Here is a 57671-nt window from a genome sequence, read left to right on the forward strand (position 1 = left end):
AATTAAAATTTAATATTGTCTCCTAAGCGCGCAATATCAAAAACTGCAGTATCGGCAATAGCCATGACTGCTAAAACACCTGCCTGAGTTGGATCAGTTATAATCAAATCAGCATGTTTGGTTACGCTTCCAGGCATATTAAGGGAAATTACAATCAAATTACTTTCCTCTTTTACTTTCCTAACAGATTCAGTAATCTCTCCACCCATAAGTGAACCTGCAAGCACTAACGCACTGACACGAGGCAATCTTGAAATGGCTTCAATAGCTTCAGCCAGATTTTTCTCACCGACTAATGGAATGGTATCTACACTTATACGTTCTCCACGTATATTGTGCCTATCTGCTTCAGTGATAGCTCCCATTGCCACCTGGGCCACCTGTGCACCACCACCAACAATGATTATACGCTTTCCCCAAATATCAAATTGAGAGCCATGCAGTTCGACGGATTTGACTTCAGAAATATTTTCTAAATCTGAAACTAACTTATCAATGTCTTCAACATGCTCTAGCTCCAAATTAATAGAACCTATGTTATTCTTTTCAACGAAAAGGTGAACATAACTAATGTTGGCACCATGGCTAGTGATGACATCAGTGATATCATCCAAAACGCCTTTTCTTTCATGTGATTTAATAGTTAATGTATAATCACTCATTTTATGGCCTTACTTTATCTAATTCTGCATGCGCTCTTTTCCACATGCTTAAATAATTGTCATCTTTGGTAACGGGAATCACTTCAAGACCTAATTCCCTATGCTCTTGAATCCATTCTTCATGAAATACAGGTATTTCAATTTTTATTGGTTCGGAGGTTTTATTTACCACTATTAAATTTCTGTAAGGAAAATCCCATTCAACAATGTATCCTCCAAGACTTACCATGTGATACGGTCTCATAACAAATTTCATAAATAATTCCTCCTATAATAATCCAAGTACAATAGATAATACGCCAAGTAATGTTGCGCCTAATATTGTAGGCAATAACTGCCTATTTGTAAATACCGGGCTGAATGCTGATAATATTCCCATCATGAATACGAATATCAATGCAACAGCGATATTGACTAAAATTCCCCATGAGAATATGCTTGGTGGAATTCCAATGAACAATACTGAAAAGACACAGCCGAGTACGAACATGAAAAATCCTCTTGTAAGATAGACAATTGACCTGTATTTTGCAGCATATTCCATGTAAGGTCCTTCAATAACATCTGATTTGGCTTTAATAATTGAAAATGGATATTCATTCAATATAATCATGTATCCTATGAAGAATACGATAGCTGCTATTGCCCCGGATACTGTGAATAAGAATGGTCCGTTAGCTTGCTGGTATGCTACAATATCCTGCAAGAAGATACTTCTAGCAGCGGTTACTGGAGCAAACAACGCCAAATACAATGGGAAAGATCCGTATGTAATCATTCTGAGAGATCTTTTTGCACTGATATCTTCAACAAATGACCTTTGAGCGTTTAAATGTGCTCCGCCTTTTACAAGATCTGGAAACGGCATTCTTAAAGACATCACGGATTTAGACAATGAACCCATCAGCACATAACATATTTCCTCTACCTTTAAAAATCCAACGATAGCCACTAAGCTTGAAAGCGCAGGTATTTTATAAGCTTGTGGAGTTAATGTAATGAGCACGCATAAAACCACAATAAAGCAGATAATCGGCAATATTTTGTATAATTTAGGAACAGGAGATGAAATCTCCACATTTTCCTTAAACATGAATTTCAATGGAGCCATTATTCCCGGAGCGATTACAATCGGCCCAATCCTTTGCTGAATTCTTGCATGAATATATTTTCTCTCAATTCCAGGAAGCAATGTTGAAATTATAAAGCAGACTATCACTGTAAGAACTACTGCAAGAACTGAATTTATTGCTGTACTTTCAAACATAATCTACCTCCTAATTATTTCAATTGCCCTATCGGTACATGTGAAACAAGGGTCACATTGTACGATACATAATTGAGCATCTGTAATCTGGTCTCCAATGCATGCATATTGCATTGCACCAATGTTTGCCATTGACGGAGTTCTAATTATACAGTGCCTTACCCTTCCACTTTCAAGTGCATAAGAATGATACAAAGTTCCTCTTGGAACTTCAATGTAACTTTCGGTTATGTCTGTGTCAACCATTTCCCAGTCGTGATTGACCAATTTTCCTTCAGGAATATCTGCAATAGCCTGCCTGATGATTTTTATTGATTCGAAGGATTCCAATGCCCTCATCAACAAGTTGGATTTGACGTCCCCATCAGGTTGGGTGACTACATTAAAGTCAAAGTTATCATATTCGAACATTGTTGTCCTTAAATCTCTTGCAACACCAGTAGCCCTTAATGTCGGTCCGGTTACAGCAAGTTCAATAGCTTGCTTTTGTGGCAATACCCCAATTCCGGCAATCCTTGACATCACGATTGGATCGGCAGTGAATCTGTTGGCAAAATCAGTGAGGCCTTCTTCTACCTTGTCCATATCCTCTTTAATTCTCAATATTTTTGCTTCGTCCAATTCACATCTTGGCCTTACTCCGCCCAATACGGAACATCCGTACTGAACTCTGTTTCCACCAATCATTGCAAGCAGTTCCATTACAATTTCCCTTAAGTAGAACACTCTCATTGAAAATGTTTCATGGGACAGTACTTCACAACCATGCGCCAAATACAAGAAGTGTGAATGCAAACGTTCAAGTTCGCCCATAATTACACGAATATACTCAGCTCTCTCTGGAATTTCAATACCTAAACCCATTTCAGCGGTTCTGCATGAATTCCATATATGTGAATTAGAACAGATTCCACATATTTTTTCGGTAAGTGCATTTGCCTTTTGGACAGGAAGACCCTCCATAATCCTTTCAATACCCCTATGATTAACACCAATAGTTATCTCGGCTTCCTGCACTATCTCATCCTCTACAAAAAACCTTACCCTATATGGCTCCAATGCAGCGGGGTGAACTGTACCCATTGGAATTTCAGTTTCAATTATATTGCTTCTCGGTACTTTTTCATCCATTTAATCCCCTCTCAGTCCGCATCTAATAATGTAGGTAAAAGTGATACAACTCCAGCCAAAACATCTTGAGGCCTTACGGCGCAACCAGGGATTTTCGCCGCAACCGGTATGATATTTTCGACTGGCCCTTCAATCTCTTCAGAAGGAATGTCACCATAACAATTCTTATAAACACCACCCATTAAAGCGCAGCTTCCTGCAGCCACAACTAATTTAGGATTAGGTATGGCTTCATAAATCTTCTCTAATGGTTTCCTATTCAAATGTGTAACCGGTCCTGTTACGACCAAAACATCAGCTTCACGAGGATTCCAAGTTAAAAACACATTATATTGCTCAGCATCAAATCTAGGTGATAATATGGAGTTTACAATTTCAATGTCGCATCCATTACATCCACCAGTATAAACTAACATGACATGTATTGCTCTTGCTCTTGAAAATGATTTAATTCCCATCTAATCACCTTCCTCTCTATTTTTTAATACAGTATTATCGGACAAATACTGTGCAATAACCTTAAGCTTATCATCAGATATCTTAAATGGTTGATCAAGGAATTCTGAAATTTCAACTTCCTGGTCACCAACACAACTTGGATGAACTGTTCCTTTTTGCCCATACAATGAGAATATTGGACAGAAATCATGACAATAATAACATACCACGCATTTTTCAAGATTAATTTCAGGCACTTTATCTTTAGTCCAATCATCAGTTAATTTAACAGGATTTGCTAATGGCTTCATCTCAATTGCCCCTGTTGGGCAAACATTAGCACAACCAGAACACCCAATGCAAGCCTTTTCATCAACCCTATCATCCACTTCAACTGAAAGCGTAGATATCTGTCTTCTCAACTCCATATCTGTAACCCTATCAGCAGCGAAAAAGATTCTTTTAAAGTTGGTGAAAGCTCCTTCCAAAGCTATTCTAATTAAGTTTCTCATTTAAATACCCTCTATTGAATCTTTAAAATTTCTCTCGAATAAAAACGCTCTTGCAGGACATGCATTCTTACATGCTCCGCAATAGGTACATTTCTCTTCATTTACAATGAACTCGCCATCAACTTCATCTATTGCATCATATGAACAGGTTTTATGACATAATCCGCAATGCATACATAATTGCTGCTCAATGAAATTGAATCCGTCTTTGATTTCATTTTTATACAATGTTGATTTTGGAATGGCATCAACCGGACAGTGCACTGCACAGTTTTCACATAAGATACATTTATCCAAGTTAACGGAAATTGTTCCTCTGTGCAATATGATAGCATCCTCCTGACATACCTCTGCACAAATTCCGCAGGAGATGCAATCTTCTGAAACGCTTCCGTCCCATGTATGAGTCATATATTGACGTGCATGAGTTTCATCACAGACCTGCACACATTTTCCACAGGATACACAGAATCCCGCCAATGTCGGCAACTCTTCCTCATTAAACTCGTCATAGATAAACATTTCCTCATCCTCATGCAATGTATTAATAGGACATGCATCGATTGCAATTTCATGAGTCGTATTTTCAGTATCCATAGTCGGATCATACCTTAATTTGCCATCAACATACTTATGAGATTCATTTTCACATAAATCTGCACATAATCCGCAATTCAGACATGATACGATTGAACCTGACGGTTTCTGATTAATCTTATTGACAATAATCGCAGATTCATCAACAGAAATTGCATTGTTAGGGCAAGCCTTCATACAATTAAGACAAAGTGTACAGGATGATTTGTTGACAATTTGATGTTTGTTCATTGATTGGTTTGGACAGACATCTTCACATAGTCTGCACTCACTACAAATTCCTTCATCCCTATCAATTTTAACGTGAATTGCTCCGGTCGGACAATATTGCTGACATCTGCCGCATAAGATACATTTTTCTGTGTCAGTTCCGAAGTAGCTTCTTGAAACCTCTTTAGCGACAGACTCCTCTTTTTGAGGAACAACCCCTAAAGAAGGATAAAGTATTTTCAATGATTCTATGAAGTTGATCTGCTTTTCCTTTTCAAGTTCAAATCCGTCAACACGGTTGGAACAGACTTCCTGACATACTCCACAGCGTGAACAGATTCCATATACAATGCCGTCTTCAATGGTTATATTGTTTGTAGGACAATTGTGCATACACATTCCACAGCCATTACATTTGGCCCGATCTACAACATAACCTCCATAGCCATTTTGGAATATGGCGCCATTCGGACAGTTTTCATAACATATTCCACAGGTAAGACAGCTGAAAGCTCTTCCATTGATAAATCTAATAGCTTTTGTAGGACACTGTTTAATACAATCTCTTTTTCCCTCACATGTATTAGTTGTTAAAAACATTATAAAAACTCCTTATTTACTCCTTGCAAATAGTAGTTTGCCTACAAAAATTCCTATTAATGCAGATAAAAATGCTGTAGAAATCGGCAAATCTGTGTAGAATGGATAATTACCAGATTGCCATGCTACAATAATTCCTGCAATAAGTATCACGATAAATGATGCCTTAGTGAATTTTGCATCACTAACATTAAGTTTAATCTGAGATCCAATAACTAAACCCAATATTAGTCCGAATATTATTGGTCCTAAACTTAACATCATTCACCCTCCTCTACAATCTTTTTAAAACCTGCAAATGCAATGACGATTGCGGACAGACCTGCAAATACTTTCAAACCAACAAAGATATTGAGGTATGGAATAATACCTGCATTGGTTACATCCGGATAGTGGAAAACGCTTTGGATTGCTGCCGGAACGACATTCAACAGGTCGGTTCCGAAATTGTACAGGTAAAATCCTCCAACGAATAAACCGATTAATCCAAAGATGACAAATCCTAATGCACCTACAGATTCAAAAACTTCAATGTACAAATGAGATAATTCCAATGGAGAATTACCTAATCCATAAACGAGAACAGATAATATGATTCCACTAGCTATCATTGCACCTCCCTGGAAACCACCACCAGGAGTGATGTGTCCTCCAAGGATAGTCATTATACCTAAACAAATTAAAAGGATTGAAATTGGTAAAGATATTAGTTTTAAAATTACACTGCCTTGACTCATTGTTTATCCCCCAATAATCCTCTACCAAATATAAGTAATACTACCAAACCAGCAGTCAACAATATAATTGATTCTCCTAATGTATCGTATGCTCTGAAATCAAAAATAACAACGGTTACAAGGTTTGGAGCTATTTGAGTTCCTAAAGCATTGTAAATATTGCTTACACCAGGGTTAATCATGTTACTTAAATGGAATACTGAATCAAATAATGTAACAGAAAATATTGCTGCAAGCACTGCTGCAATCAAACTGCGAATTGTTGCTTTATCAGACAAGATTACCACCCCAGTACATAAACACGACAATAATTGAAAGTGTTACAACTGCATAAAATATCATCTTTTCCAAAGAATCTTCCTGTTCGATTTTGAACTTAGGAATAAGCGGAATATTAGAAATCAGAACAATTGCCAATATGAATGTGACCAATCCTGCAAGCAAAACATTTACATGCCTTAGCAATATTGCTGAGAGAACCAATGATACAATCAGGAATATTTCCGCTGTAATGCTACCGGAAACATCCGCATTGGTTACAGGACCCGGTGAAAACAATTTCTTGAATTGCTTTACAACATCGAATATTTGATCATATAGTTTCATAATATCCCTCCTACAAAGCTAGAAATTCCATTTACAACAACATCAGGGAATAAACCTAAACCTATAACCAATATTAGCAATATTCCCATAGCAAAAATCATTGCACGAGGAACTTCTTTTCCTTCTACTTCCAATTCTTTTGGTTTTGGCCTTAAGAACATCACATAGAATGTTTTTACGAATACTACAAATGTGGCGATACTTACCATAATAGCCAAAATGGATATTTCAGGGAATCCACAGTTTAAAGATGCTTGAACAAGCATTAATTTGGATTGGAATCCGCTTAATGGAGGAACTCCTGCCATTGCCAAACCGGCAATTAAAAGCATGAGGCTTACTTTTGGATGATATGCCAAAAGCCCTCCGAGCTTACGTGTATCCACTTCATTTGTTGCGTTAACGATTGCGCCAAATCCAATGAATAATAATGCAGTAATAATGATTTCGTTTAATGCTTGGAACAGACCCGCTGTAATCGCATAATTAGTTCCAAGACCTATACCTAAACCTATGAAACCAAGTTCACCAACAGCTAAAAATCCAATCATTCTTCTGAAGTCTGTTTGGGTAAGAGCCATAGAGACACCCAATATCATAGCCAAGATAGAGAAGAAAACTATGAGAACTTCAAATATCGGCAAGGTGGAATAAATCCTGTGCATAATCAATACGATTGAAATCATGGATATGACTGTAAATGATTGAAGCAATGCTGCTCCATGAGGTTCCGCTTTTGAATAAATTCCAGATTTTATAGTATGGAAAGGTGGTAAACCAGAGGCATATAACCAACCAAAGAATATTAATCCGAGTGAAGTTAAAAATACTGGAGATGTAGCGTCAACCAAACCATTATGAACAGCTGTTGCAATATCAGTAACATTTACACTACCAGTCAATGCCAATAGGAATCCAATTCCCAAAAGCATTATTGGAGAACCGATTGACCCTAAAATCATATATTTTAAAGCCATTTCATAACTATAATCAATTGAAGAAGCTGCAACAATACCTACCTGTGCAAGTGCCAGTATCTCAAAGAATACGAACATGTGGAATATATCATCAGTTAAAAGCATTGCAGTAACTGCAGCTGTACCTAAGAACAATAAGAATAAATATGGTCCTGAAACTTCCTTATATTTAGTTAAATAGACGAATATAACTAAAAATGTTAAAAGACCTATCATTGCGATGAATATCTGTTGCAAGAAAGTAAATGAATAGGTAATTGCAGGATGATATACGAAACTTGTCACATTATCCAAAATAGGTTCATATCCGCCAAAGTAATGCAATCCATAATTGGACAATAACGGAATCAGCGGAAGACAGATTGCAACAACAAATGCAAAAATCTTAGTTACCTTATTGAACTTTGAAAATGCACTGATCAACAATGCAGCAATCAAAGGAACAATAACCATAAGTGGAATTAGCTCATTCATTGTATTCCTCCTGTTTTGATGTATCCGCCAACATCACTTTTGTGCTTAAAGTACCATATCTTCTATAAAGAACCATTACTAAAGCAAGCATAACGGCCAAAGTACTTGCGCCAATTACAATACTGGTAAGTACCAAACCAAAAGGCAATGGATAAGCAGCGTTTGAAGCAAACCATGATGTGTCCATTCCAGGCATTAGAATAGGTACAACACCGCCTGCCTTATAACCGATAGCAACAATGAACAGATTAGCGCCTTCTTCAATAAAACTAATACCGATTATCTTTTTTATGATATTATCAACGAAAATCGCCGCATAAAGACCTATGACAACTAGAGCAACTGATGTCAATAATATCGCAAGTTGTGTCTGTGCCATTAGCTATCCTCCCTTTGAGTTTTCTGTACAGCCAAAGCAATGAATACAGGAACAATCGCTGCACCCACAATAGCTTGAGTTAAAGCTACATCGGGAGCCAATAATATCTGGAAGAGAACTGCAAGAGCCCCGCCAGAAAATCCTGTTAAGATTGCTGCTTTTAGTAAATCTTTCTGAATAAGAGCAAGAATTGCACTTAAAACTATAATTATGCATAATACAAACTCTAACATCTTACTCATCCTCGTCAATTTCTAATGTAGTAACTGAAAATCTTTCATCCGCTTTAAGTTTCTCTGAATCTTCGCTCTCTAAAGCTTGCATTTTTTCTTTAGGATGGAAAAACGGATGATTTTCATCCACTTCTACTTCAACATTCTGTAAATCTAAATTATTTTCTCTATCTTCTTTTTTCCAATAAGCATTAGCTATTGCATGTGCTATAAACGGAGCTAGAATGAAATAAATTCCAGCAAGCAAATATTGGCCTATTGCAATCATTGCAATAATACATGCAACATCAAAAATACCTACAATGTGGATTCTTGCATAAACAATATTCTTTGTGTCTTTTCCTAAGCTAAGAAGACCAATTGCGGAAATTATAGTTAAAACTGCCGCTATGATAAGAAGGGCTGATTGAACATATTCTATCATCCATCATCACCTCCCAAAACAACAGCGAAAGCAACTGTGCCTACAAAACCAAAGAATATTAAAGCTAATGATATATCTCTAAAGAAACCAAGGTTATATAAATCTCCAACAATCAGCAATGCAACAGCAAAGGCATTGACTACTAGAGAACTTCCTAAAAGCCCCATTGATGTGGATTTATATGCACTTGCCCTTAAAGCAGCCAGCATCATTATCATTAATGCAATAACCACAATAATTTTTGAAATAAACAATATATCCATACTATCTCACTCGATTATTTTACTTGGAAAATGTTATGCATTTTTACTCTAACATTTTCTTTATATACTTTTCAAAAGGAATGATATCCTCTTTACTTCTTGGAGAAATAGCAGCTACTTTGATAATGTTATTTTCACTGTCCAAATCAACAGACAAAGTACCAGGAGTTAAAGAAATACTGTTTGCTAAAATTGTCTGTGAAACCGGCCTCTCTAAAACAGTTTCAATGTCAACAACTATAGGATCAATATTTCTCCTCATAACACCATTAAACGCAACATCTATTGTTGATTTAATGATTTCATAAATAAGGTCTAAGAAATAAATAATTCCATAACCAATTCTAGTCAAAAACATTAAACAAGCTCCATTTCATTATTTTAATAAACAGCCAAAAAATTGACTATATAATAATATTATTATTTATCATGATTATTTATTATAAATGTATGTATTTTTAAAAAAAATATGAGTAATTTCTAAAAAAATATTAAAAATATTCTAAAAAAAATTAAATGAACAAAATAATATCCCAATGAAAGCAATGAGGAAAAAAACATGGCTAAATTGGAAAATAAGAAAAAATGTATAAACTTAAAAAATATATATAATAAGACATACAAATTTAGTCATGCCTAAAAAGGTGATTGCATGGACTTAATTGAAAAACTAGAACCGATAATCATATTTTCAGCGGTGATTTTAGGACTTGTTTTAAGCAATATTGATTTAATAGCAGATAATACCTCTTATCTGATCAATATATTCCTATGCCTAATGTTATACGGATTATTTTTAGAAGTTCCCCTAAACGACTTGAAAGACAGCTTTAAGAATATCAAATTTACATCAACAAGTTTAATAATAAATTTCATATGGACGCCATTATTCGGATATTTTATAGGATTATTATTCTTAAAAGGGAATGTTGACGTGCTTATCGGGTTTTTCATGCTGATTCTAACCCCCTGTACAGACTGGTATCTGGTATTTACAAAACTTGCAAAGGGAGACTTGACCTTAAGTCTATCAATATTGCCGATTAACCTAATTTTGCAAATAATTTTGCTTCCTGTATATCTGATATTATTTTTCTCAAGCGGAAATACAATGGATTATGTGCAATTAGCTTATTCACTTTTAATTGTTATTGTCATACCTTTCATAGCGGCGCAAACTACAAAATTCCTGCTTAAAGATGATTTAAAACAAAAAGCAACAGAAATTTTTACAGACTTGCAAATTTGGTTTTTATCACTTGCGGTGTTCTGCATTTTTGCAAGCCAGGGAGAATTGTTATTTACAAATTTAAACTCCGTTGTAACAATATTCATCCCTTTAATAATATTTTTCATTGTTAATGTCATAATTGATTTATTAGTGTCTGAAAAAATTAATTTCAGTTATTCTGAATATGCGAGTTTAACAATGACAACACTTGCACGCAATTCACCTCTGGCACTGGCCATAGCAATAAATTCGTTTCCTGGACATGAATTAATATCCATTGCACTTGTTATCGGACCCCTGATTGAATTGCCTATACTTTACACTGTTTCTAAATTCTGTTTATGGATTAAAAATTCAGGACTGTTTTTTGTTTGCAATTACAGATTTTAATATGCCTTAACATAATTTTCAAACAGGTTAAACAAAAATGGGGCATGATACAAAAACGCGCAAATAACCAATAGGAATATCATGACCAATCCAAAGTTTCTATAAACTTTTTTTGAGGATATCGGAGCAAATATTTTAATTCCTGCAGGAGTGAACGAATCCAATACTACATGAGAAAACACACCCAACAATAAGCTTAAAACGACTTCAATATATGAAAACTCTGCATTTGGAATTACAAATAAGCTAAGGAAAAATACTGGAAGAAAAATCATCAGAAGCTTCCTGTTCAAAAATAAAAAGCTGATAATTATGAGCAATACTGCCATTAACAGATATTGATTATTGAGAGGTGTCACGGCAAGAATTAACTCCAACGACCATATCAATACCAGACTGACGGCGGAAGTTAATGTTAAAACCCCAAAAAGCGAATGTGTAAAACTACGATGTTCTGAAAAATAGAACGTGACACCTAGAAATACAATAATCAACCCTACGTAATAAGGTAATTTAAGCATATAAAGTGAAATGAACACTATTAACCCCAATATAATCATCCTATAGACATTTTCCGTTTTGAATTTATGGTCAAAATCCGGGATATTTGCACCGAGGAATGTTAAAGCAATTAACAGAGGACTGTGAAAAAACATGCATGCGAGTATTAATGCAAATATCGAATGTCCCTTGTAAGATGGCACTTAAATCACCTTACTTAAACTTATAACTCTATATTAAAAATAATTAATGCAAGAGCATTTGAAAAGTATTCTATATTGAAAAAATAGTATTGTAGATCCAATAATTAAATTTCTTTGGATTTTTAGTAAAGGATTAAAAAATTAAAAAAAAAGGAAGAATGAAATGGCCATTCATTCTTCCATTTAAAAGTATTTATCCATAACCCTCTGAAAACTTAAAGCCATCATCGAGATATAAATAATTATCAATATCTCCGACTTGGACATTTTCGTCATATAAGAACTTTTCAGCACCATTATACGCTTCGGGATTTAAAAAATCACTAGGGTTATATTCACCAGGTTTAATGTTAGTAGGATCAAATTCATTAGATTTAAATTCACTAGGTTTATAATTTATAACATTATGTATGGCCATACCTAATGAAGCCGCACTGATTCCTATGACAACACCATCTCGAACCCGGTTCATGAATTGACTGTAATCCTGGTTATCAGTTGAATAGATGATTGCATCAACAGTTCCACCAATAGCACCTACACCAGCACCTATTGCCCAACCAACAAGTTGTGCGGCTGATGAAATTGCTGCAGAAACTCCAAATCCAGCACCCGCTGAAATTATAGTCACTCCAGTCAGTATAGCTGCAGTAATCGCCTTCTGCTTCCAGGCAGCCATTGGGAAATGGTCAATCACATTAGGTGAATCCCCAATACTGATAATTGATACGCTAGCATTATGGTTATAAATATCCACATTAACATTTTTATTACCATATCCTTCAATTATTTGCAGTTATGCAACCTACAGTGAAAATACATGTCAATCAGACTAATTAACATTAAAAATTAGATGCCAAAATAATTCAAAAAGCTTTCCATTTGCATATATGATTTTTCAACTGTGCCCTTTCCAACATTTGCAAAAGGACACAATACTTCAGCAGTAATCGCAGGAATGCCCTTTAAATTGCAAACATCCTCAACTGCACCCTTATAAGATGACCCGGCATAGTCGAATGAAATTATTCTGGATCCCACATCTTTAGAAATGAAATTAGCAATCAAAAAACTTTCAGGACTTGGAGATTTGGATGAAAAAATAGATTCAAAGCCAGGATTGCTGTTTCGGGCAGTTGAATGAAAATCACCGACAAAATCAATATGCAGTTCCTCGATTTTTTGGATTATCAGATTGCTCAGCGAATTCTTAATATGGGCTGACCTATTCAAATCCATTGAATTGAAAGTTCTTTCATTGTTCATTGTTGATTTTGGAGCGGCAAACGGTATAAAATATAGGGTGGTGAACAAATCAGCGCCGATTAAATGATTCAATAGTTTCACATTCGCAATCTGGGCAGGCAGTTCATTTCCATGAATCCCGGATAAGATTAAAAGTTTATTGCCACCACTGCCTAGCTTAAAGATCGGTGTTCCGAAAACGGATTTTTCTAAAATCAGTTGAGTAAGATTATTCAGCTCCAATTGCTCCATGAGATTTCTATTTCTGGAAATGTAACCCCCTGAAAAATTGGAAATGTAATCAATTTCCAAATTGTCAAATCCCTCAACTTTTTTAAAAACCATAATTAATTATACATTGAAACTCTTATTTAAAAATAAGGATGAAAATGAAAAAATATATCAAAAACCTAATTAGGCTCGTCAATTATGAAAGAGATGCTGAAATTGACCTGATGACACATGAAATAAGTACAATGTCCGGTCAGAAAAGAGAACAGTTGGGAAGAGCCATAAACAAAGTCAAAGGAAAAAGGCAAGGAACGGAACTGGGAATGCAAATTGTTCAGTTTGGAAGATCCGAAAAGATTGAAACGGAAATATCAGTTGGAGATATGGTTTTAATAAGCACGGACAACCCATTGAGAAGCGATTTGACTGGAACAGTGACCGAAAAAGGAGCGAGATTCGTTAAAGTAGCTTTTGATAAGCGAGTTCCGAAATGGGCTTTAAAAAAGAAAGTCCGTATTGACTTATATGCAAATGACATTACATTCAAAAGAATGGAAGACAATTTAAATCATTTAAGTCTGAAAGGAAAGAATGCTTTAGAATACATGTTGAATGATAGGAATCCTAAAAAAAATCGTCCAGTGCCTTATATTGCATACATTGACCAATTCCTTAACGAATCCCAAAAGTCAGCTATTGAAAATGCGCTTTCATGCGAAAACTTCTTTTTGATTCATGGTCCTTTTGGAACAGGCAAGACCAGAACACTGGTTGAACTGATTTCACAGGAAACAAGGCAGGGCCATAAAGTTTTAGCTACAGCTGAAAGCAATGCCGCTGTAGACAATATCCTGGAAAGATTGATGGAGAATAAAAAATTAAACTTGACAAGACTGGGACATCCTCAAAGAGTTTCAAAACACAATATTACACAAACTTTAGCCTATAAAGTTGAAAATCATGAATTAAACAAAAAAATCAAAAGGATTCACAAGAAAATTGACAAACTAATAGAAAAAAGAAAGAATTACACAAAACCGACTCCACAATATAGGAGAGGTTTTGGCGATTATGATATACTGTATAATGCTTCAAGAGGAAAGGGCGGTCGTGGAATAAGCCCTGATCAGATGAAATCAATGGCGCATTGGATTGCAACAAACCAGGAGATTGATGAAGCTCATAGCGAAATAAGAAGGATAGAAAACAGGATGATTCGGGACATCATTGAAAGGAGCAATGTTATATTATCAACAAATTCCTCAGCAGCTCTTGAATCAATTGCAAGAACCAAATTTGATGTTGCAATCATCGATGAAGCTTCGCAGGCCACAATTCCCAGCATTTTAATCCCAATTGCAAAAGCGCACAGGTTCATTCTTGCAGGAGACCATAAGCAGCTTCCGCCAACAATCATCAGTGAAAAGGCACATCCTTTGGAAAAAACATTATTCGAAGAGCTTATTAAACGATACCCGTTCAAATCACAACTTTTGAATGTCCAATACAGAATGAATAAAATGCTTATGGAATTTCCAAACAGGGAATTCTACAACAACAACCTGAAAAGCGATTCCAGTGTTGATGAAATAACTCTCGATGATTTGCTTGGAGTTGACAATAACGAAGAGCCTTTTCTTTTTATTGACACGTCTAAAGTTGATGGCTACGGTGAAAAACACCTGAAAGATTCCAAATCAATAGTGAATGAATTGGAGTCTAAAGTTGCTGTAAGCATTGCCAACGATTATCTGAATGCAGGAGTATGTGAAGAGGACATCGGAATTATAAGTCCCTACGCCGACCAGGTGAAGATAATTCAAGAGCAAACCCCTGTTGAAGTGAAGACAGTTGACGGATTTCAAGGCAGAGAAAAAGAAATCATTATCATATCAACTGTAAGGAGCAATAATAATGGAAACATTGGATTTTTAAAAGATTTAAGAAGATTAAATGTTGCAATAACACGAGCAAAACGAAAACTGATTATTATTGGCAATAAAGAAACTCTAAAGACAAATCCAACATATTCAAGACTCATAGAATTTGCTGAAAATAAAAACTTATTGATAGAAATTTAGGCATACCTAAACTTTTAAATACTATGACAACAAATACAATAAACAAGGTTAAAAAAGTTAGTCATAACTTTTTTCCTCCAAACTCTTAATTAGGGACCCGATTTTAAAACACATACAACTTTTCAACCTCAATTATAAAACCCCAAATTAAGAGTTTATTTCTTCTGCCAACTTTTTTTAAAATTATAAATACTATTAAAAATAGAACATTTAATGTATAATTATTCTTATTTAAGATTATTTAACGGTGATTGATTATGACTGAAAAAGTACTTTTAGCATTCAGTGGAGGGCTAGATACCTCCGTTTGTGTTAAATTATTAGAAGAAAAATATGATGTAGAAGTTATTACCGCATGTGTGGATGTCGGACAAGGCGAAGAAGAAATGGAAAAAGCAAAAAACAGTGCAGCTAACATTGGAGGATTAAAACACTACAATATAGATGCTAAAGAAGAATTCGCAAACGAATACATCGCACGTGGAATCAAAGCAAATGCTGAATACGAAGGATACCCATTAAGTACCGCTTTTGCAAGACCATTAATTGCCCAAAAACTTATAGAAGTAGCGGAAAAAGAAGGGGCAACTGCAATTGCACATGGTTGTACCGGAAAAGGAAACGACCAATTCAGATTTGAAGCAGTAATTCGTGCAATGTCCGATTTGGATATCATTGCACCAATCAGAGAAATGAACCTAACAAGAACTGAAGAAAAGGCATATGCAGAATCCAAAGGAATCAAGTTAAGTTACGATAAAATTTACAGTATTGATGAAAACCTCTGGGGAAGAGCAATTGAAGGAGATGTCTTAGAAGACCCTGCAAATGAACCTCCTGAAGACATCTATGAATGGACTGCTTCCTGGGAAGATGCTAAAGACGAACCGGAAAAAGTATCCATTGAATTTGAAGAAGGTATTCCAGTAGCTATAAACGGTGAAATGATGCCATTAATCGACATCATTACAAAAGCAAATGAAATTGCAGGAGCTCACGGAATTGGTAGAGTTGATACCATCGAAAACAGAATGATCGGTATTAAAAGTAGGGAAATATACGAAACCCCCGGTGCAAAATTATTGATTGCAGCACACCAAGCATTAGAGGAATTGGTCTTAACAACTGACGAGTTAAGATTCGCGGAATACATGTCCGGACTCTATGCAGATTTAGTCTACAGAGCACTCTGGCAAGAACCATTAAGAGAAGACCTTGACCAAGCAATCGATAATATGCAAGAAAGAGTAAGCGGAGAAGTTGTAATGAAACTCTTTAAAGGTTCCATTCAACCAATCATCAGAAAATCTCCATTCAGCTTACACAGCATTGAACAAATTACCTTTGAAGACAAAGAAACTGACCAAAGAGAAGTTGAAGGTATGATTAAATACCACGGTCTTCAAGCGGCAAATTACCAAAAATTAAACAGATAGCTTTTAAGCTATCACTTTACTTATTTTTATGTCTAAAATTAACCAACTTCAACAAATAATCGACTCCTCAGGCAATATTGTATTCTTTGGAGGGGCTGGCGTGTCAACAGAAAGCGGGATTCCTGATTTCAGATCAGAAAGCGGAATCTTTAAAAGCTTAGAGAAATACGGAGACACACCAGAGAATTTGGTTTCACACAGCTATTATCTAGACCATACAGAAGAATTTTTCAATTATTATAAAGATAATCTTGTTTTTAAAGATGCTGAACCTAATCCTGCCCATTTAAAGCTTGCAGAATTAGAAAAAGCAGGCAAACTAAAAGCAGTCATCACACAAAACATTGATGGATTGCATCAGAAAGCAGGAAGTGAAAACGTCCTGGAGCTTCACGGAAGCATTCACAGAAATTACTGTCAAATCTGCGGTAAAGAATATGGCCTGGATTACATTTTAGAAAGCGAATCAATTCCAAGATGTGAATGTGGAGGCATTGTAAAACCGGATGTCGTATTATATGAAGAACCCTTGAACAATGCAGTATTAAATTTTTCAGTCGATTACATTTCACAGGCAGAAACACTGATAATTGGAGGCACATCTCTCGTTGTTTATCCTGCCGCAGGACTTATAAACTATTTCAATGGACAAAATCTTGTTTTGATTAACAAAAGTGAAACTCCTTATGATGACCTTGCAACATTAGTCATCAACGATGCCATTGGAGAGACTTTGAGCCAAATCAAAGTCAAGTGATTGTGGAATCAATTCAATTCCGCTCAATTGATTATCGCATCTGTAGACAAGTATTTCAACACCTTGCCTGTAAGCTTCATTGAGGGTTTCGCTAAACACAGGATCATTATCCCAATTCGGCCTGAAGAATTTCCCGGCAGGATGCTGAATTAAGAAAAATACGACACAGCGATTGCCCTGTTTTTTAAGTTTTATCAATTCTTTTAAGTGTTTTGCACCACGTTCTGTTGGAGCATCCGGAAATCTGGCTTCACCATCAACAATCAGAGTAACACCCTTGACTTCAACATAACACTCTTCATTTTCATTAGCCAAGTATATATCTATTCTTGAGTTGTCAACAGTTTTTTCTCTTTGATGGAGAGAATAATTTAGAAGCTCTTTTATTTTGCCGTCAACGATTGCATCATAAACAATGCTGTTAGCCTGCTGAGAGTAAAGCGATACCAACACTCCCTTATTCTCAACAAATCGAAGCGAAAATTTTGTTTTTCTATTTGGATTATCGGATGGCTCTAGCCAAACGACAGCCTCCTCAACTAAAAGCTCTTTACACCTTCCAGTGTTAGGCACATGGGCAATTTCCAAATTGCCATCTACTTCAACTTCGGCAATGAATCTATTTGGGCGATTCTTAAAAATCCCTTTAACATAATCCATCTTTAATCACACTGCCAATGTAGGAAACCAAATCAGATGCTGAAAAACCGTTTCCTTTAACCTTGAAAGCTTCATCTCCTGCAAGACCATTAATGAAAACGGCCAGACATGCTGAATCAAATGAGTTTAATCCTTGTGAAAGCAGACTGGTTGCGATTCCTGAAAGTGCATCACCAGTTCCACCAACAGTCATGCCAGCATTTCCACTTTTATTTATTTTGAATTTAGTTTCCTTTAAAATTAAGTCATATTGTCCCTTAATAACAACAGAACCTTTGATTTGACGGGTAATCTTCTGGAATTCTGTGATATTTTCATCGACATGATTAAAGTCGTATGAATCGATGTCAAGTTTCAAATCATCTTCTATACCAAACAGTGACTTGAACTCAAAGATATGCGGAGTCAATATAATATCTTCACGATTTTTGATCAATGACAATTCAACCTGTTTTAGAGCGTCAGCATCCAAAACAATCGGCTTTTTGATTTTTGCAGCCAAAACATTGAATAAATTTGAGGTTTCATCATCAATTCCTGAACCCGGGCCAATCAATACGGCATCAACGTCATCTGCAATGCTTAATATTTCATCGGCATGGGAAAGGGACAGTTTATCCCCCTCAAGAGATTTGACAATTAAATCCGGAGATGTTGATTTAATGGCTTCAGCGGCCTTTTCAGGCGAAGCAACATAGACCAAATCAGCACCAGCACCGATTGCAGCCATGCCTGCAATGGCGGGGGCGCCTGCAAAGTCCTTATTGCCTCCTACAATCAATAATTTACCGTTATTTCCCTTGTGTGATTTTGGATTTCTATTTTTAAGTCTTAAAAAGTCACCATAGTTTACAAAATATTCCGCTTCAAAAGGAATTCCGATATCAGCAGTTACAAGACCCCCTACATCCTCTTCATCAGCATTTCTAACGCCTGTCTTGATTTTATGAAAACTGATTGTGTAGTCCGGAATTACCGCCAAATCAGAGACTTTCCCTGTTAAAGGATCCATTCCTGAAGGGACATCAACGCTTATTTTGATTCCTTTTGATTCATTGATGATTTCAATAGCTTTTCTAATGTTGGTTTGTAGTTTTCCGTTAATACCAGTTCCCAAAAGGCCATCCACTATAACAAACTCAGAATCATGGCTTTTTGCCAGCTCACTGCTGTTAATGTCTTCCAATGTTTTAAGATTATAAATATTCAGACGTGACAGGCGAGGCTTCATATTCATTAATATTTCCAGGTTGGTTTTTGAATAAGGGGAGCGAATGTTATCCTTCAACATGTAAATGTCGACGTCATATCCTCTGTTCAATAAATAACGTGCAGCAACAAATCCGTCACCACCATTTCCTCCGGAACCTGTAAAAATCACTACTTTTACTGGTTTTGAAAATGTATAAACTGCAATTTTACCCACTTCTTCCGCTAGAGATTTTCCAGCTGATTCCATTAAACATAATCTTGATAAACCCAAATATTCACAATTGTGGTCTGTAACCATCATATCAATAGGATCCAAATTATCACCTTAAATTAAAATATAAGTATATTATATAAATATAATTATCTTAATTTAAGGAAAAATTCCATGAGAAAAATAACATTGAAACTTTTAACAAGATTGCCTACAAAATATGGAGTAACAGGATTAATACTGATTATATTCCTATTTATTTACGGAATTGTCGGTTCCTATTTTATTATGGGCTTAAATATTATTGATTCTATTTATTATGCTGTAATTACTATGGCCACAGTAGGTTATGGGGACTACACTCCTCATACTGGAATTGAAAAGATTTTTGCAACAACCTTAGCTCTTGCAGGAGTTGCATTGCTTGCATACGTATTCAATATTTTATTAACAAATTTCCAGGAGAGAATGACCGAATATTCAAAAGGAGCTAGAAAAATGAAAGCGATAAACGATATGGATGATTATTATATTCTTTGTGGTTTCGGAAGAGTTGGAAAAGTGGTGTTTAAAGAACTGACACAAAGAAATCAAAATGTGATAATAATTGAAAAAGATGAAAACATATGTCAAAGTATTGAAGAATGCGAATCAGTTGTTGTTATACAGGAAGATGCTACTGAAGGCGACTTGATTACAAAATTGGCCGGAGATAAATGCAACAGCGTAATCATTAGTATTGGAGATGATGTCAGCAACCTATTTATAGTCTTGACAATACGTGAGCAAAATCCTGACGTGTGGATCGTTTCAAGAGCAAGCAAAATAGAAAACATATCCCGACTTAGAAAAGCGGGCGCTAATAAAATAGTGTCCCCTGAAATTATTGGCGGACAAGACCTTTACTTTGAATCTACACGCCCCCACCTTTTAAGAATAACCACAAAGCACACCTTTGATAAAATATTTGATGAATTTGAAATAATAGCCAAACATGGTTGTACATTAGAAAATATTGATTACCATATCCCTGGAATCGAAACACCATTAACACGTGAAATAAAGACTAAAGATCCTGTAGACGGTAAAAAATACCAAAACTATCTAAATACACATGATGACCAAAGACATGCTATAGACAATTTGTATAAAAGCACAAACAACATCCACTCCCATTTGATTTCAGGCCCTGATAAAACCACTTTTGACAAATTGGTTGAAGATCTGGAAAAAATTGAAGATATTATTGGAATTAACTTATCCAATGAAGAAATAGCTGAAATAACTAGAAAAGAAATAAAAGAATAATTTTTCAATTATTCTTTAATTATAATATTGCTTTTACAATTAATCAAGTATTTGATGTTGTTAGTGTATATTGACACTTTATGACTTCCAACAGACAAGGAGTTAGTTTTCAATTGAGCAACACCATTCTTATCTGTTTTAATAGAATAGGTTTTACCGTCAATTTTTACTTTAACAACAAGGTTTTTAATGACCTTTTTAGTTGCCTTATTTTTTACTGTAACTTTAAATACTTTAGATTCATTAAGGTTTGTAGTAACCTTTGGAGCGCTGACAATTGTTTTGGTCTTGATTAATTTATCTATGTTTCCCATCTTATGAATGCCCAGATATTTGCTTGACGGAGTTTTTGGAAGGCTGTTTTTTGATATGAACTTGCCCTTAAAGTAAATATTGTCCTTCAAGTGCCCTGTGCTTTTTCCAACCATGCGCCCATTGTCATTTGCAGCATAAACCTTTATTGTTGCAGTAGTTTTGCCTTCTTTGGTTGTTGCTTTCCAATGGAATGCTGTAGCATCCCTACGGTTTACTCCAAATGAATCGGATGCTGCAATTTTAATGGCCGCCTTTGCAGGATTCTTATCATAATGGGCATATGTACCATGCCTAAACATTGATCTTGAATTAGGAATGTCAATAAATTGACCTGGTTTCAATTTACCCATCTTTATACCGCTTCCCCATACAATTGCATATTTTCCGTTTGGGGCTTTAATTGAAAAATGACCAATGGTCAATCTTCTTTCATACTTTTGAATTTTCTTAAGGTATGATTTTTTAATCTTACCAGATTTAAACATTTTACCTGCCAATTTTTCAATAGCATGATTGATTGTCGGATTATCCCAACCGCCTGTACCTGCCATCCAACCGTTAGCTGCTGTTATTGTGTGGAAGAAATAGCTATTCTTTTTATACTGCTTTACAGCAGGAATTCCATTTAGCTTATATTTGACAATGTGCAAATTCTTAGCATTAGTCGCATCCCTTCTAAATCCGGCAACAGCTTCGGTATTGCTTACTTGAACGTACAATGAAGAACATCCCATTTCAGCAGTTTCCTTAATGGTCAGGGCAGCTTTTATTTTTTTAGCCTTTAGGTATTTGTTTTTCTTAATACATGTGACAACCTTATATGAACCAACCTTGAAGTTTTTCTTCAATTCCGCAATACCATTTGCATTTGTTGTTGCATAATAAGTCTTAAACTTATTTTTGGAAAAATAAACATTGAATGCAACCGTTATTCCTTTAACAGGATTTTTAGTGAATTTGCCAATTACTTTTGCCTTGAAAAACAAATCGGATTCCCAATATGTTTTATAATCCTTGGTTTGAATGGACAATGCATTTTTATTAATCTTTACAATAGCAGTTGCATTGCTTGCAGTATAGTTTTCATCACCAGCAAAGTTAATTGTAGCTTTATATGTATTTGGTTTTAAAGTAATTTTCAAAACAATTTTGCCCGCATTATCACTGATTTTATTATAAACATTATTATTGATTAAAATAGAAACCTTCTTATTTGAAATAGGATTATTATTGCAATCTTTTAAGTAGCTAACTAATTCGGAATGCTCTTTATAATAACTATTGACATTCCTTGTCTCAATTTTCGTATTAGTCTGAGTTTGATTTTCTTCAATTGGCGAAGAATCGTCAAGATTAATTTCCATTTCTTCAACAATATGAGTTTGATTGGAAGATGTTGCTTGCTCATCAAAAGCCACATCTTCAGTCACATTTTCTGAAGCCAAAACAAAATTCATACTTAAAATCAATAATATCAAAACTATTAAAACCTTTTTAAACATTGTGTCACCTTAAAATGTAATATAAACACAATTATTTGATTTTAATTGTGCTTTTTGCAGAAATCTTGTAATTTGAGTTTCCAGAAGAAATAACAACTTTGTGAGTTCCCCTTTTCAATATTTTGGTGTTGATTTTAGCAACACCATTCTTGTTGGTTTTTGTATTGTAAGTTTTGTATTTTTTGCCTGTGTAAACTTTGATTTTTACTTTAATGTTTTTCACAGCTTTTTTGGTAGCCTTATTTTTTACTGTTACTTTGAAATATTTGGATTTTTTATATTTTGCAGTTACTTTATGAGCTTTAATGATAGTTGGGGCTTTATTGATCTTGATTGTTGAAGATAATTTTGGAGCATGATAATTTAAATATAAAGGAACTACTTCAATTTTATAAGACCCCACAGCAGGATTAAATTTCAAACTTGCAATTCCTTTGGAGTTGGTGGGACTTGTTAGATAAACCACATAGTAGTTATCTGTAAAAATATCTATATTTTCAATGAAACAATTAAATGCCTCATGAACCTTTTGAGCGGAACTATATGATTTCTTAGGAATGTATATCTTAAGAAGTATCGGTAAATTTTTAATTGCATTATTAGTTTTTTTATCACTAACTGTAAACTTAAAAAATTTCCCGGAATTATATGGGGCAGTTAATTTTGAAGAGGTGATGATTACCGCAGTAATAGGGATATTTCCATCTAAACCTGTGCAATTTGAAAATAAAGTTTTTAGCACAACTGATTTTCTATAATAAGTAAAAATGCTTCCAGCTCCAAAATCTGAATATTTGCAACTGTCCATGCCTTTTGTATCATCATAATCCGTTAAATAATCAGCTGAATTATTTGAAAATTCGGAATTTACTATTGCAAAATGATATCCGGAATCAATAACATATTTAGAATATGAATATATTGCACCACCAAGACCGGTAGCATGGTTATTATAAAATTTACAATTAGTGATGTTGAAACCTGACACATCACTAAGAATTGCCCCGGCAATTTTTGCTTTATTATTTAAGAAACTGCAACCAACTAAGATTAATTTATTACCCCAAATCGCTCCTGCTTCAAATGCAGTATTATTAATAAAATTAGAGTTCATGAAAATTCCATCACAACACCATATAGCTCCGCCCATACCTGAAGAACAATTAATAAAACTACAATCCCTAATTGTCAATAAGCCTTGTACTTCAATAGCGCCTCCATACTTCCACTTACTTTCAGCATTAGAATTATTGATAAAAGTACAATTAACACAGGTTATCTTTCTAGAACTGGAGTCTGAATCATAATCCGAAAAGATTGCCTGATTAGCATCTACAATTTTTAAATATTTAAAAATAACCTTTGAAGATCCAACAATTTGAAAACACTTAGATTGACCATTTGCCTTTAAAATAGTATTATTTGATCCTTGAATTGTTAAATCCTTATTAATTTTAATGGATTTGCCGCTGCTGATATACTCTCCTTCAAGGTTTATTACATCCCCTGATTTTGATTTATCGACCGCTTTTTGAATATCGTCAAAGGCATTTCCTGTGGCATTACATACATTTCCAAGTTGGTCTTCCTCAGCGATGCTCCATTGTTCAACATCGTTTGATACGGAATTCTCATCTAAGCTATAATCCATTTCTAAATTCTCATCAGAAATGTTGTCTGAAGCCGAAACCATATTAATACACAAAAAAAGAATAAAAACTGCTAATAAAATTTTTATTGCATTATTTAAACAAAACCCCATACAAATCACCTAATTCAAATTATAAAAACGAGCAATGACAAAATTCAATTGATGGTAAAAAAAAACTATTCTGAACCTTTACTCATTTTTAAAAACATGTGGAAGAAACATCACTCAATCACCCACACAAATATCATAATTTATCATTTTATTAAAAAAAGAATATAAAACAATATTATTAATATAATAATATTATTTTAAAAAATTCTAAACCTAATCCATATCACTGAACAATAATTTCCATTGGTCTGAGTTGTGAATAATGTCAAATCTAGAATAAATATAGTTTAAGACATATTCACCATCTTCCGTGATTTTGAAATACTTGATTTTCTTATTGTTTTTAGTCTTTAATTCGCTGTCGATTAAGCCTGATTCTTCCATTTTATTTAATATAGGATAGATATTACTGGGATTTGATTTTTTCAATGACATTTCATCGATGAATATTTCAAAAAACTTATCCAATTCCTTTAAAATCCCATAACCATGAATGCACTCATTATACTTAATGATCCACAATATCAAAAATCGTGACATCCCCTTAACATAATGTTTGATTACTGGATTGTTAGTGATAACCTCAGAATAATTTTTTTGAACATTAGACACGGAACTTTCATCAACCATTATATCTTTTCCAAATTTATTAAAAACAAAAATCCAATTGATTTGAATTACAATTAAATTATAATTGTAATTGATATATAAAGCAATATTATAAAAATTAGTATATAATATACGAGATATGATTAAAAGTTAAAAAAAAGTAAAAAAAAAGAAGAGAGTTAAACTCTCTAGAATAACTCTTGTAAGTTAATGATGTAAGCACCTAATTTACCGTCGAAGTTACCTGCTGAAATTTCAAGCACGCCATCGACTGAACAAGCTGCTACGATACCAGCTTTCATTGCTGCTTTTACAGATTCTTCATCTACACCATCAATAACGATTTCGAATACACCGTCAGCATCATCTCTGATGTCAGAGTCTACTTCACCTTTTAAGGTTACGCACATTTTTTCGTTAGTGGATGCATTTAAGAATTTGGAGTATTTGTTGGATCCTACTTTGGAACCAGATGCAACCATACCCCCAGGGAATGGAGTAATTACACCTTTAACATTTCTAATAGCTGCAACAGCTAATTCTGCAGCTTTAACACCAGTAATTTGGTCTTTTGCTAAAATGAAGAAGTTTCCTCCAGCTACACCATCTGCAAATCCGAATTCTGATTCTACTAAGAAGTCACCAGACATGATTGGGATGGAGTGAACTTTTCTTCCGTCGATGCAGCATTCTTTTTCGAATCCGTCACCGAAGAATTTTAATTTGTTACCAGTTTTCAAAGTTTCTTCTGCATCGAGTAAGTTAAATGCAGCTGCGGTAGGAGCGGTTAAAACACACATACCGATTCTTTCCATTAATTCATGGTCAAGTGCCTTTTTACTGCCTTGACAAATCATAATTGCATAACCTGGTCTTCCGTCAGGAGTACATTCAGCTGGTACAAAACAATCAATACCTGCTTCTGCAGGACATCCAATAACAGAAGTTCCGTAACCGGTTGCTTCAGTAGCTGCAATTTTTGCTAATTTTGCAGTTGCTGCTGTAACCAAGATTCTAGTTACTTTAATTCCGAAACCTTCTGCATAAGTATCTTTAATTTCTACGCCATTAATTTCCATGATTTCACCAAAATTTTTTTAAAAAATAATTTTTTGTGATAATAAAATTTATGATTATGAATAAAAATAAAGTTTTCTATTTAATTATCTGACTCACTTGCAATTGTCTCTTCAATTTCTTCAGGTGAGCCTGAAAATGAAATCTTATCCAGAACAGATGATCCGTAATACGGCAGAATAACCATACCCAATATTGTAGCCATCCAAAATGAGATTAGCCTTTCAATGACAGTAGCCGCTGCACTTACTGATGCTGAAACACCCGCAGCTGAGTAAAGAAGAATCATCAATCCATCGATTGCACCTAAACCTCCAGGAAGAAGAGGAATCATGCCGACCAGGCAAGCAACAATGAATACTTCCCCAATAACAATCAAATTAACATCGGCCCCAAAAGCTAAAAACACGAAATACACCCTAACAATTTCAAAAATCCATATTATAAATGATAATGTAAGAGTATAAACCAACCCTTTTTTATCTGACATCACAACTCTCATAGTATGTTGAAAACCTACAATTGCATCATGAATTGAATTTTCAAAAGACTCTGAGTTTTTCTTATAAAATCTTCTGACGAGTCCGACAATCCATCCTTCAACTCTGCTTCCAAAACCAGGGTTAATGCACATGTAGATAAGGGCAAACAATATTATTAGAATAGCTATTACTGCAAGAACCATTACAACTAATAACCAAGTATCAAAATTGAAAAATAACGCCATGGAAGAGATTGTAATTGCAGCCAACACTACAAATGGAAATGTATCCAATGCCCTGTCAGCAACAACTGCAGCGAATGTTTCATCAAATGTATATTTTTCATTATCCTTATACAAAAGATATGCCCTTACGGGCTCTCCGCCACCACGTCCTGACGGGGTTATATTATTAACTGCAAGACCTACTAAAACCATTGGAAGCAGCTTTTTAATGCTTACATCCATGCCCGCAATCTTATTAAGAATTTGCCAACGAAGGGTATATAAAAAATAAGTGGCAACTTGAATAACAATAGCCAAGGCTATCAAATAAAGATTCGCTATCTTTAAAGCTGCAATAACTTGCTCAATTCCAACTAAGTACAGCATCCCCAAAAGAATAAGGACACTCACCGCCAAGAGAAGTATTGTTTTACGGTCCATTGTTTTTAATTATTTCTTTCAATACTTATAAATTTATATAGACATTTATTCAAATTATAAGAATAATGAGGTATATTAATAAAACTGATTTACTGATTGTTGCAGAAAACTCCGGAAATATCATGATTGGGATTGGAGCAATGTGTTTAATCCCCCTAATATTTGATTTTATTTATTTTGAGTTTGATATTATCAGTTTTTTACTTCCGGCTGCCTTTTCAATGGGCCTGGGATTCTTCTTTTCAAAACATTTTGAAAAAGTGAAAAGCAATAAAGTACGCCTTAAACATGGTATGATTCTTTCAGCCTTTGCATGGCTATGGGCAAGCATTATGGGAGGGCTTGTATTTACCCTAGCAACAAATATGCCAATTATTGATGCTGTTTTTGAAAGCATGTCTGCCCTAACAGGAAGTGGGATGACAATGTATCCTGACGTGGAAATATTACCTCATAGCGTATTATTTTTCAGAGCTTTTGAACAATGGGTTGGTGGTTTAGGAGTTGTTGTTATGGTAATTACCGTTTTGACAAAACCTGGAACAGTTTCATCAAAATTATACCAATCAGAAGCTCGTGATGAACGTATAAGGCCAAGTGTAAAAACAACACTTAAAAGAACATTAGACATTTACGCCATTTATACAATAGCTGGAATTGCCCTATACATGCTTGCGGGACTGCCTGCTTTTGATTCCATCTGCAATACACTGAGCATTATTTCAACAGGCGGTATGAGCATCAAGAATGCTAATATGGGCTTTTATCATGACGACGTAATTTACTTCATTTCAATAATTTTAATGATATTGGGAGCTACAAGCTTTTTAGTCCACTATAAAGTTATTAAAACAAGAGGAAAATCATTGCTTGAAGATCTGCAATTCAAAATCATAATCTGCGTAATAGCGCTGGTTACATTAATGCTCTATTACCTATCCAACATAGTCCCAATGGATTTATTGTTTACCGTCGTCTCAGCAATTACAACAACCGGAGCAAATGTGGCATCACCAGCAACCATGGCCAGCTGGCCGCCATTTGTAATAATCTGTTTGATGTGCCTGATATTGACCGGAGGTTCGAACGGATCTACCGTAGGTGCAATAAAACTTGTTAGGATGATTACCTTCTTCAAGGGAATCTACAGACACATCAGGGAAGTCCTATCCCCAGAAGGCAGAGTCGTTCCGATAAAATTACATGGAAACACAATACCCGAAAAGGCAATATCCCAATCAGGAAACTTCATTACCCTTTATATGATGTTTATTATGTTTACTTGGGCTTTATTCTGTTTATTTGGATACGATCCATTCAGAAGCCTATTTGCAGTAATGTCACTTCAGGGAAATAACGGTTTAGAACTCGGAATCATAAACAGCGCATTGCATCCGGCGCTTAAAGTAGTGAGTATGTTCAATATGTGGACTGGAAGGATTGAAATATATCCTGTATTGATTACATTAAGAGCATTTTTTGAAATTTTTAAAAGATAACTTTATAACATATGAAAATAAACAATGATTATTCATTATTAAAGGTGGTTATATGGATTATGTAATTATCATGGGAGGAGGTCGTGTTGGACTTGCTCTTGCAAATTTATTAATAGATGAGGGATACGACATTGCCCTTATTGAAAGTGATGAAGCATTAAGTAATGAGGTCGCAGCGGAACTTGACGCACTGGTAGTTAACGGAAATGGTACCAGTTCCAAATTGCTTGAAGAGATAAATATCGAAGATGCGAAATACTTCATTGCAACAACCGGAAGCGATGAAGCAAACTTGCTTTCATGCATTTTAGTCAGAAAGTATGATGTTCCACACATCATTGCCCGTGTAAGTAATCCTGACCATGAAGAAGCATTTAAAGAAGTTGGAATTGAAAGGGTAATCAGCCCAGAAAGGGCGGCTGCCGCACAATTAATGAAAGTGGTAACAAGACCCAAAGCAGAAGAATTAATGACTCTTGGTAAAGGGGATGCCGAAATAATGGACATGACCTTAACCAACGACAAAGTAGTTGGCAAACGCTTCAAAGAGGTCTCACCAACAAAAGATTTTATTATTATAGCTACTTATCAAAATGGAAAATTAGTAATTCCACAGCCAGACAATACCATTAGCCGTGGAGAAAAAGTTACCCTCCTTGTAAAAAGTGGTAAATTTGATAAAGTATCTAAAAACTTAGTGAAATAATTATAAAAAGGAATAAGACAATTTAATATGGTCTTTTCCATTTTTTTCCACTATTGGACCGTGGCCGGGATATATATTTACAACATCCAATTTTGTTAATTTTTCAACACTACTTTTCATGTCGTTGTAATCTCCGCCGATGTCCATTCTACCAACACCACCACCAGCAAAGATAGTGTCTCCGCTGATTAAGTTTTCACCATCCCATAAACAGATTCCGCCACTGGTATGGCCTGGAGTGTGGATGACTTCAAAATCACCAATCTTATCTCCATCTTCAAGCTCCACATCCACTCTTGAATTATCAGCTTCATCGAAAGCGGATAGTGAAGTACCCAAAGTATCCTTATTCCTAATTGAGATTGCATCTAACTTATGAACGGCTATTTTTGCATTCGGGAAGAAATGATTGCCACCAATGTGGTCAAAATGACAATGGGTATTGACTATCATTTCAATATTTTCCGGTTCAACACCATTTTCACGCAATTTGGAGAATAGATATTCCTTATTTTGACCTGCACCGGTATCAACTAAAACATTATCATTGATTAGATAACAATTAGAATCATAATTAAATCCCATAATAAAAACAATATCTGACATGGAATAATAATATCTAGATAAAAGTAATTAAAATTTTTGAAAAAAAGTTTTGAAGAAAAGTGGGGTCACAGGGATTTGAACCCCGATCCTGGGATTTCTCTTGCCTCAGTACTCCAATTGTTCATCACAACAGGTACTGCTCAGTTACGCGTATATTTCTTCAAAGACAACTGGAGTCCCAGATGATGCCAGGTTACACCATAACCCCATATAACATACAATAATAAGTTTAATTTTAATAATATATAAATATTACCATTATTCAAATTTCATTTGTTTATCGATGCCTGCTATTTCATCGATTTCAAGGCCTTTTTCTAAAGCGTAATCCTTTTCAACCTTATAATTTCCATTTCTGGTGCGGGGAGTTTTGTCAGGCTCTAAAAAAAGCCATTTTGTGTATTTGAATCTAACTCCAATATATGGCTTGGCACCGAAAATCTTTGAAAATTCACATAATGCCTCAATTTGAGGTGCTTCAATGTAGACTTTGTCTTTTGTAGTTGTTTTAACCTCAATAGCCAAATATAATTTACCATTTCCTGCAACAACATCCGGTAAAGGATTTTTAGTAGCTCCTCCAGATGCTGGAGCCCTCATTGCCGCAAAATTCCTTTCCCATAATTTATGAACCAAATCCCTTTCTTCAGCAGATCCCTTTTTAGCCATATTAACACTCAATTATCTAAAATCTATTTTATATATTTGTAATTTATATCAACTGATATATAATAAAAATGTGAGAGCATTTGAAAAGTAATATGAAAATAAATAAAAAAACAGTTTATAAATGGGGCCGGGGCCGAGATTCGAACCCGAGTCCCGGGATCCACAGTCCCGGAGGATGACCACCTACCCTACCCCGGCATTGAAAGTGAAATAAAAAAAATTGTTAAAGTGCGGGAGCAGGGATTTGAACCCTGGTAGACCTGCGTCAACAGGTCCTAAGCCTGTCCCCTTTGGCCTCTCGGGCACCCCCGCTTAAAAAAACTAAGGATACATAGAAACCATTAAAAATCTTAACAAATTTTTTTAAAAAATGCTCCGGCCGGGATTCGAACCCGAGTCTTCGGCTCGAAAGGCCGAAATGATTGGCCGGACTACACCACCGGAGCATACATACAATAAAGTTTTAGTTAACATGGGCCCAATGGGGTTCGAACCCATGGCCTTCCGGTTATGAGCCGGACGCTCTACCTGGCTAAGCTATGGGCCCTAGCGCCATCGACAGGGCTCGAACCTGTGACCAATCGGTTAACAGCCGAACGCTCTACCTACTGAGCTACGATGGCATATGACACCCATCTAACTTAACCAAATAATACCCATGTTTAAAAATCAAAAGACTTTAAACAGTAATTTTAATTATGCACGATATACTATATAAACCTTTTGGTATTTTCAACATTAAACTAATAAAATCAGTTCTATTAAATAAATTAATCTAACTAATATATAAACTTTAAGAATATATATAAATAACATGGATTCTAACATATTCGACTTAATAAAAAAAGCCAATGCTATTACATTAGACAAACATGGAGACCTAATTACACTGGAAAGAGCAGTATTCCTGTCCTGGTGGTGCGACAAAGGAGACTGTGCATTTTGTTATATGTCTACTCAAAAAAATAAAATAAGAGATCCAAAAAAAGCCAGGCGTAACGTGAACAACATCTATGCCGAAGCAGAAATGTGCAGACGTCTTGATTGGAATATCGAATTTTTATCAGGAGGCTATGAATCTTTCACAATACCCGAAATAAAGGAAATTGCAACCACCATCAAAAACATCACAGGAGATGGCGTTTGGCTAAATACAGGAATTACAGATGAGCTTGAAGAATTCGGTTCAGAAATTAAAGGAATTACCGGTGCCGTTGAAGTGGCAAATCCTGGAATCCATGAAAAAGTTTGTCCATCAAAGAAACTGGATGACATAAGCAATATGTTAGATGTAGCTAATGATTTAGGATTTAAAAAAGCAATAACCATAATTCTAGGACTTGGAGAAACATTGGATGATGTTGACTACATTATAGATTATATTAAAGATCATAATATTGATAGAGTTATCTTTTACTCATTAAATCCGCATAAAGAAACAATATATGCGAATTCTTCACAACCGGCTTCACTTTACTATGCCCAAGTTGTAGCTCAGGTCAGACTAGCTTTTCCGGATATAGAAATCATTTGCGGCACATGGATTGATAATCTGGCGAATATTGGAATATTGATTTTAAGCGGTGCAAATGGAATAACCAAATTCCCTCTGTTTAAAATGTTTGGAACAAAATACGGGAAAAGGGTTGAAGAAGAAGTGAAATGGGCCGGCCGTCAACTCAAGGGAACCTTCACTGACAAAAATATGTTGGGGCCTGAAAAAAGTGAATTTGACCCTGAACTGGACAAATTCATAAAAAGATACATAAAAGAATCTTTGAAAAACAAGTATTGAATTTCGTGTGAGTATATATCACCCGACATTTCTTTTTTTATTTTTAAAAAATTGGCTAAAACCCATATCTAATAATATTTATAAATCAATTAAAACAAATATATAGGTAGTATAAAAATTATCCCATAATGGAGGAATTACTATTAGTGACGATGTCGATATGATGTGTGGACTTGAAATCCACGTACAATTAGAAACTGATTCAAAATTATTCTGTGGTTGTCCTACAAACTATCAGGACGCACCTGCAAATACAAACATATGTCCAGTTTGTCTTAATCAACCAGGGGCTAAACCACACCCAACTAACAAAAAAGCATTAGAAAATGCATTGATGATTGCATTGATGCTCAACTGTGAAATTGATAAAGACGTAATTTACTTTATGAGAAAGCATTATGATTATCCGGACCTTCCTTCAGGATATCAAAGAACTTCAGTTCCAATTGGAATAAATGGAGAATTAAACGGAATTAGAATAAGAGAAATACACGCTGAAGAAGATCCGGGCCAATACAATCCGGACAGAGGTTATGTGAATTTCAACCGTTCAGGAATTCCTTTGGTTGAAATCGTTACCGAACCAGACATAAAATCCCCTGAAGAAGCAAGAAATTTCTTAAAAGAGTTAATTCGTGTTTTACAATATAGTGGAGCAGCCCGTGGGGAAGGAACCATGAGAGCTGACGTTAACATTTCCATTAATGGAGGAAACAGAGTGGAAATGAAAAACATTAACTCCATTAAAGGTGCCTACAAAGCATTGAAATTCGAACTTGTAAGACAAAAAAACCTTGAAAAAAGAGGGGTGGAAGTCAAACAAGAAACTCGTGCTTACCTAGAATCACAAATGATTACTGTGGGAATGAGGATGAAAGAAGATGCAGACGATTATAGATTCATCACAGATCCTGATTTGCCACCAATGAAAATTTCTGATGAAACAATCCAAAGAATCCTTGATATCATGCCTGAAGCACCTCACAACAAAGTGAAAAGATTCGTTGCTGATTACGGCATTGATGAGGAATCTGCAAAAGTTTTAACTTCAGAGTTGGATTTAGCAATTGCTTATGAAGAAGTTGTAAAAGAAGTTGACCCTGTATTTGCAGCCAAATGGATGAAAGATGAACTCAAAAGAGTTTTATCATACAACAAATTAGATTTTGCTGATAGCGGAATTACTGTTGAAAATTTAGTTGAATTATTTAACATGCTTCAAAACAAAGAGATTACAACAAAAGCAGGACAAAGAATCATTGAACAAATGCCAAACAACGACAAATCCCCTAAAGCTATTGCTGAAGAATTAGGATTGCTTGGTGTTGTAAAAGATGATGAAGTGCTTGCCGCAGTAAAACAGGCTATTGATGAAAATCCAAAAGCTGTTGAAGATTATTTAGCTGGTCAAAAAGCTTCCATTAACTTCTTAGTAGGTCAAGTAATGAGAATAACCCGTGGAAAAGCTGATCCTGGAGAAACTGTCAAACTCTTAAAAGAAAACATTGAATAAAAGGAGGAAACATAATGGGAGAAAAAAAATCTTATGTAAAAGATTATATGACTAAAAATGTTATTAGTGTTTCCCCCGATACTTCAACTGAAGAAGTCATTGAATTAATGAGAACAAGCCGCCACAACAGTTATCCTGTCGTTGAAGACAACAAATTGGTTGGAATGGTTACTGCATTCGATATTGTATCTAAAGAGTGGGCAGATGATGTTAAAGGATTAATGAGTACTAAATTAGTTGTCGCTAATCAGGAATTGTCAATTAATGACGCCTCCAGAGTGATGTTCAGAAGAGGAATCTCTAGAATGCCAGTTGTCGACGAATCAGGACACCTGGTTGGAATTATCACAAATACAGATATGGTCAGATCCCACATTGAAAGGTCAACACCCAACAAGGTAGAATACTTCAAAAAGACTTTAGAACAATTATACGGCATTAAAACCACTTTAAGACACATGCGTGTTGATACCCATAAATTACGCCCTACACAAGACAGGGTTTATGCTGACGAGCTTGAAGGCAGAACCTACGAATTGAAAAGAGGTCTGGCAGAACCTGCAATTGTCGTTAAAACTGGTGACAGATGGATTTTAGTTGATGGGCACCACAGGGCGGTGGCATCAGCACAGCAAGGTTACGAGACAGTGGACTCATATGTAATTGACTTAGGGCAAGATATCAGATTAGGTATGGAAAAAACTGCTGATAAAGCCGGAATTAAAAATTTTGAAGATATTGAAATTATCGATGATGATAAACATCCACTAATAGCACTTACCGAAAGCCTTCAAGAACAAGAAGGTAAAGAGGAATGATTAAATGAGTGATGAAATAATAAGAGAAGTTTATGAAGTCTTGGAATCAAGGAGAGACAACCCTATTGATTCATATACTTCCAACATCATGAAAGACAGCGATAAAAAAGCTGAAGATAAAATCTTAGAAAAAATCGCAGAAGAGGCAGGAGAAGTACTGATTGCCTCTAAAAACGATGAAAATTTAGTTTACGAAACAGTGGACTTGATTTTTCACACATTATTGTTACTTGTATATAAAGGAATTGAAATTGACGAAATATTCGATGAGTTCTCTAGAAGAAGAAAATAAAAATAAATATAACTGGTTAATATGTTCGATACATTCGCTGAAAAAAAATTTCTATTAAAAGAATTAGTTAAACGGGATTTAACTTCAAAATACAAAGATTCAGTATTAGGTATTCTTTGGAGTTTTTTCAATCCTCTTTTAATTATGTTAGTATTTACAGCAATATTTTCTATGCTGTTTGGTAGAAGTATTGAAAACTATCCAGTTTATTTCTTATCCGGACGTATAATATTTGACTTTTACAATGCTGGAACAAAAGGCGCAATGAGATCAATTAAAAGAAATCAGAACCTTATTAAAAAGATTTATGTTCCAAAATATATGTTTTCAGTGAGTACCATATGTTATGAATTCATTAACTTTTTGATTTCATTTGTAATCCTGTTTGGAGTTATGATAATCACAGGAGCATCATTCCACTGGACAATAATAGTCTCAATCATACCAATGTTCTTCCTATTATGTTTGGTATTTGGTGTTGGACTGATATTGGCTGTCTGCAACACTTATTTCACAGATGTTGGGCATCTATACAATGTATTTACATTGCTATTGATGTATTCTTCAGCATTATTCTACCCGATGGAAATTGTACCTCCACTTGTTCAGAGAATATTTACCTTAAACCCAGTTTATTCCGCAATTTCATGTTTCAGAGAATGCATTAGCTATGGAATATTGCCAAATGCATCCACATTACTTTATTTAGCTGCATTTTCACTAACAACACTGGGTATTGGAATAGTCTTATTTAAAATTTATGAAAAGAGATTAGTATTAGAATTATAAGGTTTTACCATGAAATTGACTAAAATAATAAAAAATCTATTTAAGAGAAGTCCTAAAGAAAGGGAAATGAAAAGGCTTCCCATAGATACTAAATTTCAAAATAATAGATTTAAAAATATAAAAATTTACGCTCCAGACTATGTAATGAGCTCAAAATCAAGATATAGGGTTCAAATATTAGACAGCGCTAATAATCCTCTTGTGAATGAAACCGTTGTTTTAGAACTTAATGGAAAAACCTTTGAAAAAGTTACTGATGAAAATGGGTATGCAAAATTAAAAATATCCCCTGTAGCAAACAGGAAAGAAATTGAGGTATATTACCCTCCTGATGAAGACTACTGCCCAAGGGTAAGGGCCAAATTGATTATGCCCGGAGCAGTGGAAAAAACTGATGAAAAAGAAGCAAAAATATATGCTCCAAATATGATTGTTTTTTCAAAAGACGAACCGGACTACTGCGTCAGATTGCTTGACGATGAAGATAAACCTATTCCTTTTGAAATTCTTAAAGTGCAAATTAATGATCATCATTATAAAGGATTAACAGACCCTGAAGGATTTTTAAGGCTGGACTTGAAACTCCCTCCCGACACTTACAACATAAAAACAACATTCGAGGGAAATGCTAGATTCAAGCCTGTTTCAAAAAAATCAAAATTGGAAGTTAAAACAAGAAATATTGACAGGGATGTTATGATTGAAGTCAATCACCTCGCAATGGAATTTAAAGTATCAAAAGATAAGATTGACACATTAAAAGAATATGTAATTAGAACATTGAAAAGAACCAAAAAAGACCATGAAAAGATTAGAATACTTGATGATGTTTCATTTAAGATTTATGAAGGCGAAAGGGTCGGTATTTTAGGATTCAACGGTGCAGGTAAAAGTACCCTTCTAAGAATCATTGCTGGAATTTATGAACCAACAGAAGGTGAAATAAAGATTAACGGAAAAATTGCCCCACTGTTAGAATTAAGCGCCGGTTTCGATAAGAATTATACCGGTAAAAATAACGTTTTTCTAAATGGTGCGCTATTAAGTATGGATGAAAATTTCATTAAAGAAAAATATGATGAAATAGTGGAATTTTCTGAACTTGGTGAGCATATTAATTATCCTGTTAAAAATTATTCTAAAGGTATGAGAGCCAAACTTGGTTTTTCAATAGCTACCATGATAAATCCTGAAATTTTAATCATCGATGAGATTTTAGCTGTTGGGGATATAAAATTCAGAAAAAAAAGCTCTGAAAAAATCAGATCAATGATGAAAGACGGAGTTACAGTAATTCTCGTTTCCCATTCATTAGCTCAAGTTAGACAAATATGTGACAGATGCATATGGCTTGAAAATGGAAGAGTCTATATGGAAGGGGAAACAAGGAAAGTTTGTGACGCCTATCTTAAACGTGCAAAAAAATAAAATAAGGTTTTAAAATGGATAAAAGATGGATTTTAATATTAATAATACTAATAGCTGGATGCGCTTGCATGTATCATATTGTAGATTCATCAAATTCTGTTGGAGATGCAATTACAGTTGTGAATAAAACTGTAATAACATTACCAAGCGGATTTACAATTGGCGATGATGATAGGTCTAGTGTGACATTAGTCAATGAAAATAATAACGAAACAATATTCATTGAAGATTTAGGAAAATCCGATACTTCTCTTGACAACTTTAAAAACGATTTAAATAGATTTTATGAAAGCAACAACATTCATGTCCTTAACAATGAAACATTAAACATTAAGGATAATCCTGTTTATCGGATAAACCTCAAAAATGATACTAATGGTGTGGACAGTACCTTCGTTTATATGTACTCCTGTAACCATACATTTAATGTTAAATTCAATGGTTATTCCAATGAAGATGAACTGAATCAAGATTTTAATTTTATAATTAATACAATTTCTCCAGATTTTAAGCAAAAACAAGATTAAAATAGGAAGATGAAATGGAATTTGATTTTTCAATTATAATATCAACATTTAATTCAGAGTTAGGTATAAAAAAATCCATAGATTCAATAATCAATCAGACACATGCCTTCAAAAAAATTGAAATAATCATAGTTGATAATAATAGTGATGACAAAACAAAGGACATTTGTGATGACTATATCAAAAAATACGCTCATAATATAAAATACTTCCAATTGGACGAAAATGATTTTGTCAGATCAATTAATTTAGGTATTGAACAATCATCCGGAACTTTTATTGCAAGTTTGCAGCCCCACGATTATTATTCAAAAAACACATTACAAGAGATTTGGGAGTTCGCTAATAAAAATAAGGATGTAGATGTGATTTCAATCCCCCTTGTTTTCTTTAAGAACAATAAAAAATGGAATTATTTAAACTATAAGATTAAGAAAAGCAAAAAAGTTAATCTTTTAAACGAACCAAAGTACGTTCAATATTTAGGGTTGTCCACTTTCATAAGAAGAAATTCAATTGAAGGGCTGAAGTTCAAAATACCTCATAATCAAGGCCCGACCATTTTTAGTGAAATCCTAATGAACAATCCTACCTTAGGGATAACAAACAATGGAGCCTATTTTTCAAGAAATATTGATGAAAAGATATACTCCATCAACGAGGAATCATTTTTTGCAGATGACTATGAAAATTATATTGAAATTAACTTCAGCAGATTAATAGAAAAAACACTAAACAAATTCTCAAATGTCCCCCAGTTTATCCAATTTAATTTGATTAATCATCTTAGATGGCTTTTATATGCTGAAAAAACACCTGAAAAACTGGATTTATCAAAATTATCTGAAAAAATAAAATATATTGATGATGAAATAATTTTAAACAGCATATTACTTCCCCGCAACCATAAGATATTCACATGCTTATTAAAACATGATTTTGAATTAAGTGAAGATTTAAAAGAAAAACTAGAGCTAAATACGATATTTATTGATAATTACGATATTATAAATGATAAACTCCATATATTGGCAAGCAAATTAACAACAGAGTTAACCCATGTCGATATCTTCGTAAATGGAGAAAAAATCAAAGCGCAGGAAGTTCTATTTCCTCAAAAAGATGAGTATAGCTTAAATTGCAGATATGCTAAAGATTATTCCATCGAAACAGCAATACCCATCAATACAAATGAAGAATTCGAATTGGAATTCAAGCAAGAAAACAAGAAACTACACATAGACTTTTCAAGGCCGTGCAACTTCTCCAAAACTGTGGGATATGCAAAAACAAAGCACTATATATCCATATTAAATAATGATTCCATCATAATTAAAAAGAAAACTACAGGTAACTGGATAAAACAAGAATTAAAAACACTCATCCATATTGTTAAAGAGCGTGAAACAGGCTTTGAAAAGGCAGTTCCATTTAGAATAATTTACATGCTCGCATATCCCTTTTTAAGAAATAAAAAAATATGGTTCTACATGGACCGCCCTAATGAATCTGATGACAATGGGTTGGCCTTGTTTAAATATTCCATGAAACAAAATGAAAAAATCGACAAGTACTTTATTTTGGATTCACACAATAAAGAGTTCAATAACATCAAAAAGATTGGAAAAGTTATCCCATATAAATCAATCAAACATAGGATATTGGGATTATTCGTTGAAAATATTATCACGTCCCATCCGGACAATGAAATCATTTACCCCTTCTGGGGAGGTTATCCATTTTTTGCCGGCCTTCTAAAATCAAACAATATATTCCTACAGCATGGAATTCTGAAGGACGATATTTCATCATGGTTAAATAAATCAAACATGAATTTATCTTTCTTTTTGGTCTCATCAGCTAAAGAATATGAATCAATATTTAAATATCCTTACAACTACGATGAAAATGTGGTTCAATTACTAGGTTTGCCTAGATATGACACCCTTGAAAATCAAAAAGATAAAAAACAGATTATCATAATGCCTTCCTGGAGAAGGGACCTGGACCATAAATCCAATGAGTATGTTAAAAACAATGAATTCTTTAAAAAGTTTAATTCCCTGATTAATAATGAAAGACTAATTGAAAAGGCACGGGAAAACAATTATGAAATAATATTCAGGCCACATCCAAAAGTATATGCTTATATCGACCTTTTTGATAGAAATGATTATGTAAAAATAGATTATGATAAAGAAAGATATCAGACCCTATTCAATAACGGATCATTGATGATAACCGATTATTCATCCGTATCTTTTGACTTCGCATATTTATACAAGCCAGTATTATATTATCAATACGGTGACGATTACCATTTCGACATAGAAGACAGCTATTTTGATTACGAAACCATGGGCTTCGGAGAAGTTGTAAAAACAGAGGAAGAATTGGTTGATTTAACTATAAAATATATTGAAAAAAATTGTGAACTCGATGATGAATATGCAAAGAGAATCAGCGACTTTTTCATATTTACTGACAAAAACAACTGCAAAAGAGTGCACGATAAAATCAAAGAAATACCCTTAAAGGATTAGTTCCATATTGTGCATTCCTCTTTCAAAGCTGCCGATTTTTAAACTTTTTTTATTGAATTCCTTAAAACCTATTCTTTCATAAAGTTTTCTGGCACCAATGTTTCTAAAATCGGCATCTAAAATAACTCTATTTAGATTTTTAGATTTTGCATAGTCTATTACATCAAGCAAAACCTGTTTGCCCAAACCCTGACCTCTTAAAGAGTCATCAATAGCTATCTCTGCAACATACAAATCATCCTTTTCAATGTCGCACAATACAAAATGATCCAAAATATCAACAATTATCAATTTTAATGATTTTAATCTGAAATCGTAAGGCATTTCTGAAATATATGCCATCAGCATGCCAATAATCTCATCATTATCATCTAAAATAACTTTAAACGTTCCTTCAGGTTCATGTTTTCTTAAATCCCTTTCAATAGTTGAAATAGCCTTATCTTCATTCTTAAATAATAAATCAAAAGTTCTAAAATCCACATCATAAACTAATTTAGCAACTTTATATGTATCATGAACTTTAGGGTTAAAATTTTCATATCTCATATCAAACACTTTTAACAATAGTCAATGCAAAAACTCCGGCGCCAAAACCGTTATCAATATTAACAACTGCAATGCCCGGTGCACAGGATTGGAGCATGGCATCCAATGCAACTCTTCCCCCTTCTCCAACGCCATAACCGACAGAAGTTGGAACCCCTATGACTGGAACATCAACAAGACCTGCAACAACAGAAGGAAGCGCACCTTCCATTCCGGCACAGACAATGAATGCACGAACGCCTTCCTTAACCATGTGCGCTATTTGAGGGAATAACCTGTGAATCCCCGCAACCCCAATGTCATATGAAGTTATGGCCTCACATCCTCCTTCCTCAACAATTACGCGTGCTTCTTCGGCTATATTGATATCTGAAGTTCCTGCAGTAATGATTCCAATTTTTGCAATTGGTTCGGCATTTCTAATTTCCTTTCTTATAATTAAAATTTGAGCTCTTTTGTTATAATCGAAAATTAGGGATTCATCATCCAAATCATCTAAAATCTTCTCATATCTTTCCCAAGACAATTTAGTGATAATCAAGTCATCCTCACTATTTTCAATATATTTTCTAATAATCAAAATTAAATCATCATAATTCTTACTTGGTGCAAAAACCGCCTCCGGAAAGCCTGTCCTGTCAGTCCTATTCATGTCCAGTTTGGCAATTTCGTCAAATTCCAAAATATTATTTGAAGTGATGAGCTTCTCCGCTTCATCAATATTAAGTTCTCCGTTGACTAGTCTTTCAAGAATATCCTTCATAATATAATATATAGGATAAAATTATATAAAATTTGACTTACAATATTATAACTTAATGAAAGCTTTAAAGATTTTGACCCAGGGAATAGTCCAAGGTGTAGGATTTAGACCATATGTGTATAGATTAGCTAGTGAGCTAAAATTAAACGGATATGTCAGGAACCTTGGAAATGTTGTCGAAATCATTGTTGAAGGAGATAATTCTGATTTATTTGTTGATAAGCTTCCCAATGAATTGCCTCCGATAGCTAAAATTAGTTCTATGGAAGTCGAAGAAATTGAAGAAAATGGCTATGCTGATTTTGAGATTATAGAAAGCGGAGCTTCATATTCCGGAATAAGCGTTATTCCACCAGATATTGCAATTTGCGATAAATGCCTTGAAGAAATTAGAAATCCCAACGATAGGCGATATAAATACGCTTTTAATGCATGTACTGATTGCGGTCCAAGATTTACCGTTATCGAAAGCGTTCCATATGACAGGATAAGAACCTCTATGGATGAATTCCCATTGTGTGACGACTGCCTTGTCGAATACAAAGAGCCTTTAAACCGACGTTATCATGGTGAGGCAATATGCTGCAGCGAATGCGGCCCCCAAATGGAAATTTATGAAGGATTGGAAAAAATAGATACTGAAAATCCGATAAGATTGGGAGCTCAAAAACTAAAGGAAGGCAAAATACTCGCAATTAAAGGTATTGGAGGAACACATTTGGTTGTTGACGCATATAATGATGAAGCGATTAAAGAATTAAGAAAAAGACTCAACAGACCAAACCAGGCCTTTGCCGTCATGTGCAAGGATTTGGATAGTCTTCAAGAATATGCCCATTTGACAAGAAAAGAGATTGATACAATAACCTCAAATAAACGTCCGATTGTTATTTTAAAGAAAAAAGACAATTATCCGTTCCCCGACAGCTTATCACCTGGCCTTCACAATATTGGAGTCATGCTTCCTTACTCACCAATGCATTATCTGCTATTTGATGAAGGGGACATTGACACATATGTAATGACCTCCGCAAATATCCCCGGCGAGCCTATGATGATTAAAAACGAAGAGATAATCAATGGAGTAAATGATTATTCTTTGGTTCACAATCGCCAAATCCTAAATAGATGTGATGATTCCGTAATCAGATTCAGAAATGATGAACTGTCATTTATTAGAAGATCACGGGGATACACACCTGAACCATACACCATAAATTATGACGTCAATGAATCCAATGTGCTTGCATTGGGTCCGGAACTTGATGTTACATTCTCAATCGCCAAAGACAATATAGTATACCCTTCCCAGCATATTGGAAATACAAACAAGCCAAAAACATTGAAATTCCTAAGGGAAGCTATTGAAAATATGGAAAGGATTACCAAAATTAATGAATTTGATGTGATTGCATGTGATATGCATCCCCATTTCTTTACAACAAGACTTGCCTATGAATTGGCGGAAAAATATGATGCCGAAGTAATGCCAATCCAACACCACCACGCACATTCAATCGCTCTTGCAAATGATAGCTCCATCGAGGAAATGATTGTTATTGCTGCCGACGGAGTGGGTTATGGAAGTGATGGAACAAGCTGGGGTGGAGAAATCCTTTATACTGACATTAAAGATTTTGAAAGGTTAGGGCATCTGCAACCTCAATTAATGCCTGGAGGAGATGTGGCGACAAAATACCCTGCAAGAATGCTTGCAAGCATATTAAACGATGAAGATTTAATCAAAAATTATTCAAATTACTTTAAATATGGTGAAATTGAAATAAAAAACATTTTCAAGCAAATTGAAGCTGGAATAAACGTCGGCAAGACAACAAGTACAGGAAGAGTTTTAGATTCCATGGCTGTGGCCTTGGAAATTTGTCATGAACGAACTTACGAAGGCGAATGCTCAATGAAACTCGAATCCTCCGCATATTATTCAACTAAAAAATTAGATATTCCTATAATCGTTGAGGACAACACATTGAACACCACTGAAATATTGAGGGAAGTTGTAAAGTTATATGAAAATGGTGAAAAGAAAGCTGATGTTGCTGCTGCAGGCCAATATGCAGTTGCAAGCGGTTTAAGCGAACTCGCAATAATGGCTGCGAACAAAAAAGGCATTTCCGATATCGGAGCTACAGGAGGAGTATTCTACAACGAAGCCATTACCGATACTGTTAAAAATCATATAGAAAATAACGGATTTAACTTCATTCAACACAAAAACACCTGTGCCGGAGACGGTTCCGTTTCACTCGGACAGGCAATCATTGCTAAAAAAAGGTAAAAAAAAAGAATGGTTTGAAATTTATATTCAAACATGACGGCTATCTATTTTTAAGAGTTCTTTCAAGGATGTATTCTGCCCTTTCAAGGAGATTACCATATAACCTTATTTGGTTTTTCAACTCATCAATAGCTTCGAGCTGGCCATCATCAATTCTTTTTTCAATATCTAAAAGTTTTGACCACTCATCCCCGGATGGGAGCTGTAATGTATTAAGCATGTCGTCAGTGAATTGAACGTCGAAATTATTCCTATTAATAGTAATATGGATGTTGACTTCATTCTGCAAATCATAATATTTACGTGGACGACCTCTTAAAATCTTTTTATAAGAAGAATTTAGAATACCTATATCTTCCATAGCACGTAAATGAGCAATGATGGCTTTTTGACCAATATCTAACTCATTTGAAATTTCACTTACAAACATAGGTTCTTCCCTTAAAAGATTTATAATATCTCTTCTAGTCTTACAACCCATTACATCAAGGATATCTTCCACATCAATGTCATCGACAGGAGTATTGTAATCTGTCCTAAGTTCTATGTGGCCTTTCGGCATATTGACATTTTTGCGGGTTTTTTCATTTTTCTCAATGTCGTTTGTATTGCTCATGATTATACATTATATCGAAACCTTTATATAACTTTTTGTTACTATAATAATGTAAGAGAAAGATAACTTTTGGTTACTTTAATATTTGGTTCAGAAAAACTTAAAGTAATAACTCTTAAATGATGAACCATTTTCCTATATGTCCATAAATTCCTACAAACCAATGTTAAATGGCTAAAAGTTCAAGTTCTCTACGGAGAGTTATTACAAAAGTTTTTCAAAAAACCTAAAAAGGGTGCAAATATGACTGACGAAAATAAAAGCGAAACTGAAGTTGAAACTCAAGATATTCAAGAAAAATATGATGAACTTCTTGAAGAGTTATCTCTCAAAGACGAAGAGTTGACTAAACTAAAAGAAGATCTTGAAAAACAAGAAGCTGAAACTCAAGAATACATTTCACTTGCACAAAGACTTCAAGCAGATTTCGAAAATTTCAAAAAAATTACAGACAAAAGAAATAAAGAATTAGTTAAATTCGCAAATGAAAATGTAATAAAAGAGTTTTTAGACTGTTATGAAGATTTTGGTAGAGCTTTAGAAATTGAGAATGATGAAGATTTAAAAGAAGGTGTAGAACTCATCTATAATAAATTTAAAGATGTTTTGACAAAAGAAGGTGTTGAAGAAATTCCTGCAAAAGGAGAAAAATTCGATTTGAATAAACATGAGGCATTGATGGTTCAAGAATCAGAAGATGTTGAAAATGGTTATATTATAGAAGAATTAATGAAGGGCTACATGTACAAAGATAAAGTTCTTAAATACTCAAAAGTTATAGTTTGTAAAAAATAACGTTTATTAAATAATTTATGAAAAAAAATATAGGTGATAATTATGTCTGATACTAAAAAAGAAAAAATCATTGGAATTGACTTAGGAACAAGTAACTCCGCAGCATCAGTGCTTGTCGGAGGTAAACCAACCACAATTCCTTCCGCAGAAGGAGCAAGCCAATACGGTAAATCATTCCCAAGTTACGTTGCATTTACCGAAGATGGTCAAATGTTAGTAGGTGAACCAGCAAGAAGACAAGCAGTAACCAACCCAGAAAACACTATCAGTGCAATCAAAAGAAGCATGGGTACTGACCACAAGGTTACTGTAAACGGAAAACAATACTCCCCACAGGAAATTTCCGCATTCATCTTACAAAAAATCAAAAAAGATGCTGAAAGTTTCTTAGGAGAACCTATTGAAAAAGCTGTAATTACCGTACCTGCTTACTTTGACGACAACCAAAGGACTGCAACAAAAGACGCAGGAACCATTGCTGGACTTGATGTTGTAAGACTCGTAAACGAACCAACCGCAGCAAGCCTTGCATATGGTCTCGATAAAGCTGACGAAGAAGACATGAACATTATGGTTTACGATTTAGGTGGAGGTACCTTAGACGTAACCATTATGGAATTCGGTGGAGGAGTATTTGAAGTAAGATCCACCAGCGGTGACACCCAACTCGGTGGTACCGATATGGACAATGTATTAATCAAATACTTGGCGGATGAATTCAAATCCCAAGAAGGCATTGACTTAATGGATAATGACCAAGCAGTACAAAGATTAAGAGAAGCTGCTGAAAAAGCAAAAATCGAATTATCCACTACCACAACTACCGAAGTAAACTTACCTTTCATTGCAATGGGAACTGACGGAACTCCTAAAAACTTAATCCACTCTCTTACAAGAGCAAAATTAGAAGAGTTAGTTGATCCTATTGTAGAAAAATCCGGTCAACCAATGCAACAAGCATTAGATGACGCTAAAATGAGCAAATCCGAAATTGACAAAATCATCTTAGTTGGTGGACCTACCAGAATGCCAATTGTACAAAAATTCGTAGAAAAATTCATAGGAAAACCAGTTGAACGTGGTATTGACCCAATGGAATGTGTATCTATGGGTGCTGCTATTCAAGGAGGAGTATTAGCTGGTGAAATTAAAGACATCGTTCTTTTAGACGTAACCCCATTATCCTTAGGTATTGAAACCTTAGGTGGAGTATCAACCACCTTAATCGAAAGGAACACTACCATTCCTACCAAGAAAAGCCAAATCTTCTCAACCGCTGCTGACAACCAACCTTCAGTAGACATCAACGTTTTACAAGGGGAAAGAAAAATGGCTGCAGACAACACCTCTTTAGGTCGTTTCCAACTTGTAGGTATCCCACCTGCACCAAGAGGAGTGCCACAAATTGAAGTAACCTTCGATATTGATGCAAACGGTATTATTAATGTAACTGCTAAAGATAAAGGAACTGGTAAAGAACAAGCTATTACAATTACCTCTTCAACAAAATTATCCGATGAAGAAATCGAACAAAAAATCAAAGAAGCGGAAATGAACGCTGAAGCAGACGCAAAAAGACAAGAAGAAATCGAAATCAGAAACAATGCAGACTCATTAATTTACACTTCAGAAAAAACTTTAGACGAACTCAAAGATCAAGTATCTGAAGATGAAAAAACAAAAGTCGAAGACCTTGTTAAAGAATTAAGAGAACTTATAGCTGGCGATGATGTTGATGCCATTAAAGCAAAGTCTGATGAATTATCCAATGTCATTCAAGAAATTGGTGCTAAAATTTATCAACAAGCACAAGCTGAAGCTCAAGCTCAACAACAAGCTGGAGCTGACCCAAATGCTGGTGCTCAAGACAACAACGATGATGACACAATTGATGCAGACTATGAAGTAAAAGACGATTAGATTAAATAATACAGTTTTATTACATTGTTAGGTTATAACAAAATCAGAATCAGAATCAATCAATAAAACTAACAATAAGATAAAACTATTATTTTTTCTATCTTATTTTTTTTAAAATTATTTATTAGGGTGAATGAATGGCAGACAAGCGTGATTATTATGAAGTTCTTGGAGTAGATAAATCTGCTGATGAAAAGACAATCAAAAAAGCTTATCGTAAATTAGCTAGAAAATACCATCCTGATGTTTGCGATGAACCAGATGCTGAAGATAAGTTTAAAGAAGTTAGTGAAGCTTATGCTGTCTTGTCTGACGATGAAAAACGTCAAAGGTATGATCAATTCGGTCATGCCGGAATGGATGGATTTACTGCAGAAGATTTCTATCAGAATGTAAACTTTGAAGATATCTTCCAAGGTTTCGACATTGGAAACATATTCGACATATTCGGTTTTGGTGGAGGTCGCTCTAGAGCTGCAAGAACCGGTCCTCAAAGAGGTTCAGACATTTATACTGAAGTTCCAATTACTTTAGAAGAAGCCTTTAACGGATGCGAAAAAGAAATCAAGATTACAAGAAGTGAACTATGTCCTACATGCCACGGGTCCAAGTCAAAACCGGGGTCCAATCCTGAAACCTGTAAAACTTGTGGCGGAACAGGTCAAATCAAAGAGGTCAGCAACACTTTCTTAGGCCAAATGGTTAACGTAAGACCGTGCAGAGAATGTGGCGGAACCGGTAAAATCATTACAGACCCTTGTGAAGAATGTCACGGAAGGGGTAGTGTCAGAAAAACCAAAACAATAAAAATTGAAATTCCTGAAGGAGTTAATGAAGGCAACCACTTAAGAGTTTCCGGTGAAGGAAACTGCGGTGATGCAGCAGGCCTTGAAGGAGATTTGATTGTTACCGTTCACATAAAAAGACATAAAGTTTTCACACGTGAAGGAGACCACCTATATTTAGATCAGCAAATCAGTTTCCCTCAGGCTGCACTTGGTGACTTGATAAGCATTCCTACAATTGAAGGAAAGGAAGTTGAATTTAAGATTACTCCTGGAACACAAAGCGAAACAGTATACAAATTAAGAGGACAAGGTATGAACTCTGTTAGGCATAACGGCAGAGGAAATATGTATGTTACTGTAAAGGTTGTTGTTCCTAAAAAATTAAATTCAAAACAAAAAGACCTGCTTAAGGAATTCGCTGAAATCAGCGGAGATGAAATTAAACATGTCGAAAAAGGACTCTTCGATAGAGTCAAAGATGCTATGAAGTAAGTTGGTATTGACTAATTTACTTTTTTTCTATTTTTTGAAAAATTACTATAAATTTTTCCCATCGAATTATTAAAGAAACAATTGATTAAATTAAATTATATTATTTTTCTATTAAAATATTACTTCAAATAATCCATATAATTAATTGATGTTTGAAAAATAGAAAATATAAATTCAGTTATCTACATGAAAAAAATAAAAAAAGTATAGAGATTAAAAATCTCTATTTTTTAATTTTAATTGTGTTCTTTATAGTGCATCCACCATAGCTGGATGTTACCTTATAGGTGCCTACCTTCAAGTTTTTAAGGGACAAAGTTGCAATACCTTTCTTATTGGTTATTGCAGTGTACTTCTTATTCTTTACCTTAATTGTAATCTTCTTGTTTTTCAAGATCTTACCGTTTTTATTGACCAGCTTTACAGTGAACTTGATAGTCTTGGCCTTTTTCTTAACAACATTGCTTGCAGTCAATGTTGGCTTGATTACAAGTTTGTTAGATACGGAATATCCATTGTATGTGGCTTTAATGGTATAGGTACCAATCTTTTTAACACTGTAAGAAATATAACCGTTTTTATCCACTGTACGTGAAACTGATTTGCCGTTCACCTTAATAGATACTTTCTTGCCTTGGGCGAGTATGACACCATTGGCATCATAAAATCTTATTTTATAAGTAGCTGTGGAACCATAATAAGTTTTGACATTTTTATTGCCTGTAATTGGCTTGACAACCACAACCTTATTGTATTTTGCACTTGCAGCTGAGTAATAAGTTGTTTTAGTGGTTTTCAATGTAACTTTATGAGTTCCCGCTTTAATGGCTGAAGGCAACTTGATTTGTCCTTTTGAATCTGTTGTGGCAGAGTATTTCTTGCCGTCAATTGTCATTGCGACCTTCATTTTGGCTATTGCAAATCCATTGTTGTCAACCACAGTTGCTAAAACAGATTTCAGACTAAGCTTTTTCTTTAAGTTAATGGTTGTTTTAGCTATTTTAAGAACTGTCAGTTTACCAGTTCCTGTTGCAGCCTTATAATTTGTAGACCCAGAAAATGTAACCTTTATGTCATCAGATTGTACAGCGCTGTATGATTTGTCAAGCACCTTATTGACTATAGCCACACCATTGGCATTAGTTATTGCGGAACCAATACCTCTTCCAAATGAAACATTCAATCCTGAAACTGGATTTCCGCTACTGTCCGTAACTGTTGCGGTGTACGGTGCTTTAAGACCAGGTTTGACTGAAATACTATTAACTGTGATTTTAGGTGTGTCCTGAACAATTTTAATCGGAATAGTGGTCACTGAAGCTTTAAATTCAGAACCATTGAAAATTGCCTGAGGATAGATAGTTGCTCCACTAACCTCATCATCTTTTGGCAATTTGAAGTTAATTGTGACTTTTCCATTTGCAATTTTTCCACTAGCAATTTTAACATTATCCCAATATAAATCCACTAGCTTATCATTCACGCTGCCCCCATCTGAAACGAATGTCAAAGTTACAGATCCAGTTTGTGAATATGGAACTTCAATAATTTTTAATGAAGTGGTTTGAGTTGCTACGTAAATATAATTATCTTTAACGACATTTCCTTTATTGTTGTTGACTCCCTTGTCAGAATTGCCTTTTTCAGATTTCAAATAGTTATCCTCAACATTGTTTCCAGCTGAATTTAACTCAACAGCATATCCTTTTTTGGAAGTTATCTTATTGTCGTTTATTTTGTTGTTGGTTGAGTTTCCAACAATATATACACCAGCGTTCCCATATCCCATTGAATCCAAGTTTTTAAAGTCTACTGAATTTCCAGTTCCATTGGAATTAATAATATTATTAGTTATTTTATTGTTAGAGCCGGATAATGCGATTCCCCTAGATTGTTTTGCAGTTGCAATTATATTGTTGCCATCAATAGTGTTTTTATCTGAAGTGACTGCCTCAATTCCGTAAGCAACATCTGAATTTAATGTGAGATTATTATTTTTAATAGTTGACCTTTGAGACAATTCCAAATTAACTCCATAAGCAACCTGAGATTTTAAAGTGATGACATTATCCTGTAACAGAGTATCATATGATGATGAACCTATAACAATACCCTCTGTGAAATATGTACCTTCCAAATAAATTATATTATTTGTGAAATTGTTATTGGTTGCGCCCTGACGTTCAGAAGCAGAGTGACCAGTCCTGTATCCTAAAACACCCATACCATAAATATAATTATCCTTAGCTTTTACAGTAACCTTATTTTTTGAAAACGTATTATTATGTGAATTGTAATAAGCATCGATACCCACAATTGAATTTTGAGAATTAAAAGGATTTTGAATTTCAGAAACTTTGGAAGTTACATCTACAGTATTTTCAGAAACATAGTTTTGAGAGGAATATAATAACAATATTCCATAAGTTCTGAAAATTTCAGGTACAATATGACTAGTACTGTATGTTTTACCATCAATGCACAACTCATTACCATCCAAACAATAGGTTACGCCATCAACACATAACTCATTATTTTCATTAATAGTGTAAGTCTTACCATCAATACAAACTTCTCCACCGTCTAAACAGTAGGTTTTACCATCTATGCACAACTCATTATCCTTAATTGAATAAGTAGCACCATCAATACATAACTGATTATTCTTTACGGAATATGTCTTCCCGTCAATGCACAACTCATTACCATCCAAACAATAAGTCCTACCATCAATGCACAACTCATTACCATCCAAACAATAAGTCCTACCATCAATGCATATTTCTTTATTTTCTGAAGAGTAAGTAATATCTTTAGGAATATTATCTGAAGAATAAGTCTTACCATCAATGCACAATTCATTGCCCTTAATTGAATAAGTCTTACCATCAATACAAAGTTCACCATCTTTTATGGAATAATGCTTACCGTCAATACAAACTTCATTGTTCTCAACAGTGTATGTCTTACCATCAATACACAACTCATTGCCCTTAATTGAATAAGTCTTACCGTCAATGCAAACTTCATTGCTTGCGGAAGTTGTATAAACGTTACCATCAATACATAACTCGTTATTTTCATTAATAGTGTAAGTCTTACCATCAATACATAACTCTCCAGCATCCAAACGATAAGTCACACCATCAATACATAATTCAGTGCCGTTAATTGTATAATTTAAGTTATCAAATACAGATCCTTCAATTGAATTTTCATCAATAAAGTTATAAATCTTTCCGGTACCCTTGGTATTAATAATATTATCCTTAAACACACAGTCTTCAGAAGAGTAAGAAAGCAATGTGAATGTTAAATAATCCCCACTTGAGGATAAAGTGTTTCCTATCACTTCAACATTACTGGATTCCAACACATAGACTGCATAAGCAGCATTAGGATCAGAAACATTGATTTTATTGTTAATTATTTTTACACCTGCTGCCTCATTAACATATATACCCCAAGCATTTACTCTTTTAGCCTTATCATTAACAATGTTTAAATTTTCTATCCAAACACCACCAGAGGTGACCTTAAATGTAGAATTATAGAAGAATGCATTATCACCAGTGATTTTAATTTCTTTATTGACATGAATTACTTCATCATCGAATTTTCCTTTGAATATAATGTTGTCATGGTCTTCTACTCCAATAAGATTACCATTATCATCAATAAAGTCTCTGATATTTTCAGGAGTAATCACATGAGTTATATTATTATATTTGTACTCTATTGAAGCAGATGTAACACCAGCAGGTTTCTTATAATCCGGATCAGTATTGATTTCTTTTCCGGTTTTAATGTTTTTATTTCCACTGATAGTATTTTTAGAAGATTTATCCACTCCTCTCACATCAATCTTAATTGAACTATCAGATGAAATATCATTATTTTTTATAGTCACATCAGAAGGCATTCTTTTTGAACTTAATTTTTCAATTAAAATAGGAATACCAGTACCAGTTTCTATAGTGTTTCCTGTAATAGTCAATCCAGATGCCTCTTCTTTCTGATAAACACCTACACCTTTTTCAGTTGAAATAATATTATTTTTAATATTAATCTTAGAACCAGCAGCATTAATGCCCATACCTTTTGAAACAACAGTGATTTTATTAGAGTCTATAATGGAATTCGCGCTAGCTGAGATTCCTGCACCGGAAGAAATGATTTTAGCATTTGAAATTACATTCTTATAGATATATGCATTTGAACCGCCAACAATACCAAAATCTCCACCAACAACTTCTTCCCTATTGTTATAATCTGCACCAGTAATGCCAACAATATTATTGTTAGTGATATTATTATACTCCCCGGATACAGAAATTCCTCTGTATGCACCAGTAATATTATTCTTATTTATTTTATTGTTATTTCCCATTACTTGAATACCATAACTCCATGAAGTAGGAATGACATTATACTTAATTGTATTATCATGAATATTGTTATAGTTAGAAGTTCCTCCGGTTAGGGGTCCACCAGCATAAGTTGATAAGTAAATAGCATTCGCATCATCAATAATGAATTTATTTCTAGCGATTTCATTATAGTCAGAGCCGGAAAGAACCAATGGCGGAGTGGACCTTGTATTATGCCCATAAGTTATACCATAAGTATATAACTTATTATCAAGTATTTTATTATACTTCGCTCCATTTCCTAAGCAAATATCATAGGAAGATGCACCAGTATTATTAATAGTACAACCTTTAATCACACAATTGCTAGCTGAATTTAAAAAGATACCATAGGTAACATCTTTTGTATTGGTTATTTTTAAATTAGAAAATGAACTGTTAGATGCGCCACTCAATACAGTAATCATGGAATCACTCATTGAATTGGAATTACCTGTTACAGTTACTGTTTTATTGAAAATAAATACCTTATCAGAAAATTTTCCGGATAACTGAATATCTGATGCGGACCCTATATAATTACCCTCCTTGTCAAAATATTTGCCATAATCATTGGATGTAATCTTGGTAGGACTTGCTTGCAATACATCTGAATTATCATTACTCTCTTCACTTAAAGAAAGGGTGTCCGAATAATCAGATAATTCTAGATTATCCAAGTCAACCTCATTCGTATTTAACGTATCATTTACATCATCAACCGCACTAACGGCTGTAATTGAGATAAGCAATACAAATAAGATTAAAAAAATATTAACTTTTTTAAACATACTTAACCTCTCACATTAAATTTAATAAAATTCCTAAAATATTTATAAAGAATATTTTAAAAATTATCTAATATATTATTATTTTTGCAATTAAAGTATATTTAAAAATTTCTAAAAAAAAGTAAAGTTGATGATTAAATTAATAATCATCGTCGTCGTCTTCATTATCCCTAACATAACCTACTAAAAATATTGCAATTAAAACAATAACTGCAACAATCACGAATACAGGCATGCTAGATTCAGTTGCACTAACTGATTTAGATGTTGATTTTTCTGAAAGCTCATATGCTTTAGCACCAGCATCACTGCCCGCACTAGATGAAGCATCTTGAGAAGTTTGTGTTTCAGAAGCAACTTTCTCATTTCCGCTTGCAGACTGGTCTGCACCAACGGAAGTTCTGCCTCCAGATTGACTTCCATCAGATTGCTCTTGAGAAGTGTTATTAGTTAATACATTAGCTTTTTGATTTCCGTCATCCATTTCACCAGATGACTTTCCATCAGAATCTCCTTGATTAACATTGTTTTCAGAGTCTTGTTCCATTTGATATAACGGATCAGTATTAGTTGCAGCTGCCAAAATCTCCGCAAATTTCTGTTTTTGGGCCGGTGTAAGTGAACTCATCTGGATGAGTTTTGCATTGAACGCCAAGTTTTTACAAGTGTGGTGACAACATGCTACACCATAGTCAATAACACTTTTCATGTAATTGTCAACCAAATCCTGTAGTTTTTTAGAATCTGCATCCCAAAGTCCTTGGTCAGCCATATAAATCAGCCATGCAGAAGAAGATTGAATACCTGCAGCCAAAGTACCCCTATCAACACCTTGATTAATTGTTAATGCAGTATCGGCCATTTGATTTCCAAGTTCACTATTCATTTTTCCTCCACTTAAAACAGTTGAAGCATACATGTTTTGCATTCTTGCAGACCATGCATTCATTCCGTCAGGAGTGTTAACCAATTTTTCATAATATTGTGGATTAATAACCATGGAACGGATTTCAAATTCCAATTCCTCTTCATAAGATCTTGAAACATATTTATTTTTATTCCGGATATCTACAAATGCAGTGTCAGGCTTACCCTTACCAGATTTGTTTCTTAGAGTATTTGCGGCATTATACATACCACCAAACCAGTCATAGTAATCATCGGAATCAAACAGTCTCCATGTACTGTCAAAGTTTTGAGAAATTAAATCCACATTGTCCAAAAGATATTCATAATTCTTCCTTTGTTTTTCAATGTGAATATTACCTTTTTCATCAACAGTCCATGAATATGAAACCTTGTTAAGGTAAACATCACTAGCTTTTTCATTTACTGTAGATATGTTCCAATCGGAAGTACTTGGAATAAGATTACTCATACCGGTTCCTTCCAAAATATTACCAGGTAAACCAAATAACCTATCTAAAGATGGGTTTTCTTCATAATGTTTTTTAATATAATTATCTGATGTATCTTCACCATCAGCAAATGCTGCCAATTTAATAGATGTCAACATCCAGTTTAACCAGTCTTTATTACTAGTTACAATACTAGCAAATACATCAACTCTTGGCCTATTGACAATACTTCCATTATTCAGTTTAACAGTTAAATTTTCTAATGGTAATAATTCAACACCTATAACCTTATCATTAGTGTTAGAAACCCATTTAGGTTTACAGCCTAAGAAGTATAAAAATTCTGCAACACCAATTCCTTCAGTTCTTGAAATTTCTGTACCCCATAAGATTAATGAAGTTAACTCCGGCCACTTGCCATGCGCTTCGTAGTAATTTGCAAGCAATAAATCCACAATCCTTACTGCAGACTCATATGCAGCATGTGAAGGCATTCTTGTTGGATCGGAAGAGTAACCATTGTATCCAGTTGGGATAGAATCACTATATGCAGGATCAGCAAACAAACCTGATTGCACATATTTTCCGCTTAATGCTGAAAAGATCGCATTCCATTCATTATTGTTTTGAATATTTACAATTACCTTTTCACAGAACAAAGTTGAATTATACAAATCAGTGCCCTGACTAATTCCAAACTTCTTGTTTAATTCCTCTACTGAAGAACCATTCACCAGCAATGCAGTGTATGTATGCAAGAATTCCTTAACCATATGAGATTCCGTGAGATATTTTGCTTTTCCAGAAATATCAGTGAAGAAGTCTTTTCCTTTTAAATTAGGATATAAAAATTCTAAAAGCTGATTATAAATTCTGGTTTGAGATGCAACGATTGTCGCAACTTCTTCAGATAATTCAAATCCGGTTAAAATTTTACCTAAGTTATGCAATCCATATGTGTTAAAGTCATCAGTCATATTTTCCAGATAAACATGCAACTCATCAACCCACGCAGAGAAGTTTTCACCTTTAGAAATATTTCTAAAACCTAAACTTGGAGCAAGTTTCAATATCTCCCCTGCATAATATTCTGCATTAGATGTAACATTAATTGTTAATTGTTCTTTATATCTATTGATATAATCATTCAATATAGAATAATTACCATATAACTCAGAAGAAACCATAGCTGGAGTCATGTGAGTAATCATCAATGATGCTATCCTATCACGAGCAACCATAGCCTCACCAGGGTTAGAAACAATATACGGATAAATTGTTGGATTTAAAGTTAACTCAAAGGTCCAATCTCCTCCCATTACACCGATATTTTTACCTGGCAACCATTCTAATGTTCCATGAGTTCCCATATTAACAATCGCATTTACATTAACAGTCTTATCCAACCATTCGTAGAATGAAACATACTGTTGATGCGGAGGCAATTTTAAATCGTGGTAATTTTGTACCTCTTCCCATCCCCTACTTGGTTGGAAAGTTACAAATACATTACCGAACCATAATCCTGGAATAACAATGTAACTATTTTTATACACCATTATTTCTCCAAGAACCCCCTTAGCTCCCCAACGTTCCATCATTTCATCGAATAAGTCATCAGGAATGTCTTCAGTTAAATCATAGAAGTCTTTAACAGATATTAATTGATGATGTTCCATCAATGCATCCCAATTAGTTTCGACATATTCCTCTAATAAACCGGATGCCCAGGAACCTTTATTACCCATTTTAAATACCAAATCTTCGAAAGTGGTGAGATTCATCAAATCACTTACATCACATCCAATATCATAACCTTGTTCTGCCAATTTAATAATTAAATCATATGTACTCAAACAAACAGATAAGTATGATGCACCAATTTCAGCTTTACCTGGCGGATAATTATAAAGTACAACAGCTATTTTTTTATCAGCATTATCCATATCTCTTAAATCTGCCCATCCACAACTTAACTTAACCATTTTATCTATACCAGATTGGATAACATGAACTTTACCCAAATCATCAATCCATGACAAAATAACCGGTCCGAATACTCCTTCAAAACTAGGATATGTAACTGCATAAGTCCATTCGATTTGAGGACCTAATTCACTTTCATAACTGTATTTTGAAATTTCATTGACCCCTTTTAAAACTTCTAAATCGATTTCGGATAAATCATCTTCTGCTGAACCGTTTGCATAACTTAAAGACCAACTATACAATGAAGTAATAGCAGAAATTCCAACTTTAGATGTTTTATTGACTTTATTCAATATGGAAGACATTGAAGGCTGTGTGGATAATTTAAATAC

53 protein-coding genes and 6 tRNA genes (1 of these 59 running past the window's edge) are annotated in these 57671 nt (G+C 34.4%); 19 read left to right on the forward strand and 40 right to left on the reverse strand.

The features are described 5' to 3' along the window. Window positions 1-2: 2 nt before the first annotated feature. The 17 genes from QZU81_RS01770 to QZU81_RS01850 are packed head-to-tail and all read right to left on the reverse strand — an operon-like array spanning window position 3 to window position 9868. Window positions 3-662, reverse strand: a complete 660-nt coding sequence (locus tag QZU81_RS01770) for a DUF5612 domain-containing protein (RefSeq protein ID WP_295589129.1) — start codon at window positions 660-662, stop codon at window positions 3-5. A gap of 1 nt (window position 663) precedes the next feature. Then, window positions 664-918 (reverse strand): energy-converting hydrogenase B subunit P, encoded by a 255-nt coding sequence (locus tag QZU81_RS01775; RefSeq protein WP_292826912.1) that lies wholly within the window; start codon window positions 916-918, stop codon window positions 664-666. Between the two features lie 12 nt (window positions 919-930). Further along, window positions 931-1929 carry a respiratory chain complex I subunit 1 family protein gene (locus QZU81_RS01780; protein ID WP_292852036.1) on the reverse strand — a complete coding sequence of 333 codons (999 nt, stop codon included), beginning with the start codon at window positions 1927-1929 and terminating at the stop codon, window positions 931-933. Window positions 1930-1932: 3 nt separating this feature from the next. Next, window positions 1933-3060 carry a nickel-dependent hydrogenase large subunit gene (locus QZU81_RS01785; protein WP_295589133.1) on the reverse strand — a complete coding sequence of 376 codons (1128 nt, stop codon included), beginning with the start codon at window positions 3058-3060 and terminating at the stop codon, window positions 1933-1935. 11 nt (window positions 3061-3071) lie between these two features. Continuing rightward, window positions 3072-3518: an NADH-quinone oxidoreductase subunit B family protein gene (locus tag QZU81_RS01790; RefSeq protein WP_292826901.1), complete on the reverse strand. Its 447-nt coding sequence runs from the start codon at window positions 3516-3518 to the stop codon at window positions 3072-3074. Continuing rightward, window positions 3519-4010 (reverse strand): 4Fe-4S binding protein, encoded by a 492-nt coding sequence (locus QZU81_RS01795; protein WP_292826898.1) that lies wholly within the window; start codon window positions 4008-4010, stop codon window positions 3519-3521. Further along, window positions 4011-5417: a 4Fe-4S binding protein gene (locus QZU81_RS01800; RefSeq protein WP_295589135.1), complete on the reverse strand. Its 1407-nt coding sequence runs from the start codon at window positions 5415-5417 to the stop codon at window positions 4011-4013. A gap of 12 nt (window positions 5418-5429) precedes the next feature. Continuing rightward, on the reverse strand, window positions 5430-5681 hold the full coding sequence (locus tag QZU81_RS01805; protein ID WP_292826892.1) for an energy-converting hydrogenase B subunit J: 252 nt from the start codon (window positions 5679-5681) through the stop codon (window positions 5430-5432). Further along, window positions 5678-6154: an MnhB domain-containing protein gene (locus QZU81_RS01810; protein ID WP_292826889.1), complete on the reverse strand. Its 477-nt coding sequence runs from the start codon at window positions 6152-6154 to the stop codon at window positions 5678-5680. The genes QZU81_RS01805 and QZU81_RS01810 overlap by 4 nt, the downstream gene beginning before the upstream one ends. Continuing rightward, the gene (locus QZU81_RS01815; RefSeq protein WP_292826887.1) at window positions 6151-6432 is read right to left on the reverse strand and encodes an EhbH; all 282 of its coding nucleotides are present in this window, start codon (window positions 6430-6432) and stop codon (window positions 6151-6153) included. The genes QZU81_RS01810 and QZU81_RS01815 overlap by 4 nt, the downstream gene beginning before the upstream one ends. Then, the gene (locus QZU81_RS01820; RefSeq protein WP_292826884.1) at window positions 6425-6760 is read right to left on the reverse strand and encodes a hydrogenase; all 336 of its coding nucleotides are present in this window, start codon (window positions 6758-6760) and stop codon (window positions 6425-6427) included. Before QZU81_RS01820 ends, QZU81_RS01815 begins: the two co-directional genes overlap by 8 nt. Next, window positions 6757-8211 (reverse strand): energy conserving hydrogenase EhbF, encoded by a 1455-nt coding sequence (gene ehbF, locus QZU81_RS01825; RefSeq protein ID WP_292852048.1) that lies wholly within the window; start codon window positions 8209-8211, stop codon window positions 6757-6759. The genes QZU81_RS01820 and ehbF overlap by 4 nt, the downstream gene beginning before the upstream one ends. Continuing rightward, window positions 8204-8590 (reverse strand): cation:proton antiporter subunit C, encoded by a 387-nt coding sequence (locus tag QZU81_RS01830; RefSeq protein WP_292826878.1) that lies wholly within the window; start codon window positions 8588-8590, stop codon window positions 8204-8206. The genes ehbF and QZU81_RS01830 overlap by 8 nt, the downstream gene beginning before the upstream one ends. Then, a complete protein-coding gene (locus QZU81_RS01835; RefSeq protein ID WP_292826875.1) occupies window positions 8590-8832 on the reverse strand; it encodes a DUF4040 domain-containing protein in 243 nt (80 codons plus the stop codon). The genes QZU81_RS01830 and QZU81_RS01835 overlap by 1 nt, the downstream gene beginning before the upstream one ends. Further along, window positions 8825-9247: a cation:proton antiporter gene (locus tag QZU81_RS01840; RefSeq protein WP_295589140.1), complete on the reverse strand. Its 423-nt coding sequence runs from the start codon at window positions 9245-9247 to the stop codon at window positions 8825-8827. Before QZU81_RS01840 ends, QZU81_RS01835 begins: the two co-directional genes overlap by 8 nt. Continuing rightward, a complete protein-coding gene (locus QZU81_RS01845) occupies window positions 9244-9510 on the reverse strand; it encodes a hypothetical protein (RefSeq protein WP_292826869.1) in 267 nt (88 codons plus the stop codon). Before QZU81_RS01845 ends, QZU81_RS01840 begins: the two co-directional genes overlap by 4 nt. A gap of 43 nt (window positions 9511-9553) precedes the next feature. Then, window positions 9554-9868 carry a monovalent cation/H+ antiporter subunit E gene (locus tag QZU81_RS01850; protein WP_292826866.1) on the reverse strand — a complete coding sequence of 105 codons (315 nt, stop codon included), beginning with the start codon at window positions 9866-9868 and terminating at the stop codon, window positions 9554-9556. 294 nt (window positions 9869-10162) lie between these two features. Here QZU81_RS01850 and QZU81_RS01855 point away from each other — a divergent pair, with 294 nt between their 5' ends. Beyond that, window positions 10163-11131 carry an arsenic resistance protein gene (locus QZU81_RS01855; RefSeq protein WP_295589142.1) on the forward strand — a complete coding sequence of 323 codons (969 nt, stop codon included), beginning with the start codon at window positions 10163-10165 and terminating at the stop codon, window positions 11129-11131. Here the strand turns inward: QZU81_RS01855 and QZU81_RS01860 are convergent. The 3 genes from QZU81_RS01860 to QZU81_RS01870 all read right to left on the reverse strand — a co-directional run bounded on the left by QZU81_RS01860 (window position 11128) and on the right by QZU81_RS01870 (window position 13425). Beyond that, a complete protein-coding gene (locus tag QZU81_RS01860; RefSeq protein ID WP_295589143.1) occupies window positions 11128-11835 on the reverse strand; it encodes a metal-dependent hydrolase in 708 nt (235 codons plus the stop codon). The two genes, QZU81_RS01855 and QZU81_RS01860, sit on opposite strands and share 4 nt — an antisense overlap. A 193-nt stretch (window positions 11836-12028) precedes the next feature. After that, entirely contained in the window at window positions 12029-12592 is a 564-nt protein-coding gene (locus QZU81_RS01865) for a hypothetical protein (protein ID WP_295589144.1), read from the reverse strand. Between the two features lie 92 nt (window positions 12593-12684). Beyond that, window positions 12685-13425 carry a succinylglutamate desuccinylase/aspartoacylase family protein gene (locus QZU81_RS01870; protein WP_295589145.1) on the reverse strand — a complete coding sequence of 247 codons (741 nt, stop codon included), beginning with the start codon at window positions 13423-13425 and terminating at the stop codon, window positions 12685-12687. A 44-nt stretch (window positions 13426-13469) separates the two neighbouring features. On the opposite strand from QZU81_RS01870, the gene QZU81_RS01875 reads away from it, so the two are divergent. The 3 genes from QZU81_RS01875 (at window position 13470) to QZU81_RS01885 (ending at window position 17585) form a co-directional block, all read left to right on the forward strand. Further along, window positions 13470-15392, forward strand: coding sequence for an IGHMBP2 family helicase (locus QZU81_RS01875; RefSeq protein ID WP_295589147.1), 1923 nt, complete (start codon window positions 13470-13472; stop codon window positions 15390-15392). Window positions 15393-15649: 257 nt separating this feature from the next. Beyond that, window positions 15650-16828: an argininosuccinate synthase gene (locus tag QZU81_RS01880; RefSeq protein ID WP_292826851.1), complete on the forward strand. Its 1179-nt coding sequence runs from the start codon at window positions 15650-15652 to the stop codon at window positions 16826-16828. 28 nt (window positions 16829-16856) lie between these two features. After that, entirely contained in the window at window positions 16857-17585 is a 729-nt protein-coding gene (locus QZU81_RS01885) for an NAD-dependent protein deacylase (RefSeq protein WP_295589150.1), read from the forward strand. On the opposite strand, the gene sfsA is transcribed toward QZU81_RS01885, so the two are convergent. Together sfsA and QZU81_RS01895 are read right to left on the reverse strand one after the other, a co-directional pair. After that, complete coding sequence (gene sfsA / locus QZU81_RS01890; RefSeq protein WP_292852076.1) at window positions 17532-18245, reverse strand: DNA/RNA nuclease SfsA; 714 nt, start codon at window positions 18243-18245, stop codon at window positions 17532-17534. The two genes, QZU81_RS01885 and sfsA, sit on opposite strands and share 54 nt — an antisense overlap. Continuing rightward, window positions 18232-19773 (reverse strand): NAD(P)H-hydrate dehydratase, encoded by a 1542-nt coding sequence (locus tag QZU81_RS01895; protein WP_295589152.1) that lies wholly within the window; start codon window positions 19771-19773, stop codon window positions 18232-18234. The genes sfsA and QZU81_RS01895 overlap by 14 nt, the downstream gene beginning before the upstream one ends. A gap of 69 nt (window positions 19774-19842) precedes the next feature. On the opposite strand from QZU81_RS01895, the gene QZU81_RS01900 reads away from it, so the two are divergent. Beyond that, window positions 19843-20976, forward strand: coding sequence for an NAD-binding protein (locus QZU81_RS01900; protein ID WP_292852082.1), 1134 nt, complete (start codon window positions 19843-19845; stop codon window positions 20974-20976). An 8-nt stretch (window positions 20977-20984) separates the two neighbouring features. Here QZU81_RS01900 and QZU81_RS01905 read toward each other — a convergent pair whose 3' ends face one another. The 5 genes from QZU81_RS01905 to QZU81_RS01925 form a co-directional block, all read right to left on the reverse strand. Continuing rightward, complete coding sequence (locus QZU81_RS01905) at window positions 20985-22793, reverse strand: hypothetical protein (protein ID WP_295589154.1); 1809 nt, start codon at window positions 22791-22793, stop codon at window positions 20985-20987. A 31-nt stretch (window positions 22794-22824) separates the two neighbouring features. Next, on the reverse strand, window positions 22825-24486 hold the full coding sequence (locus QZU81_RS01910; RefSeq protein ID WP_295589155.1) for a hypothetical protein: 1662 nt from the start codon (window positions 24484-24486) through the stop codon (window positions 22825-22827). A gap of 282 nt (window positions 24487-24768) precedes the next feature. After that, window positions 24769-25185: a PadR family transcriptional regulator gene (locus QZU81_RS01915; RefSeq protein ID WP_295589156.1), complete on the reverse strand. Its 417-nt coding sequence runs from the start codon at window positions 25183-25185 to the stop codon at window positions 24769-24771. 167 nt (window positions 25186-25352) lie between these two features. Continuing rightward, complete coding sequence (gene fhcD / locus QZU81_RS01920) at window positions 25353-26243, reverse strand: formylmethanofuran--tetrahydromethanopterin N-formyltransferase (RefSeq protein ID WP_292852091.1); 891 nt, start codon at window positions 26241-26243, stop codon at window positions 25353-25355. A gap of 80 nt (window positions 26244-26323) precedes the next feature. After that, entirely contained in the window at window positions 26324-27388 is a 1065-nt protein-coding gene (locus QZU81_RS01925) for a UPF0104 family protein (RefSeq protein ID WP_295589158.1), read from the reverse strand. Window positions 27389-27453: 65 nt separating this feature from the next. On the opposite strand from QZU81_RS01925, the gene QZU81_RS01930 reads away from it, so the two are divergent. Then, the gene (locus QZU81_RS01930) at window positions 27454-28887 is read left to right on the forward strand and encodes a TrkH family potassium uptake protein (RefSeq protein ID WP_295589160.1); all 1434 of its coding nucleotides are present in this window, start codon (window positions 27454-27456) and stop codon (window positions 28885-28887) included. Between the two features lie 52 nt (window positions 28888-28939). Then, window positions 28940-29593, forward strand: a complete 654-nt coding sequence (locus tag QZU81_RS01935) for a TrkA family potassium uptake protein (protein ID WP_292852099.1) — start codon at window positions 28940-28942, stop codon at window positions 29591-29593. On the opposite strand, the gene QZU81_RS01940 is transcribed toward QZU81_RS01935, so the two are convergent. From QZU81_RS01940 to QZU81_RS01975, 8 genes are all read right to left on the reverse strand, one after another. Then, on the reverse strand, window positions 29594-30178 hold the full coding sequence (locus QZU81_RS01940; RefSeq protein WP_295589162.1) for an MBL fold metallo-hydrolase: 585 nt from the start codon (window positions 30176-30178) through the stop codon (window positions 29594-29596). Window positions 30179-30259: 81 nt separating this feature from the next. Next, window positions 30260-30407: transfer RNA gene (locus QZU81_RS01945), tRNA-Trp, on the reverse strand. Between the two features lie 50 nt (window positions 30408-30457). Beyond that, a complete protein-coding gene (gene hjc / locus QZU81_RS01950) occupies window positions 30458-30868 on the reverse strand; it encodes a Holliday junction resolvase Hjc (RefSeq protein ID WP_292852105.1) in 411 nt (136 codons plus the stop codon). A gap of 122 nt (window positions 30869-30990) precedes the next feature. Then, window positions 30991-31066 (reverse strand) — tRNA-His (locus tag QZU81_RS01955). A 31-nt stretch (window positions 31067-31097) separates the two neighbouring features. After that, window positions 31098-31180: transfer RNA gene (locus QZU81_RS01960), tRNA-Leu, on the reverse strand. A gap of 59 nt (window positions 31181-31239) precedes the next feature. Next, a tRNA-Glu gene (locus QZU81_RS01965) sits at window positions 31240-31314 on the reverse strand. 27 nt (window positions 31315-31341) lie between these two features. Beyond that, a tRNA-Ile gene (locus QZU81_RS01970) sits at window positions 31342-31415 on the reverse strand. 3 nt (window positions 31416-31418) lie between these two features. Continuing rightward, a tRNA-Asn gene (locus QZU81_RS01975) sits at window positions 31419-31491 on the reverse strand. A gap of 182 nt (window positions 31492-31673) precedes the next feature. Between QZU81_RS01975 and QZU81_RS01980 the strand changes: the two genes are divergently transcribed. The 8 genes from QZU81_RS01980 to QZU81_RS02015 all read left to right on the forward strand — a co-directional run bounded on the left by QZU81_RS01980 (window position 31674) and on the right by QZU81_RS02015 (window position 40573). After that, on the forward strand, window positions 31674-32663 hold the full coding sequence (locus QZU81_RS01980) for a radical SAM protein (protein WP_295589205.1): 990 nt from the start codon (window positions 31674-31676) through the stop codon (window positions 32661-32663). Window positions 32664-32823: 160 nt separating this feature from the next. Further along, on the forward strand, window positions 32824-34176 hold the full coding sequence (gene gatB / locus QZU81_RS01985; protein ID WP_292852108.1) for an Asp-tRNA(Asn)/Glu-tRNA(Gln) amidotransferase subunit GatB: 1353 nt from the start codon (window positions 32824-32826) through the stop codon (window positions 34174-34176). 14 nt (window positions 34177-34190) lie between these two features. Next, window positions 34191-34994 carry a CBS domain-containing protein gene (locus QZU81_RS01990; protein WP_292826668.1) on the forward strand — a complete coding sequence of 268 codons (804 nt, stop codon included), beginning with the start codon at window positions 34191-34193 and terminating at the stop codon, window positions 34992-34994. A gap of 4 nt (window positions 34995-34998) precedes the next feature. Continuing rightward, window positions 34999-35286, forward strand: coding sequence for a phosphoribosyl-ATP diphosphatase (gene hisE, locus QZU81_RS01995; RefSeq protein ID WP_295589166.1), 288 nt, complete (start codon window positions 34999-35001; stop codon window positions 35284-35286). Window positions 35287-35307: 21 nt separating this feature from the next. After that, a complete protein-coding gene (locus tag QZU81_RS02000; protein WP_292826662.1) occupies window positions 35308-36075 on the forward strand; it encodes an ABC transporter permease in 768 nt (255 codons plus the stop codon). Window positions 36076-36084: 9 nt separating this feature from the next. Further along, the gene (locus QZU81_RS02005) at window positions 36085-37503 is read left to right on the forward strand and encodes an ATP-binding cassette domain-containing protein (RefSeq protein ID WP_295589168.1); all 1419 of its coding nucleotides are present in this window, start codon (window positions 36085-36087) and stop codon (window positions 37501-37503) included. Window positions 37504-37517: 14 nt separating this feature from the next. Then, a complete protein-coding gene (locus QZU81_RS02010) occupies window positions 37518-38030 on the forward strand; it encodes a hypothetical protein (protein ID WP_295589169.1) in 513 nt (170 codons plus the stop codon). A 14-nt stretch (window positions 38031-38044) separates the two neighbouring features. Further along, the gene (locus QZU81_RS02015; RefSeq protein ID WP_295589170.1) at window positions 38045-40573 is read left to right on the forward strand and encodes a CDP-glycerol:glycerophosphate glycerophosphotransferase; all 2529 of its coding nucleotides are present in this window, start codon (window positions 38045-38047) and stop codon (window positions 40571-40573) included. Here the strand turns inward: QZU81_RS02015 and QZU81_RS02020 are convergent. Continuing rightward, the gene (locus tag QZU81_RS02020) at window positions 40562-41122 is read right to left on the reverse strand and encodes a GNAT family N-acetyltransferase (RefSeq protein ID WP_295589171.1); all 561 of its coding nucleotides are present in this window, start codon (window positions 41120-41122) and stop codon (window positions 40562-40564) included. The genes QZU81_RS02015 and QZU81_RS02020 overlap by 12 nt on opposite strands. Before the next feature lies 1 nt (window position 41123). Next, window positions 41124-41885 (reverse strand): nickel pincer cofactor biosynthesis protein LarB, encoded by a 762-nt coding sequence (gene larB, locus QZU81_RS02025; protein ID WP_295589173.1) that lies wholly within the window; start codon window positions 41883-41885, stop codon window positions 41124-41126. A 55-nt stretch (window positions 41886-41940) separates the two neighbouring features. Between larB and hypF the strand changes: the two genes are divergently transcribed. Next, window positions 41941-44181 (forward strand): carbamoyltransferase HypF, encoded by a 2241-nt coding sequence (gene hypF / locus QZU81_RS02030; RefSeq protein WP_295589174.1) that lies wholly within the window; start codon window positions 41941-41943, stop codon window positions 44179-44181. Window positions 44182-44221: 40 nt separating this feature from the next. Here hypF and QZU81_RS02035 read toward each other — a convergent pair whose 3' ends face one another. After that, complete coding sequence (locus QZU81_RS02035; RefSeq protein WP_292826641.1) at window positions 44222-44797, reverse strand: ArsR family transcriptional regulator; 576 nt, start codon at window positions 44795-44797, stop codon at window positions 44222-44224. Window positions 44798-45040: 243 nt separating this feature from the next. Between QZU81_RS02035 and grpE the strand changes: the two genes are divergently transcribed. The 3 genes from grpE (at window position 45041) to dnaJ (ending at window position 48792) form a co-directional block, all read left to right on the forward strand. Continuing rightward, complete coding sequence (grpE, locus tag QZU81_RS02040) at window positions 45041-45592, forward strand: nucleotide exchange factor GrpE (RefSeq protein WP_292826638.1); 552 nt, start codon at window positions 45041-45043, stop codon at window positions 45590-45592. A 42-nt stretch (window positions 45593-45634) separates the two neighbouring features. Continuing rightward, window positions 45635-47512, forward strand: a complete 1878-nt coding sequence (gene dnaK / locus QZU81_RS02045) for a molecular chaperone DnaK (RefSeq protein WP_295589177.1) — start codon at window positions 45635-45637, stop codon at window positions 47510-47512. Between the two features lie 137 nt (window positions 47513-47649). Continuing rightward, window positions 47650-48792 carry a molecular chaperone DnaJ gene (dnaJ, locus tag QZU81_RS02050; protein ID WP_295589179.1) on the forward strand — a complete coding sequence of 381 codons (1143 nt, stop codon included), beginning with the start codon at window positions 47650-47652 and terminating at the stop codon, window positions 48790-48792. A gap of 223 nt (window positions 48793-49015) precedes the next feature. On the opposite strand, the gene QZU81_RS02055 is transcribed toward dnaJ, so the two are convergent. Beyond that, complete coding sequence (locus QZU81_RS02055; protein WP_295589181.1) at window positions 49016-53992, reverse strand: right-handed parallel beta-helix repeat-containing protein; 4977 nt, start codon at window positions 53990-53992, stop codon at window positions 49016-49018. A gap of 139 nt (window positions 53993-54131) precedes the next feature. Further along, a protein-coding gene (locus tag QZU81_RS02060; protein WP_295589183.1) for a cobaltochelatase subunit CobN crosses the window boundary here: on the reverse strand, window positions 54132-57671 show its 3' portion. It continues 1290 nt past the right edge of the window; 3540 of the gene's 4830 nt are visible here — the last part of the coding sequence; its start codon lies off the right edge, out of view; the stop codon is at window positions 54132-54134.

Origin of the sequence: uncultured Methanobrevibacter sp. (assembly GCF_902770715.1) — an archaeon.
GTDB lineage: Archaea > Methanobacteriota > Methanobacteria > Methanobacteriales > Methanobacteriaceae > Methanocatella.

Excerpts from the sequence above, each read along its gene's own strand:
- QZU81_RS01770 (WP_295589129.1), bottom strand. The coding sequence starts at position 662 with ATGAGTGATTATACATTAACTATTAAATCACATGAAAGAAAAGGCGTT.
- QZU81_RS01775 (WP_292826912.1), bottom strand. The coding sequence starts at position 918 with ATGAAATTTGTTATGAGACCGTATCACATGGTAAGTCTTGGAGGATAC.
- QZU81_RS01780 (WP_292852036.1), bottom strand. The coding sequence starts at position 1,929 with ATGTTTGAAAGTACAGCAATAAATTCAGTTCTTGCAGTAGTTCTTACA.
- QZU81_RS01785 (WP_295589133.1), bottom strand. The coding sequence starts at position 3,060 with ATGGATGAAAAAGTACCGAGAAGCAATATAATTGAAACTGAAATTCCA.
- QZU81_RS01790 (WP_292826901.1), bottom strand. The coding sequence starts at position 3,518 with ATGGGAATTAAATCATTTTCAAGAGCAAGAGCAATACATGTCATGTTA.
- QZU81_RS01795 (WP_292826898.1), bottom strand. The coding sequence starts at position 4,010 with ATGAGAAACTTAATTAGAATAGCTTTGGAAGGAGCTTTCACCAACTTT.
- QZU81_RS01800 (WP_295589135.1), bottom strand. The coding sequence starts at position 5,417 with ATGTTTTTAACAACTAATACATGTGAGGGAAAAAGAGATTGTATTAAA.
- QZU81_RS01805 (WP_292826892.1), bottom strand. The coding sequence starts at position 5,681 with ATGATGTTAAGTTTAGGACCAATAATATTCGGACTAATATTGGGTTTA.
- QZU81_RS01810 (WP_292826889.1), bottom strand. The coding sequence starts at position 6,154 with ATGAGTCAAGGCAGTGTAATTTTAAAACTAATATCTTTACCAATTTCA.
- QZU81_RS01820 (WP_292826884.1), bottom strand. The coding sequence starts at position 6,760 with ATGAAACTATATGATCAAATATTCGATGTTGTAAAGCAATTCAAGAAA.
- ehbF (WP_292852048.1), bottom strand. The coding sequence starts at position 8,211 with ATGAATGAGCTAATTCCACTTATGGTTATTGTTCCTTTGATTGCTGCA.
- QZU81_RS01830 (WP_292826878.1), bottom strand. The coding sequence starts at position 8,590 with ATGGCACAGACACAACTTGCGATATTATTGACATCAGTTGCTCTAGTT.
- QZU81_RS01835 (WP_292826875.1), bottom strand. The coding sequence starts at position 8,832 with ATGAGTAAGATGTTAGAGTTTGTATTATGCATAATTATAGTTTTAAGT.
- QZU81_RS01840 (WP_295589140.1), bottom strand. The coding sequence starts at position 9,247 with ATGATAGAATATGTTCAATCAGCCCTTCTTATCATAGCGGCAGTTTTA.
- QZU81_RS01845 (WP_292826869.1), bottom strand. The coding sequence starts at position 9,510 with ATGGATATATTGTTTATTTCAAAAATTATTGTGGTTATTGCATTAATG.
- QZU81_RS01850 (WP_292826866.1), bottom strand. The coding sequence starts at position 9,868 with ATGTTTTTGACTAGAATTGGTTATGGAATTATTTATTTCTTAGACCTT.
- QZU81_RS01855 (WP_295589142.1), top strand. The coding sequence starts at position 10,163 with ATGGACTTAATTGAAAAACTAGAACCGATAATCATATTTTCAGCGGTG.
- QZU81_RS01870 (WP_295589145.1), bottom strand. The coding sequence starts at position 13,425 with ATGGTTTTTAAAAAAGTTGAGGGATTTGACAATTTGGAAATTGATTAC.
- QZU81_RS01875 (WP_295589147.1), top strand. The coding sequence starts at position 13,470 with ATGAAAAAATATATCAAAAACCTAATTAGGCTCGTCAATTATGAAAGA.
- QZU81_RS01880 (WP_292826851.1), top strand. The coding sequence starts at position 15,650 with ATGACTGAAAAAGTACTTTTAGCATTCAGTGGAGGGCTAGATACCTCC.
- QZU81_RS01885 (WP_295589150.1), top strand. The coding sequence starts at position 16,857 with ATGTCTAAAATTAACCAACTTCAACAAATAATCGACTCCTCAGGCAAT.
- sfsA (WP_292852076.1), bottom strand. The coding sequence starts at position 18,245 with ATGGATTATGTTAAAGGGATTTTTAAGAATCGCCCAAATAGATTCATT.
- QZU81_RS01900 (WP_292852082.1), top strand. The coding sequence starts at position 19,843 with ATGAGAAAAATAACATTGAAACTTTTAACAAGATTGCCTACAAAATAT.
- QZU81_RS01905 (WP_295589154.1), bottom strand. The coding sequence starts at position 22,793 with ATGTTTAAAAAGGTTTTAATAGTTTTGATATTATTGATTTTAAGTATG.
- QZU81_RS01910 (WP_295589155.1), bottom strand. The coding sequence starts at position 24,486 with ATGGTTTCGGCTTCAGACAACATTTCTGATGAGAATTTAGAAATGGAT.
- QZU81_RS01915 (WP_295589156.1), bottom strand. The coding sequence starts at position 25,185 with ATGGTTGATGAAAGTTCCGTGTCTAATGTTCAAAAAAATTATTCTGAG.
- fhcD (WP_292852091.1), bottom strand. The coding sequence starts at position 26,243 with ATGGAAATTAATGGCGTAGAAATTAAAGATACTTATGCAGAAGGTTTC.
- QZU81_RS01925 (WP_295589158.1), bottom strand. The coding sequence starts at position 27,388 with ATGGACCGTAAAACAATACTTCTCTTGGCGGTGAGTGTCCTTATTCTT.
- QZU81_RS01930 (WP_295589160.1), top strand. The coding sequence starts at position 27,454 with ATGAGGTATATTAATAAAACTGATTTACTGATTGTTGCAGAAAACTCC.
- QZU81_RS01935 (WP_292852099.1), top strand. The coding sequence starts at position 28,940 with ATGGATTATGTAATTATCATGGGAGGAGGTCGTGTTGGACTTGCTCTT.
- QZU81_RS01940 (WP_295589162.1), bottom strand. The coding sequence starts at position 30,178 with ATGGGATTTAATTATGATTCTAATTGTTATCTAATCAATGATAATGTT.
- hjc (WP_292852105.1), bottom strand. The coding sequence starts at position 30,868 with ATGGCTAAAAAGGGATCTGCTGAAGAAAGGGATTTGGTTCATAAATTA.
- gatB (WP_292852108.1), top strand. The coding sequence starts at position 32,824 with ATGATGTGTGGACTTGAAATCCACGTACAATTAGAAACTGATTCAAAA.
- QZU81_RS01990 (WP_292826668.1), top strand. The coding sequence starts at position 34,191 with ATGGGAGAAAAAAAATCTTATGTAAAAGATTATATGACTAAAAATGTT.
- hisE (WP_295589166.1), top strand. The coding sequence starts at position 34,999 with ATGAGTGATGAAATAATAAGAGAAGTTTATGAAGTCTTGGAATCAAGG.
- QZU81_RS02000 (WP_292826662.1), top strand. The coding sequence starts at position 35,308 with ATGTTCGATACATTCGCTGAAAAAAAATTTCTATTAAAAGAATTAGTT.
- QZU81_RS02005 (WP_295589168.1), top strand. The coding sequence starts at position 36,085 with ATGAAATTGACTAAAATAATAAAAAATCTATTTAAGAGAAGTCCTAAA.
- QZU81_RS02010 (WP_295589169.1), top strand. The coding sequence starts at position 37,518 with ATGGATAAAAGATGGATTTTAATATTAATAATACTAATAGCTGGATGC.
- QZU81_RS02015 (WP_295589170.1), top strand. The coding sequence starts at position 38,045 with ATGGAATTTGATTTTTCAATTATAATATCAACATTTAATTCAGAGTTA.
- QZU81_RS02020 (WP_295589171.1), bottom strand. The coding sequence starts at position 41,122 with ATGAGATATGAAAATTTTAACCCTAAAGTTCATGATACATATAAAGTT.
- larB (WP_295589173.1), bottom strand. The coding sequence starts at position 41,885 with ATGAAGGATATTCTTGAAAGACTAGTCAACGGAGAACTTAATATTGAT.
- hypF (WP_295589174.1), top strand. The coding sequence starts at position 41,941 with ATGAAAGCTTTAAAGATTTTGACCCAGGGAATAGTCCAAGGTGTAGGA.
- QZU81_RS02035 (WP_292826641.1), bottom strand. The coding sequence starts at position 44,797 with ATGAGCAATACAAACGACATTGAGAAAAATGAAAAAACCCGCAAAAAT.
- grpE (WP_292826638.1), top strand. The coding sequence starts at position 45,041 with ATGACTGACGAAAATAAAAGCGAAACTGAAGTTGAAACTCAAGATATT.
- dnaK (WP_295589177.1), top strand. The coding sequence starts at position 45,635 with ATGTCTGATACTAAAAAAGAAAAAATCATTGGAATTGACTTAGGAACA.
- dnaJ (WP_295589179.1), top strand. The coding sequence starts at position 47,650 with ATGGCAGACAAGCGTGATTATTATGAAGTTCTTGGAGTAGATAAATCT.
- QZU81_RS02055 (WP_295589181.1), bottom strand. The coding sequence starts at position 53,992 with ATGTTTAAAAAAGTTAATATTTTTTTAATCTTATTTGTATTGCTTATC.